The 57,671-nt window shown below is 56.4% G+C and carries 51 protein-coding genes, 1 rRNA gene and 1 pseudogene (1 of these 53 running past the window's edge); 24 read left to right on the top strand and 29 right to left on the bottom strand.

Annotated elements, in window-relative coordinates; genetic code table 11:
• Together ABLV76_RS08655 and ABLV76_RS08650 are read left to right on the top strand one after the other, a co-directional pair.
• Positions 1–1,013 carry the 3' portion of a Zn-dependent oxidoreductase gene (locus tag ABLV76_RS08655; RefSeq protein WP_004206214.1) on the top strand. 4 nt of this gene lie to the left of the window's left edge, so the window shows 1,013 of its 1,017 coding nt (coding positions 5–1,017); its start codon lies beyond the left edge, outside the window; the stop codon is at positions 1,011–1,013.
• A gap of 76 nt (positions 1,014–1,089) precedes the next feature.
• Complete coding sequence (locus ABLV76_RS08650; protein ID WP_004206215.1) at positions 1,090–2,373, top strand: MFS transporter; 1,284 nt, start codon at positions 1,090–1,092, stop codon at positions 2,371–2,373.
• A 52-nt stretch (positions 2,374–2,425) separates the two neighbouring features.
• Here ABLV76_RS08650 and ABLV76_RS08645 read toward each other — a convergent pair whose 3' ends face one another.
• Positions 2,426–3,361 (bottom strand): TIGR01212 family radical SAM protein, encoded by a 936-nt coding sequence (locus tag ABLV76_RS08645; RefSeq protein ID WP_004206216.1) that lies wholly within the window; start codon positions 3,359–3,361, stop codon positions 2,426–2,428.
• A 673-nt stretch (positions 3,362–4,034) separates the two neighbouring features.
• Between ABLV76_RS08645 and gltB the strand changes: the two genes are divergently transcribed.
• Positions 4,035–8,495: a glutamate synthase large subunit gene (gene gltB, locus ABLV76_RS08640; RefSeq protein WP_049003357.1), complete on the top strand. Its 4,461-nt coding sequence runs from the start codon at positions 4,035–4,037 to the stop codon at positions 8,493–8,495.
• A gap of 9 nt (positions 8,496–8,504) precedes the next feature.
• Positions 8,505–9,923: a glutamate synthase subunit GltD gene (gene gltD / locus ABLV76_RS08635; RefSeq protein WP_004206218.1), complete on the top strand. Its 1,419-nt coding sequence runs from the start codon at positions 8,505–8,507 to the stop codon at positions 9,921–9,923.
• Between the two features lie 71 nt (positions 9,924–9,994).
• On the opposite strand, the gene nanQ is transcribed toward gltD, so the two are convergent.
• From nanQ to zapE, 12 genes are all read right to left on the bottom strand, one after another.
• Positions 9,995–10,462: an N-acetylneuraminate anomerase gene (gene nanQ, locus ABLV76_RS08630; protein ID WP_182971638.1), complete on the bottom strand. Its 468-nt coding sequence runs from the start codon at positions 10,460–10,462 to the stop codon at positions 9,995–9,997.
• Entirely contained in the window at positions 10,449–11,333 is an 885-nt protein-coding gene (locus ABLV76_RS08625) for an N-acetylmannosamine kinase (RefSeq protein WP_004206220.1), read from the bottom strand. Before ABLV76_RS08625 ends, nanQ begins: the two co-directional genes overlap by 14 nt.
• Positions 11,330–12,019: an N-acetylmannosamine-6-phosphate 2-epimerase gene (locus ABLV76_RS08620; RefSeq protein ID WP_004206221.1), complete on the bottom strand. Its 690-nt coding sequence runs from the start codon at positions 12,017–12,019 to the stop codon at positions 11,330–11,332. The genes ABLV76_RS08625 and ABLV76_RS08620 overlap by 4 nt, the downstream gene beginning before the upstream one ends.
• A 49-nt stretch (positions 12,020–12,068) precedes the next feature.
• Positions 12,069–13,556 (bottom strand): MFS transporter, encoded by a 1,488-nt coding sequence (locus ABLV76_RS08615; protein ID WP_004206222.1) that lies wholly within the window; start codon positions 13,554–13,556, stop codon positions 12,069–12,071.
• A 104-nt stretch (positions 13,557–13,660) separates the two neighbouring features.
• Complete coding sequence (nanA, locus tag ABLV76_RS08610; protein ID WP_004206223.1) at positions 13,661–14,554, bottom strand: N-acetylneuraminate lyase; 894 nt, start codon at positions 14,552–14,554, stop codon at positions 13,661–13,663.
• 148 nt (positions 14,555–14,702) lie between these two features.
• On the bottom strand, positions 14,703–15,482 hold the full coding sequence (gene nanR / locus ABLV76_RS08605) for a transcriptional regulator NanR (protein ID WP_004206225.1): 780 nt from the start codon (positions 15,480–15,482) through the stop codon (positions 14,703–14,705).
• Positions 15,483–15,575: 93 nt separating this feature from the next.
• Positions 15,576–16,070 carry a ClpXP protease specificity-enhancing factor gene (sspB, locus tag ABLV76_RS08600; protein WP_002918465.1) on the bottom strand — a complete coding sequence of 165 codons (495 nt, stop codon included), beginning with the start codon at positions 16,068–16,070 and terminating at the stop codon, positions 15,576–15,578.
• A 3-nt stretch (positions 16,071–16,073) separates the two neighbouring features.
• Complete coding sequence (sspA, locus tag ABLV76_RS08595; protein ID WP_002918467.1) at positions 16,074–16,712, bottom strand: stringent starvation protein SspA; 639 nt, start codon at positions 16,710–16,712, stop codon at positions 16,074–16,076.
• Positions 16,682–16,966 (bottom strand): hypothetical protein, encoded by a 285-nt coding sequence (locus ABLV76_RS08590; protein ID WP_136023330.1) that lies wholly within the window; start codon positions 16,964–16,966, stop codon positions 16,682–16,684. Before ABLV76_RS08590 ends, sspA begins: the two co-directional genes overlap by 31 nt.
• A gap of 57 nt (positions 16,967–17,023) precedes the next feature.
• Positions 17,024–17,416, bottom strand: coding sequence for a 30S ribosomal protein S9 (gene rpsI / locus ABLV76_RS08585; RefSeq protein ID WP_000829818.1), 393 nt, complete (start codon positions 17,414–17,416; stop codon positions 17,024–17,026).
• A 15-nt stretch (positions 17,417–17,431) separates the two neighbouring features.
• Positions 17,432–17,860, bottom strand: coding sequence for a 50S ribosomal protein L13 (rplM, locus tag ABLV76_RS08580; protein ID WP_002918559.1), 429 nt, complete (start codon positions 17,858–17,860; stop codon positions 17,432–17,434).
• A gap of 265 nt (positions 17,861–18,125) precedes the next feature.
• On the bottom strand, positions 18,126–19,253 hold the full coding sequence (gene zapE, locus ABLV76_RS08575; protein ID WP_004206226.1) for a cell division protein ZapE: 1,128 nt from the start codon (positions 19,251–19,253) through the stop codon (positions 18,126–18,128).
• A gap of 190 nt (positions 19,254–19,443) precedes the next feature.
• On the opposite strand from zapE, the gene zapG reads away from it, so the two are divergent.
• The 3 genes from zapG (at position 19,444) to degS (ending at position 22,530) form a co-directional block, all read left to right on the top strand.
• On the top strand, positions 19,444–19,842 hold the full coding sequence (zapG, locus tag ABLV76_RS08570) for a Z-ring associated protein ZapG (RefSeq protein ID WP_004206227.1): 399 nt from the start codon (positions 19,444–19,446) through the stop codon (positions 19,840–19,842).
• Between the two features lie 174 nt (positions 19,843–20,016).
• Complete coding sequence (gene degQ, locus ABLV76_RS08565) at positions 20,017–21,384, top strand: serine endoprotease DegQ (RefSeq protein ID WP_017899931.1); 1,368 nt, start codon at positions 20,017–20,019, stop codon at positions 21,382–21,384.
• 87 nt (positions 21,385–21,471) lie between these two features.
• Entirely contained in the window at positions 21,472–22,530 is a 1,059-nt protein-coding gene (gene degS, locus ABLV76_RS08560; protein WP_002918568.1) for an outer membrane-stress sensor serine endopeptidase DegS, read from the top strand.
• A gap of 135 nt (positions 22,531–22,665) precedes the next feature.
• On the opposite strand, the gene mdh is transcribed toward degS, so the two are convergent.
• Positions 22,666–23,604, bottom strand: coding sequence for a malate dehydrogenase (mdh, locus tag ABLV76_RS08555; RefSeq protein WP_032456665.1), 939 nt, complete (start codon positions 23,602–23,604; stop codon positions 22,666–22,668).
• Positions 23,605–24,018: 414 nt separating this feature from the next.
• Between mdh and argR the strand changes: the two genes are divergently transcribed.
• From argR to yhcN-B, 3 genes are all read left to right on the top strand, one after another.
• Entirely contained in the window at positions 24,019–24,489 is a 471-nt protein-coding gene (argR, locus tag ABLV76_RS08550) for a transcriptional regulator ArgR (RefSeq protein WP_002918625.1), read from the top strand.
• 372 nt (positions 24,490–24,861) lie between these two features.
• On the top strand, positions 24,862–25,125 hold the full coding sequence (gene yhcN / locus ABLV76_RS08545) for a peroxide/acid stress response protein YhcN (RefSeq protein ID WP_017899932.1): 264 nt from the start codon (positions 24,862–24,864) through the stop codon (positions 25,123–25,125).
• Positions 25,126–25,222: 97 nt separating this feature from the next.
• A complete protein-coding gene (gene yhcN-B, locus ABLV76_RS08540; RefSeq protein WP_002918627.1) occupies positions 25,223–25,489 on the top strand; it encodes a DUF1471 family stress response protein YhcN-B in 267 nt (88 codons plus the stop codon).
• Positions 25,490–25,539: 50 nt separating this feature from the next.
• On the opposite strand, the gene ABLV76_RS08535 is transcribed toward yhcN-B, so the two are convergent.
• The 4 genes from ABLV76_RS08535 to aaeX form a co-directional block, all read right to left on the bottom strand.
• Positions 25,540–25,815, bottom strand: coding sequence for a barstar family protein (locus ABLV76_RS08535; protein ID WP_002918629.1), 276 nt, complete (start codon positions 25,813–25,815; stop codon positions 25,540–25,542).
• Between the two features lie 79 nt (positions 25,816–25,894).
• Positions 25,895–27,862, bottom strand: a complete 1,968-nt coding sequence (aaeB, locus tag ABLV76_RS08530; protein WP_004206233.1) for a p-hydroxybenzoic acid efflux pump subunit AaeB — start codon at positions 27,860–27,862, stop codon at positions 25,895–25,897.
• A 5-nt stretch (positions 27,863–27,867) separates the two neighbouring features.
• A complete protein-coding gene (gene aaeA / locus ABLV76_RS08525; RefSeq protein WP_004206234.1) occupies positions 27,868–28,800 on the bottom strand; it encodes a p-hydroxybenzoic acid efflux pump subunit AaeA in 933 nt (310 codons plus the stop codon).
• A gap of 7 nt (positions 28,801–28,807) precedes the next feature.
• Entirely contained in the window at positions 28,808–29,011 is a 204-nt protein-coding gene (aaeX, locus tag ABLV76_RS08520) for a p-hydroxybenzoic acid efflux pump operon protein AaeX (protein ID WP_002918640.1), read from the bottom strand.
• A 131-nt stretch (positions 29,012–29,142) separates the two neighbouring features.
• Here aaeX and aaeR point away from each other — a divergent pair, with 131 nt between their 5' ends.
• Positions 29,143–30,072 (top strand): HTH-type transcriptional activator AaeR, encoded by a 930-nt coding sequence (gene aaeR / locus ABLV76_RS08515; protein ID WP_004206235.1) that lies wholly within the window; start codon positions 29,143–29,145, stop codon positions 30,070–30,072.
• A gap of 35 nt (positions 30,073–30,107) precedes the next feature.
• On the opposite strand, the gene tldD is transcribed toward aaeR, so the two are convergent.
• The 9 genes from tldD to ABLV76_RS08470 all read right to left on the bottom strand — a co-directional run bounded on the left by tldD (position 30,108) and on the right by ABLV76_RS08470 (position 42,649).
• The gene (gene tldD, locus ABLV76_RS08510; RefSeq protein WP_017899933.1) at positions 30,108–31,553 is read right to left on the bottom strand and encodes a metalloprotease TldD; all 1,446 of its coding nucleotides are present in this window, start codon (positions 31,551–31,553) and stop codon (positions 30,108–30,110) included.
• A gap of 88 nt (positions 31,554–31,641) precedes the next feature.
• Positions 31,642–35,439, bottom strand: a complete 3,798-nt coding sequence (gene yhdP, locus ABLV76_RS08505) for an AsmA2 domain-containing protein YhdP (RefSeq protein ID WP_135683180.1) — start codon at positions 35,437–35,439, stop codon at positions 31,642–31,644.
• Positions 35,440–35,476: 37 nt separating this feature from the next.
• Positions 35,477–36,946, bottom strand: a complete 1,470-nt coding sequence (gene rng / locus ABLV76_RS08500; protein ID WP_004206239.1) for a ribonuclease G — start codon at positions 36,944–36,946, stop codon at positions 35,477–35,479.
• 2 nt (positions 36,947–36,948) lie between these two features.
• Complete coding sequence (locus ABLV76_RS08495) at positions 36,949–37,530, bottom strand: nucleoside triphosphate pyrophosphatase (protein WP_004206240.1); 582 nt, start codon at positions 37,528–37,530, stop codon at positions 36,949–36,951.
• A gap of 7 nt (positions 37,531–37,537) precedes the next feature.
• Positions 37,538–38,026: a rod shape-determining protein MreD gene (gene mreD / locus ABLV76_RS08490; protein WP_002918648.1), complete on the bottom strand. Its 489-nt coding sequence runs from the start codon at positions 38,024–38,026 to the stop codon at positions 37,538–37,540.
• Positions 38,026–39,018, bottom strand: a complete 993-nt coding sequence (gene mreC / locus ABLV76_RS08485) for a rod shape-determining protein MreC (RefSeq protein ID WP_004206242.1) — start codon at positions 39,016–39,018, stop codon at positions 38,026–38,028. The genes mreD and mreC overlap by 1 nt, the downstream gene beginning before the upstream one ends.
• 70 nt (positions 39,019–39,088) lie before the next feature.
• Positions 39,089–40,132: a rod shape-determining protein MreB gene (gene mreB, locus ABLV76_RS08480; protein WP_002918653.1), complete on the bottom strand. Its 1,044-nt coding sequence runs from the start codon at positions 40,130–40,132 to the stop codon at positions 39,089–39,091.
• 305 nt (positions 40,133–40,437) lie between these two features.
• Positions 40,438–42,378 (bottom strand): RNase E specificity factor CsrD, encoded by a 1,941-nt coding sequence (csrD, locus tag ABLV76_RS08475; protein WP_004206243.1) that lies wholly within the window; start codon positions 42,376–42,378, stop codon positions 40,438–40,440.
• A gap of 79 nt (positions 42,379–42,457) precedes the next feature.
• On the bottom strand, positions 42,458–42,649 hold the full coding sequence (locus ABLV76_RS08470; RefSeq protein WP_017899936.1) for a hypothetical protein: 192 nt from the start codon (positions 42,647–42,649) through the stop codon (positions 42,458–42,460).
• Positions 42,650–42,880: 231 nt separating this feature from the next.
• Here ABLV76_RS08470 and msrP point away from each other — a divergent pair, with 231 nt between their 5' ends.
• The 10 genes and pseudogenes from msrP (at position 42,881) to fis (ending at position 51,347) form a co-directional block, all read left to right on the top strand.
• Entirely contained in the window at positions 42,881–43,882 is a 1,002-nt protein-coding gene (gene msrP / locus ABLV76_RS08465) for a protein-methionine-sulfoxide reductase catalytic subunit MsrP (protein WP_017899937.1), read from the top strand.
• On the top strand, positions 43,882–44,481 hold the full coding sequence (gene msrQ / locus ABLV76_RS08460) for a protein-methionine-sulfoxide reductase heme-binding subunit MsrQ (RefSeq protein WP_004206245.1): 600 nt from the start codon (positions 43,882–43,884) through the stop codon (positions 44,479–44,481). The genes msrP and msrQ overlap by 1 nt, the downstream gene beginning before the upstream one ends.
• A gap of 232 nt (positions 44,482–44,713) precedes the next feature.
• The gene (gene aroQ, locus ABLV76_RS08455) at positions 44,714–45,166 is read left to right on the top strand and encodes a type II 3-dehydroquinate dehydratase (protein ID WP_004206246.1); all 453 of its coding nucleotides are present in this window, start codon (positions 44,714–44,716) and stop codon (positions 45,164–45,166) included.
• Positions 45,167–45,188: 22 nt separating this feature from the next.
• Entirely contained in the window at positions 45,189–45,656 is a 468-nt protein-coding gene (accB, locus tag ABLV76_RS08450) for an acetyl-CoA carboxylase biotin carboxyl carrier protein (RefSeq protein WP_004206250.1), read from the top strand.
• Positions 45,657–45,666: 10 nt separating this feature from the next.
• Positions 45,667–47,016, top strand: a complete 1,350-nt coding sequence (gene accC / locus ABLV76_RS08445; protein ID WP_004174096.1) for an acetyl-CoA carboxylase biotin carboxylase subunit — start codon at positions 45,667–45,669, stop codon at positions 47,014–47,016.
• Between the two features lie 110 nt (positions 47,017–47,126).
• Positions 47,127–47,369 carry a DUF997 family protein gene (locus ABLV76_RS08440; protein ID WP_004206253.1) on the top strand — a complete coding sequence of 81 codons (243 nt, stop codon included), beginning with the start codon at positions 47,127–47,129 and terminating at the stop codon, positions 47,367–47,369.
• Positions 47,359–48,810, top strand: coding sequence for a sodium/pantothenate symporter (panF, locus tag ABLV76_RS08435; RefSeq protein WP_017899938.1), 1,452 nt, complete (start codon positions 47,359–47,361; stop codon positions 48,808–48,810). The genes ABLV76_RS08440 and panF overlap by 11 nt, the downstream gene beginning before the upstream one ends.
• Positions 48,811–48,821: 11 nt before the next feature.
• A complete protein-coding gene (gene prmA / locus ABLV76_RS08430; RefSeq protein ID WP_004144971.1) occupies positions 48,822–49,703 on the top strand; it encodes a 50S ribosomal protein L11 methyltransferase in 882 nt (293 codons plus the stop codon).
• 357 nt (positions 49,704–50,060) lie between these two features.
• Positions 50,061–51,069: pseudogene (gene dusB, locus ABLV76_RS08425) on the top strand (tRNA dihydrouridine synthase DusB).
• Positions 51,051–51,347 carry a DNA-binding transcriptional regulator Fis gene (fis, locus tag ABLV76_RS08420; RefSeq protein ID WP_000462905.1) on the top strand — a complete coding sequence of 99 codons (297 nt, stop codon included), beginning with the start codon at positions 51,051–51,053 and terminating at the stop codon, positions 51,345–51,347. Before dusB ends, fis begins: the two are co-directional and overlap by 19 nt.
• Before the next feature lie 84 nt (positions 51,348–51,431).
• Here fis and envR read toward each other — a convergent pair whose 3' ends face one another.
• Entirely contained in the window at positions 51,432–52,085 is a 654-nt protein-coding gene (gene envR / locus ABLV76_RS08415; protein ID WP_048295647.1) for an acrEF/envCD operon transcriptional regulator, read from the bottom strand.
• Positions 52,086–52,460: 375 nt separating this feature from the next.
• On the opposite strand from envR, the gene ABLV76_RS08410 reads away from it, so the two are divergent.
• From ABLV76_RS08410 to ABLV76_RS08400, 3 genes are all read left to right on the top strand, one after another.
• A complete protein-coding gene (locus ABLV76_RS08410; protein WP_348878279.1) occupies positions 52,461–53,600 on the top strand; it encodes an efflux RND transporter periplasmic adaptor subunit in 1,140 nt (379 codons plus the stop codon).
• A 12-nt stretch (positions 53,601–53,612) separates the two neighbouring features.
• Positions 53,613–56,723, top strand: coding sequence for an efflux RND transporter permease subunit (locus tag ABLV76_RS08405; RefSeq protein WP_049093700.1), 3,111 nt, complete (start codon positions 53,613–53,615; stop codon positions 56,721–56,723).
• Between the two features lie 293 nt (positions 56,724–57,016).
• Positions 57,017–57,238: a membrane protein gene (locus ABLV76_RS08400; protein WP_004206262.1), complete on the top strand. Its 222-nt coding sequence runs from the start codon at positions 57,017–57,019 to the stop codon at positions 57,236–57,238.
• Between the two features lie 227 nt (positions 57,239–57,465).
• Here ABLV76_RS08400 and rrf read toward each other — a convergent pair.
• A 5S ribosomal RNA gene (rrf, locus tag ABLV76_RS08395) occupies positions 57,466–57,581 on the bottom strand.
• Positions 57,582–57,671: the final 90 nt, after the last annotated feature.

Raw genomic sequence — 57,671 nt, 5'->3', positions numbered from 1 at the left:
GAAGCGTCGTTGTCAAAGAGCCAGGCCAACTGAACATCGAATCCCGTCCGGTTCCCGCTCCGGGCGCCCACGAAGTCCGGGTGAAAATCGCCTTTGCCGGGATCTGCGGGTCCGATGTGCATATCTATCAAGGCCATAACCCCTTCGCGAAATATCCCCGCGTTATCGGCCATGAATTCTTCGGCATCATTGATGCCGTCGGCGAGCAGGTCTCTTCGGCACGCATCGGCGAGCGCGTCGCGGTCGACCCTGTCGTCAGCTGCGGCCATTGTTATCCCTGCTCGGTGGGGCGGCCGAATGTCTGTGCGCAGCTCCAGGTCATCGGTGTTCACCGCGACGGCGGATTCAGCGACTACGCCTGCGTGCCGGCGAAAAACGCCTGGCGCATTCCGGAGGCCATCAGCGATCGTCAGGCGACGATGGTTGAGCCTTTTACCATTGCGGCAAACATTACCGCCCAGCTGCAGCCCACGGCGCAGGATATCGCCCTGATCTACGGCGCAGGTCCGATGGGTCTGACGGCGATCCAGGCGCTGAAAGGGGTGTATGGCGTTAAGCAGGTGATCGTAGTGGACCGCATTGCCGAACGTCTGCAGATGGCGCGGGACAACGGCGCCGATTTGACGCTGGATAACACTCACCAGCCGCTGGCGGAACAGCTGGCGCAGCGGCAGATAGCCCCCACGCTGATCATCGATGCCGCCTGCCATCCGGCGATCCTTCAGGAGGCCATTCTCCTCGCCTCTCCCGCCGCACGCATCGGCATACTCGGCTTCTCCGGCGAGCCGTCCACCCTGACCCAGCAAAGCATCACCAGTAAAGAGATCTCCATTTTCTCCTCCCGGCTAAACAGCGGGCGTTTTCCGCTGGTTATCGACTGGATGGAGAAAGGCCTTATCCAGCCTGAGGCGTTAATCACCCACTGCATGCCGCTGGAGCAGGTAAAAGAGGCGATGGAGATTTTCGCCAACGATCGGAAAACTTGCTGCAAGGTATTGCTGCAGCTGGGTTAAATGCTAAATAACGGGCGACGTGAATATTGATATCCGTCGCGCCAGAGCTCAATAATATAATCATCATGGTGTCATCATGGGAAAAAATATCCGCTGGATTATCGTCCTGTTATTATTTTTAGTATATATGATTAATTATCTGGACCGGGTGGCGTTATCCATTACGGTACCAATGATTGAAAAGGATCTGGCGCTAAACGCTGAACAATTTGGTATTATTTTCGGCAGTTTTTTCTTCGGCTATGCGGTATTTAATTTTATTGGCGGTCTGGCCGTAGATAAGTTTGGCGCAACGCTGGTCCTGGGGCTGGCGGTGGGGATGTGGTCGCTGTTTTGCGGCTTAACTGCCTTTGCCACCGGCTTTTATTCCATGCTGATGCTGCGAGTCCTCTTCGGGATGGCTGAGGGCCCGATTTGCGCGTCGGCGAACAAGATGATCAACGGCTGGTTTCCCAAGAAGCAAGCGGCCACCGCCGTGGGGCTGCTCAGCGCCGGCTCTCCGCTGGGCGGCGCGGTTGCCGGCCCCATCGTCGGTTATCTGGCCCTGGCATTCGGCTGGCGCCCGGCGTTTATGATTATTTTCGCCATCGGCATTGTGTGGATGATAGTGTGGTTTTTTATTGCCGCTAACTCGCCGGAAAAACATAAACATGTCAGCCGGGAAGAGCTCATGCTCATTAATAATATGAAGCAAGAGGAGTCTGCGCTGGAATCAACTGAAAATCAAACCGCCCACTCGCTGGGTTATTATCTCAAACAACCTATTATACTGGTGACGGCCTTTGCCTTCTTTTGCTACAACTATATTCTGTTTTTCTTTCTCAGCTGGTTTCCGTCCTATCTGGTTCAGCAGCACCATCTCGATATTAAACAGATGAGCCTCACCACCATGATCCCATGGATAGTCGGCTTTGTCGGTCTGGCGCTGGGGGGCTATATTTCCGATAAAATTTTTAAACTCACCGGACGCCTGCTGCTGTCACGCAAAATTGTGCTGGTGGTATGTCTGCTGATGGCCGCCATCTGTGTGGGGCTTGCCGGTACCGTCAGCAGCGTCGTTCCTGCCGTTCTGCTGATGTCGGTCTCCATCTTTTTCCTCTATGTCACCGGAGCGATCTACTGGGCGATTATCCAGGACGTGGTGCATAAATCCCGCGTTGGCGGCACCAGCGGCTTTATCCACCTTATCGGCAGCGTCTCCGGCATCGTGGGACCGATTGTCACCGGCTATATCGTACAGTCTACCGGTAAATTCGACAGCGCCTTTGTCCTCGCCGGCACTATCGCCGCGCTCGGCGCCCTGCTGGTGCTGTTCGTGATCAAAACGCCGCGTGTGACGATGAAAGCCAGTCAGGCTTAGTTGACAGGAAAGCCATGCCCGGCGCAGCCATCACGCCGGGCATCCTCTTAGACTATTTCGCCGACTGGGGCGCGACCCAGCTGCGGCCCAGCGCCGAACCCTGAGCGCCCTGCTCATTCAGATAGCGATCCAGTTCAACCATTCCGGTCCAGCGATTTTCGCACCACAGCGGCGCGAGCAGCGTCGGCCGACGGGCGCTGGCCGATATGCGATGGTAGATCACCTCCGGCGGGGTATGGCGGATCATCTCCCCGGCGGTGACGGTATACGCCTCCAGTTCGATGCCATCGAGACGACCGGCCTGCCATGCTTTTGCCATAATGCTGCCTTTCACAATATGCAGCGGATGCAGCTTTATGCCATCCACGCCGGTGGTCACGACCCGCTCCACCGTCTCGAGGCCATGCTCCTGGCTCTCCCCGGGCAGGCCGACGATCAGATGCGCGCATACCTTCAGTCCGCGCTCACGCGCCAGACGCGCGGTGCGCTGGTAACAGGCGAAATCATGCCCGCGGTTAATGCGATGCAGGGTCTTATCATGGGCGGTCTGCAGCCCCAGCTCCAGCCAAACCTCATACCCCTGCTGGTGGTATTCACTGAGCAGGTCGAGAACCGCCTCCGGCACGCAGTCCGGGCGGGTGCCAACGCAGAGGCCAACGATATTCGCCTCGCTGACGGCCTGACGATACATCGAGCGGAGCACCTGCACTTCAGCAAAGGTGCTGGTATAGGCCTGAAAGTAGGCCAGATAACGCTTTGCCCGGTTAACAAGCTGCGCCTGATGGGCGAGCTGTTCGGCGATGGATCGATGCTGCTGCGCTTCATCCGCAAACGAGGCCACGTTACAGAATGTGCAACCGCCACGGCCCAGCGTGCCGTCGCGGTTCGGGCAGCTAAAACCGCCGTGCAGCGTTAGCTTATGGACCTTTTCGCCATAGCGGCGCAGAAGATCCCCACCAAACATATTGACTAATTTCTGTAACTGCATAATCTGATAGACCGGCCTCAACAAAGGGGGCCAAGCCTGCCACTTTTCGTCACCGACGGCGATGACCTGGATCAATCGTCAGCGCGGCGAATCATCTCATTGCATAAACAATCATGATTACTGCAATTTCATTCACACGCAGGGTAATGAGTTTTCCTTATATTTCATCATCGCGCGGCCCTAATCTGCTTTATGGTAAAAAACAGTATTAATGTCCATCACACACATTTACAGCAGTCAAATATGCTAATAATGAAATGTATTTCAGCGTAGATCGGTAATGCAAAGCCGCGCGCACAGTGAGACAGATCACACTAGCCTTACCCTCTGCAGGCGTATCCAAAGCATAAAAAATGGCATTATTTATTTTAAAAACAACAAGTTAATACCTGCATAGCACATTTTTGTATTAATAAGATTGCCATTTGACGTAAGTGTGGATTCCCGATAAGTTGGGAATCCGCTGGAAGCTTTCTGGATGAGCACTCTGCTCATCATATTTATGCAGTAATTGAGATTCCCTCTTAACAGCAAGTCCTCAAACTTGTGTACCGATGCGAAAAGGATTTAAAGAGGGCGAATGCGAGGTGCAAACCCCGTCGCCATGCTCTTTCTGTGCCTGTGCGCAATCGGTATCGGAGGGGGTCCGTAGAGCCTGGGGAGGTTCACTGATATGTTGTACGACAAATCCCTTGAGAGGGATAACTGTGGTTTCGGCCTGATCGCCCACATAGAAGGCGAACCTAGCCACAAGGTAGTGCGAACCGCGATACACGCACTGGCCCGCATGCAGCACCGTGGCGCAATCCTTGCCGATGGTAAAACCGGCGACGGTTGCGGTCTGCTGCTGCAAAAACCCGATCGTTTCTTCCGCATCGTTGCCGAAGAGCGCGGCTGGCGTTTAGCCAAAAACTACGCCGTTGGGATGCTGTTCCTGAATAAAGATCCTGAACTGGCGAAAGCGGCGCGCCGCATCGTTGAAGAAGAACTTCAGCTTGAGACCCTGTCGATCGTCGGCTGGCGCGATGTGCCGACCAACGAAGGCGTGCTCGGTGAAATCGCCCTCTCCTCGCTGCCCCGTATTGAGCAAATCTTTGTTAACGCCCCGGCCGGCTGGCGCCCGCGCGATATGGAGCGCCGTCTGTTTATTGCGCGTCGTCGCATTGAAAAACGCCTGCAGGAAGACAAAGATTTCTACGTTTGTAGCTTGTCCAACCTGGTCAACATCTATAAAGGTCTGTGTATGCCGGCGGATTTGCCGCGCTTCTACCTGGACCTCGCGGACCTGCGCCTGGAGTCGGCTATCTGCCTGTTCCACCAGCGCTTCTCCACCAACACCGTACCACGCTGGCCGCTGGCACAGCCGTTCCGCTACCTGGCGCACAACGGTGAAATCAACACCATCACCGGCAACCGCCAGTGGGCTCGCGCCCGTACCTATAAGTTCCAGACCCCGCTGATCCCGGACCTGCACGACGCTGCGCCGTTCGTTAACGAAACCGGCTCCGACTCCAGTTCAATGGACAACATGCTGGAGCTGCTGCTGGCCGGCGGGATGGACATCGTGCGCGCCATGCGTCTGCTGGTGCCGCCAGCCTGGCAGAACAACCCGGATATGGATCCGGAGCTGCGTTCGTTCTTCGACTTTAACTCCATGCATATGGAGCCATGGGACGGCCCGGCGGGCATCGTCATGTCCGACGGTCGCTACGCGGCCTGTAACCTCGACCGTAATGGCCTGCGCCCGGCGCGCTACGTCATTACCAAAGATAAGCTCATCACCTGCGCCTCTGAAGTCGGCATCTGGGACTACCAGCCGGACGAAGTGGTTGAAAAAGGCCGCGTGGGCCCGGGCGAGCTGATGGTTATCGATACCCGTGCCGGACGCATTCTGCACTCGGCGGAAACCGATGACGATCTGAAGAGCCGCCATCCGTATAAAGAGTGGATGGAGAAAAACGTTCGTCGCCTGGTGCCGTTTGAAGATCTGCCGGACGAAGAGGTTGGCAGCCGCCAGCTGGACGACGATCTGCTGGCCAGCTACCAGAAACAGTTTAACTACAGCGCGGAAGAGCTGGACTCGGTGCTGCGCGTGCTCGGCGAAAATGGCCAGGAGGCGGTCGGCTCTATGGGCGATGACACGCCGTTTGCCGTCCTTTCCAGCCAGCCGCGCATTATCTACGATTACTTCCGTCAGCAGTTCGCTCAGGTGACGAACCCGCCTATCGATCCGCTGCGTGAAGCGCACGTCATGTCGCTGGCCACCAGCATCGGTCGCGAAATGAACGTCTTCTGCGAAGCGGAAGGCCAGGCGCATCGTCTGAGCTTCAAATCTCCGATCCTGCTGTACTCCGATTTCAAACAGCTGACGACGATGGAAGAAGAGCACTATCGTGCCGACGTCCTCGACATCACCTTCAACCCGGCAGAGGCTTCCCTCAGCGAGACGGTGAAGGCCCTGTGCGACAAAGCGGAGCAGATGGTACGCGATGGTACCGTGCTGCTGGTCCTCTCCGACCGTAACATCGCCAAAGACCGCCTGCCGGTGCCGGCGCCGATGGCCGTTGGCGCGATCCAGACCCGTCTGGTCGATAAAAGTCTGCGCTGCGATGCCAACATCATCGTTGAAACCGCCAGCGCCCGCGATCCGCACCACTTCGCCGTGCTGCTGGGCTTCGGCGCGACAGCTATCTATCCGTACCTCGCCTATGAAACGCTGGCGAAGCTGGTCGACAGCAAAGCCATCGATAAACCGTACCGTGCGGTGATGCTGAACTATCGCAACGGTATCAACAAAGGTCTGTATAAGATCATGTCCAAGATGGGGATCTCGACCATCGCCTCCTACCGCTGCTCGAAGCTGTTCGAAGCGGTCGGTCTGCATCGCGATGTCTCCGACCTCTGCTTCCAGGGCGTGGTCAGCCGCATCGGCGGCGCCGGCTTCGACGATTTCCAGCAGGATCTGCTGAATCTGTCGAAACGCGCATGGCTGGCGCGCAAGCCGCTGGCTCAGGGCGGTCTGCTGAAGTACGTTCACGGCGGCGAATATCACGCCTACAACCCGGACGTGGTGCGCACCCTGCAGCAGGCTGTGCAGAGCGGTGAGTACAGCGATTATCAACAATACGCGAAGCTGGTTAACGAACGCCCGGCGGCCACGCTGCGCGATCTGCTGGCGCTCAACCCGGGCGAAGATGCCATCAGCATCGACGACGTGGAGCCGGCGAAGGAGCTGTTTAAACGCTTCGATACCGCAGCGATGTCGATCGGCGCCCTGAGTCCGGAAGCGCACGAATCGCTGGCGGAAGCGATGAACAGCATCGGCGGCTTCTCCAACTCCGGTGAAGGCGGTGAAGACCCGGCGCGCTACGGCACCAACAAAGTGTCGCGCATCAAGCAGGTGGCATCCGGCCGCTTCGGCGTCACCCCAGCCTATCTGGTCAATGCCGACGTTATCCAGATCAAAGTCGCCCAGGGCGCGAAGCCGGGTGAAGGCGGTCAGCTGCCGGGTGATAAAGTCACCCCGTACATCGCTAAACTACGCTATTCGGTACCGGGCGTGACGCTGATCTCCCCGCCGCCGCACCACGATATCTACTCTATCGAGGATCTGGCGCAGCTGATTTTCGACCTCAAGCAGGTTAACCCGAAAGCGATGATCTCGGTCAAGCTGGTTTCGGAACCGGGCGTGGGCACCATCGCCACCGGCGTAGCCAAGGCTTATGCCGATCTGATCACCATCGCCGGCTACGACGGCGGCACCGGGGCAAGCCCGCTCACTTCAGTGAAATATGCCGGCTGTCCGTGGGAGCTTGGTCTGGTGGAAACCCAGCAGGCGCTGGTCGCTAACGGTCTGCGTCACAAGATCCGTCTGCAGGTGGATGGCGGCCTGAAAACCGGCCTCGATATCATCAAAGCGGCGATCCTTGGCGCGGAAAGCTTCGGCTTCGGCACCGGCCCGATGGTGGCGCTGGGCTGTAAATACCTGCGTATTTGTCACCTGAACAACTGCGCGACCGGCGTGGCGACCCAGGATGACAAACTGCGTAAGAACCACTATCACGGTCTGCCGTTCAAAGTGACCAACTACTTTGAATTTATCGCCCGTGAAACCCGCGAGCTGATGGCCCAGCTGGGCGTCAAGCGACTGGTGGATCTGATTGGCCGCACCGATCTGCTCAAAGAGCTGGATGGGTTCACCGCCAAGCAGCAGAAACTGGATCTGGGTAAACTGCTGCAGACCGCAGAGCCGCATCCTGGCAAAGCGCTGTACTGCACCGAAAATAACCCGCCGTTCGATAACGGCGTGCTCAACGCCCAGCTGCTGCAGCAGGCGAAACCGTACGTGGATGAAAAGCAGAGCAAAACGTTCTGGTTCGATATCCGCAATACCGACCGCTCCGTGGGGGCCTCGCTGTCCGGGTATATCGCCCAGACCCATGGCGACCAGGGACTGGCGGGCGACCCGATCGTCGCTCACTTTAGCGGCACCGCGGGCCAGAGCTTCGGCGTGTGGAACGCCGGCGGCGTGGAACTGCATCTGACGGGCGACGCCAACGACTATGTCGGCAAAGGCATGGCGGGCGGTCTGCTGGCCATTCGTCCTCCGGTGGGCTCCGCTTTCCGCAGTCACGAAGCCAGCATTATCGGCAACACCTGCCTGTACGGCGCGACCGGTGGTCGTCTGTACGCCGCAGGCCGCGCAGGTGAGCGTTTCGCGGTGCGTAACTCCGGCGCCATTACCGTGGTGGAAGGCATCGGCGACAACGGCTGTGAATATATGACCGGCGGCATCGTCTGCGTGCTCGGTAAAACCGGCGTCAACTTTGGCGCAGGGATGACCGGCGGCTTTGCCTATGTCCTGGATGAAGATGGCGACTTCCGCAAGCGCGTGAATCCGGAGCTGGTGGAAGTGCTGGACGTTGACTCTCTGGCCATCCATGAAGAGCACCTGCGCGGTTTAATCACCGAGCACGTACAGCTTACCGGTTCGCAACGCGGCGAAGAGATCCTCGCCAACTGGCCGGCCTTCTCCGCGAAGTTTGCGCTGGTTAAACCGAAGTCCAGCGATGTTAAAGCACTGTTGGGTCACCGTAGTCGTTCCGCAGCTGAGCTGCGGGTGCAGGCGCAGTAAGGGGTTAAGATGAGTCAGAACGTTTATCAATTTATCGACCTGCAGCGCGTTGATCCGCCAAAGAAACCGCTGAAGATCCGTAAAATTGAATTTGTGGAAATTTACGAGCCGTTTTCAGAAGGCCAGGCCAAGGCGCAGGCAGATCGCTGCCTGTCCTGCGGCAACCCGTACTGCGAATGGAAGTGCCCGGTGCATAACTACATCCCGAACTGGCTGAAGCTGGCCAACGAGGGACGTATTTTTGAGGCGGCTGAGCTGTCGCACCAGACCAACACCCTGCCGGAAGTCTGCGGGCGCGTTTGCCCGCAGGACCGCCTGTGTGAAGGCTCCTGTACGCTGAACGATGAGTTCGGCGCGGTGACCATCGGCAACATCGAACGCTATATCAACGATAAAGCATTCGAGATGGGCTGGCGTCCGGATCTCTCCGGCGTGAAACCGACCGGTAAAACCGTCGCTATCATCGGCGCTGGCCCGGCGGGCCTCGCCTGTGCCGACGTCCTGACCCGTAACGGCGTCAAGGCGGTGGTGTTTGACCGCCATCCGGAAATCGGCGGCCTGCTGACCTTCGGTATCCCGGCGTTCAAGCTGGAAAAAGAGGTGATGACCCGCCGCCGGGAGATCTTCACCGGCATGGGCATTGAGTTCAAACTCAATACCGAAGTGGGCCGTGACGTGCAGCTTGACGACCTGCTGAAAGAGTACGATGCGGTGTTCCTCGGCGTTGGCACCTATCAGTCAATGCGCGGCGGGCTGGACAACGAAGACGCCCAGGGCGTCTACGACGCGCTGCCGTTCCTGATCGCCAATACCAAGCAGATCATGGGCTTTGGCGAAACCGCCGATGAGCCCTACGTCAGCATGGAAGGCAAACGCGTGGTGGTTCTCGGCGGTGGCGACACCGCGATGGACTGCGTACGCACCTCCGTCCGTCAGAATGCGGCTCACGTGATCTGCGCCTATCGTCGTGACGAAGAGAACATGCCGGGTTCAAAACGCGAAGTGAAAAACGCGCGTGAAGAAGGCGTGGAGTTCCAGTTCAACGTCCAGCCGCTGGGTGTGGAAGTGAATGCCAACGGCAAAGTGTGCGGCGTGAAGATGGCGCGCACCGAGATGGGCCAGCCGGATGCAAAAGGCCGCCGTCGCGCGGAGATCGTTCCCGGCTCTGAGCACGTGGTGCCGGCAGACGCCGTCGTCATGGCGTTTGGCTTCCGTCCCCACAGCATGGAGTGGCTGGCGAAGCACAGCGTCGAGCTGGACTCCCAGGGCCGCATCATTGCCCCGGAAGGCAGCGAGAACGCCTTCCAGACCAGCAACCCGAAAATCTTCGCCGGTGGCGATATCGTGCGCGGTTCCGACCTGGTGGTCACCGCGATTGCCGAAGGACGTAAAGCGGCGGACGGGATCCTGAATTACCTGGAAGTGTAATGCGAATACCCGGATAGCGGTTTTATCCGGGTATGGGACTCAGGCCCGATGGTTAATCCCATCGGGCTTATTTATGCGCTTAACAAATTTGCGCTGACTTTAATCACCACTTTTTTTATCTCTGCGGGCTCGGTTATTACGCATCCTGGCTTATGCGGTTCACCCGGCATAAAGATCGCGAACATACCTGGCGTCAGAATGACCGACTGTTCGCCATCAATCGCGTTGCACAGCTGATAATCCTCCTCAACGTGCATCTCCTCGCACTGCATTGCGGAGCCGGCTACGCCGAAAAAAATCTGCTCTTCGCCCGCCAGTAATATCTGGATATCGATAAACTTCGTATGTAGTTCAGCCTTTTTATCTGCCGGTAACTCCGTCATAAACTGCATCACATTCATAAAGACATTATCCCCTTGAAGTTCAACGCTTCCGGGAGAAAGACTCGATAAATCATGATCCAGGGCGAGGGATATCGCCTGTTGTAGCCCCGACGACACGCCAGCCAACAATGGATTGTTTACATCACCGATTATCATGGCTTCTCTCCTTGCCCCATAGCGCCGCTCCCAGCAGGCCAGCATCATGGCGATAGTGTGCTGCGCATAATGGAACCTGGTAAATAGCCGGTTCTTGCGCCAGATAGTCCCTCACCAACGGTAAGTACCCATCCGCCAGGCCAATACTGCCGCCAACGACCACGCACTGGCAATCGGTCAACGCTTTAAGATCGGCAATCATCCGCGCCAAAGTTTGTGCCGAGTGCTGAATGAGTAAACGCGCCTGCGGGTGGCCTTGCGCCGCAAAAGTAAAAATAGATTTCGCATCCAGTCCGCAGAGATCGTCAGTTGCCGCCGCGGCGATTCCCCGTCCGGAAGCAATAGCCTCTACGCAGCCGACGCGACCGCAGCCGCAAAGCGGTCCGTCAGGATCGGCTAACGAGTGCCCCAGGTGTCCGGCCAGGCCTCCGGCCCCGGTAAGTAAAGTACCGTTGCTCACCACGCCGCCGCCAACCCCGGTAGAAACGGTAATAAACGCCATATCGCTGACCTTATCAGCCATCGCCTGGTATTCCGCCCAGGCTGCCGCCTGAGCATCATTTATCGCCAGCGTTGGCAGACCGGTTATTTCGCGTAACGTTTTTACCAGCGGGAAGTGCATGAGTCCGCCAAGATTCTGTGGATTAATTGCAATCAGGTTTCCTTCACGAATAATCCCGGTCGAGGCTATCGCGACGCGCTTTGCCCGCATGCACAGAGGCCTGACAAGCGCCTCCAGCGCCGTGTTCAGAGCATCCGCTGTTTTGCTGGCAGGAGTGGGTAGCTCGCGACGATCGCAGAGCAGCAGGTCATCCGTTACCAGCGCCGCAGCAAGCTTCGTACCGCCAATATCTATCGCCAGCGTCGTCATGACTTCGTCTCTTTTAACGCCGTGTTATACCACTGGCAAATATGTTCCAGGCGGGTAATCGCAGAACCAACGGTCACCGCCCACGCACCGTGGCGTATGGCTTCCGCTGCCTGAGCCGGTGTGTTGTAGCGCCCTTCCGCATTCACCCTGCAGCCGGCCTCCGCCAGCGCTTTCACCAGCTCCAGATCTGGTTCATCCGGGGTATACGCCATGGTATAGCCCGACAGCGTAGTGCCGATGATTTCCGCGCCAAGAGCCTGACAGGCCAGGCCATCCTCAAGAGAGGAGCAGTCGGCCATCGCCACTAGCTTATGCTGGTGGATACGCGCCAGTAGCGTTGCCACTGGAACAGGGCGCGCTCGCTCTGTGCCATCAACGGCGATAATATCGGCGCCAGCCTGCATCAATGCATCGATATCTTCCAGATAGGGCGTGATCCTTACCGGCGAATCATCCAGATCGCGTTTAATAATGCCGATAATCGGCACCTTTACCTGCGCGCGTACCGCGCGCAGATTCTCTACGCCTTCAATGCGCAACGCGACCGCCCCGGCCTGCTCTGCCGCCAGCGCCATCGCGGCAACGATCTCCGGCTTATCCAATGGGCTGCCGGGTACCGGTTGACAGGAAACAATAAGACCGCCGTTAGCGCTAATGCGTAAATCCAATTCTTTAAGCAAAGACATACTCGCTCCCTGATAAATATGCACACCCGGCACCGCAGCCGGGCTGTTGTTATCTGGTCTTAACTAAACCGCTTTTGTTACCACCAAAAGGCACCGCTCCGATTAGAGGTTTACCATCGATCGCATCATGAGTTCGTATCGCTTCCGGCCGAATCCAGCGCTGTACGCGGGACGGCATATCCAGCCCAATCAGCAGGATTACAACGAAGGTCAGACCAAAAGAGAGCGATCCCAACGCGGTACCCAAATCCAAACGCTGGGCAATTAAGGCACCCAGCACCGGCGCAATCGCGCCTCCCAGCGCCCCCACGTTGTAGGTAAAACCAAGTCCAGCCGCCCGCTGATCGGTATCGAAATAGCCGCCAATCAGTTTTGGCAAGATCCCGGAGATCCCCTGCCCTAACATCTGCTGGAAAAACAGAAGCAGGCCAAGAACCCAGATGTTTGTGCCGCCAATTGCAAAGACCGGAATAATCAACAACTGTGAAGCCAGCAGGCTGTAAACATAGGCCTTGCGGGTGCCCAGCCAGTCCCCGAGAAATCCGCCCACACAGCAGCCAACCGCCGCGCCAAACCCGCTGAAAAACAAAATCTTTGCCACCGTCGTCGGGTCATAGGCCAGCTCGGTTTTCAGATAAGTCGGCAGCAGCGCCTGAATTGGCCATGAATAAAGGAAGGCGAAAAGTACCACCACCATCAGCATCACGCCCGTAGGCCAGCGTTTACCGCTGCTCTGCACCATAAAGCTGATAAATATCACCGCGCACATTACGCCCAGCAGCAGAACGATACCTGCATTTTGTAAGCCACCGGCAAAACAGAACCATAGGGCAGTCGCCGCCACGATGGTCATCAGGATGTTAATAACCCGATGCTTGCCGCGATAAAGCAGATCGACCATAGTCTGTACCGGTTCTTTGCCTTCATGATTCTCTTTCCAGTCTTCGGCTTCCGGAATATTTTTCCGCAGCCAGAGGGCAAATACGATGGGAACAATGCCGATGAAAAAAAGCGCGCGCCAGCCCCAGACGGGTACCACCAGGCTATAAACCTGTGCGGCGATAACTGCGCCAACGGAAAACCCGGAAATCAGAAAACCGCTGGCCTTATTGCGTAGATGCCTCGGCCAGCTTTCGATAACGTAAGTGGCGCTGGAGCCGTACTCTCCAGCCATTCCCATACCGATAACCAGACGCGCGATAAACATTGTTGTGTAACCCGGCGCAAAACCGCAGGCCAGCGTACCGAGAGAGAACAGAATAATGCTGGTCACCATCGCCAGGCGTCGACCATAGCGATCGCCCATCGCGCCAAGCATCAGACCGCCAAACCAGCGAGAAATGAAAGCCGCTGAGATGAGACTTGCAGCCTGCACGGTCGTCAGGCCAAAATCCCCCTGCACTTCGGTGAGCACCAGGGCGATTAATACAAAATCAAAACCATCAAGCAGATACCCGAGCCAGGCGGCGGAAAAAGCCCGCCACTGGGGACGGCTAAGATGGCGGTACCACGGGATGTTCTGGGGCAGTGTACTCATTTTACTCTCCCGACGATGTTTGTTGTCGCGCCAGGGGGCTTCGCTTGCCTGGCCAGGAAAGAGCAACCGCAGGCCGGAAAGCACTGTCGCCACCCGGCTACCGATCAGCCGTGTTCCTGCATTAGCTGCTGCGCCAGCGCTTTCAGCTCCGGCAAGAATTTTTCGTCTACCGGTGCAAACGGCTTACGGCATAGCGGCACAGAGACCACATCCATATAGTGCAATACGGTTTTCAAACCACGGAATACGCCGGTTTTAATCAACAGGTCGATTACCTTGTTGCACTCACATTGCAGCTGCTGTGCTTTGGCAACATCACCCACTTTCAGCGCCGCGACCATTCCCTGGTAACGCCAGCCCATGATGTTGTAAGTACTCCCAATACCGCCATCAGCTCCTGCCAACAGACCTGAGGCAAATATCTCATCGTAACCGTTGTACAACACCAGATCCGGATGAGCCCGTCGGATCTGTTCCATCTGGAATAGATCGCCTGAAGTCTGCTTTAGCGCACCGACGCCAGGCAGCGTCACCAGGGTATTGATTTGATCGAGGGTCAGCTTCACGCCGCTTAGCGCCGGGATGTTGTACACCACCATCGGCAAGCCATCAGCCGACTCAATAATGGCCTGATAATGCGCGCAGTGTTCTTCGAAACTAAACGGATAATAGAACGGCGTGACGGCGGAGACAGCATCGTAGCCATAACCTACCGCAGCCCTTGCCAGTTGCTGGCTTTCGAGGGTACTCACGCAGCCGACATGGGCGATAAGAGTCATTTTGCCTTTCGCCTCTTCCGCTACGATCTCCAGCACTTCCTGACGCTCTGTGCCGCTCTGGACAAAGGCTTCACCGGTAGATCCTCCAACATAGAGTCCATCAACACCCTGGCGCAGATTAAATCGCACCAGTCTACGCAGGCTCTCTTTATCCAGTTTTTGCTGCCCATCGAACGGCGTAAGCAACGCCGCCATAACCCCACGTAAATTGACCGCCATATCTACCTCTTTGTGAATTCTTAATGATTAACTATGTACCTTTATACCTGTTATACCAGATCAAATAAGCAGCAGAGTAATAGAGAACGCTTATAATGCGATCTACTTCACTAAACGATCCTCAGGATCGTGAGGATAAACTACGAGATCAGGCTTTCTGACCTAAGGCGTGCCAGGTGGCGGATACGCTATTGAGGTGGGTCTGGAGGGCGCGATCGGCTTCGTCAGGATCGCGACGACGAATAGCATCAACAATAGCGATATGCTGTTGATAGCTGACGCTGTTATGTTCGTGCAGTTCGCGCTCGGGCACCGTTGGCCGGGCGGCGATTAGCCAGTCCAGCAGGGCCACATGGATAGCCATAAAGATTGGATTACCGGGGATCTCCGCAAGCACGCGGTGAAATTCAACGTCAGAGCGGATAAACAGCGCATTGTCATCCAGCGATTGACTGTTGATCTTTAGCGCTTGCGTCAGCTTTTCCAACTGCTCATTGCTGGCGTGTTCTGCGGCATAGCGAACCAGACTGGACTCAAAAAACAGACGCAGCTGTTCAAAATGCGCGATACCGCCAGGGTGAGACAAAAAGTCTTTCGCCATGCCGGAAAGCTCGCCAATGATGGTGTCCGCTGAAGGCCGGGAAACGCGAGCGCGTTCGCCGTTGCTGATCTGCACCAGTCCCTTACGCTTCAGCGCCGCCAGCGCTTCACGAACCGAAGGACGTCCAACGTTAAAAAAGGTCATCAGCTCACGTTCGGACGGCAGCTGTTCACCCTCCGCAAACTCCCGGCGCCGGATCATCTGCTCCAGCTCTTCTTCCACCATTTCAGACAGTTTTTTGCGCGCCAGAGGACGGCGGCCAAGGCTGTTGCCAATGGAGGACGGGGTATCTTCGGCTTGTGGATCAAATGCGCTCATAGGGACCATTGCGTGATTTGTGACAGCATGTGACGGCTGTTCCATCTTAACACAAGAATTTTGCAGAGAGCATAAAACAGGCCCCGAAGGGCCTGGTAAGGATTATTTCACGACGCGCAGCGCCGGGCGGCCACCGCGCGGCGGCGGCGTGTCGTCAGGATCGTCGTCGTGATTGTCCGGCTTATCGCCATCAATCACCGACATCACCGTTTCGCTTTCACTCTCAGGCGCGACGTCATCATCGTTGAGGCTGCTGACGTCTTCGTCATAGGCCGCTTCCGGTTCAAACATCGTGCCAGCGCCGTTCTCACGGGCATAGATGGCGAGTACCGCAGCCAGCGGGACAGACACGTTGCGCGGCACGCCGCCAAAGCGCGCGTTGAAGCGCACTTCGTCGTTCGCCAGCTCAAGATTACCTACCGCACGCGGAGCAATATTGAGAACGATTTGCCCGTCGCGCGCGTACTCCATCGGCACGAGCACGCCCGGCAGTGTGACATCCACCACCAGGTGCGGCGTCAGCTGGTTATCCAGCAGCCAGTCATAAAACGCCCGCAGCAGATACGGGCGACGCGGCGTCAGCTGTGATACATCCATTATTTAGCCCCGACCGAGGCGCATTTCACGCTCGGCTTCAGTTAAAGAAGCGAGGAAGGAATCACGCTCAAATACGCGAGTCATATAGCCTTTGAGCTCTTTCGCGCCTGCGCCAACCAGCTCCACACCGAGAACCGGCAAACGCCACAGCAGCGGCGCCAGGTAGCAATCCACCAGGCTGAACTCATCGCTCAGGAAGTAAGGTTTCTGGGTGAAGACCGGCGCGATGGCCAGCAGTTCTTCACGCAGCTGCTTACGCGCAGCATCAGCTTGCGCTGCGGTACCGCTCTGGATGGTGTTCATCAGCGAATACCAGTCCTTCTCGATACGTTGCATATACAGACGGCTTTCGCCACGCGCCACCGGATAAACCGGCATTAACGGCGGGTGCGGGAAACGCTCATCCAGGTATTCCATAATGATGCGGGATTCCCACAGAGTGAGCTCACGATCCACCAGCGTCGGTACGCTTTGATTCGGGTTGAGGTCAATCAGATCCTGAGGCGGGTTGTCCTTCTCCACGTGCTCTATCTCAAAACTGACACCCTTCTCGGCCAGCACAATGCGGACCTGATGGCTATAGATGTCAGTAGGACCAGAAAACAGCGTCATTACCGAACGTTTGTTGGCAGCGACAGCCATGAAAACCTCCAGGTATATTCAGAATTTTGTACTGCTGCCAGCCACTCATGGCCGGCCAGATGTAAAAACCCCATTAGCGCGATGTCACCTTCGTTCACGAATAAAACAAAAAATGAACAATCACCAGCATTTGGGCAGAAAATTGGATGATAGTTTACCAGATTTTGAAGACGTTGTGGTGAGGGGATTCTGGAAATGCTGAAAAAGTGGCGAGAACCGGCGGTAAGCTTGTGGATAACAGTCGTTTTATCCATAAAAAAACCCGCCGAAGCGGGTTTTTTCGCAAATTGTTCTGCGTGAGCAGAAAACAATTAACGTTTGGAGAACTGCGGACGACGACGTGCTTTACGCAGACCGACTTTCTTACGTTCAACCTGACGAGCGTCACGAGTGACGAAGCCAGCTTTACGCAGTTCAGAACGCAGGGACTCGTCGTACTCCATCAGAGCGCGGGTGATACCGTGACGGATCGCACCAGCCTGACCAGAGATACCACCACCTTTAACAGTGATGTACAGATCCAGTTTCTCAACCATGTCAACCAGTTCCAGCGGCTGACGAACTACCATGCGGGCAGTTTCACGACCGAAGTACTGTTCCAGAGAACGCTGGTTGATAACGATTTTGCCGTTGCCCGGTTTGATGAAAACGCGAGCTGCGGAACTTTTGCGGCGACCAGTGCCGTAGTATTGATTTTCAGCCATTGCCTATAATCCCGATTAGATGTCAAGAACTTGCGGTTGCTGTGCCGCGTGGTTGTGCTCGTTACCCGCGTAAACTTTCAGTTTACGGTACATAGCACGACCCAGCGGGCCTTTTGGCAGCATGCCTTTAACCGCGATTTCAATCACACGCTCAGGACGGCGGGCAATCATCTCTTCAAAGGTCGCTTCTTTGATACCACCGATGTGGCCGGTGTGGTGGTAGTACATTTTGTCTTCGCGCTTGTTGCCGGTAACAGCAACTTTTTCTGCGTTCAGAACGATGATGTAATCACCGGTATCAACGTGCGGAGTGTATTCCGCTTTGTGCTTACCGCGCAGGCGACGAGCCAGTTCAGTAGCCAGACGGCCCAGAGTTTTACCGGTCGCGTCAACAACATACCAGTCGCGTTTTACGGTTTCTGGTTTAGCTGTAAAAGTTTTCATTAAAAGCTTACCCAAATAATAAGTTACACGTTGGTGAACACCCAAACGTTTAGTCAGTTGAGGTTCACACGACATTGTCCAGCAAACCTACCCCTTCGAATAGCCTATGCCGGCACATAGAAAGTTTCGGGAAAAAAACCTTCTCGTAACGTGGGGTCGCAAGATTATAGAGAAGTCGGGGTCAAAGATCGACCCCTTTATGAGATTTTTCAGGCAGCTCCCGGGGCGGCCCTGCGGCCCTGAATTCGCCGGGAAAAGTGTCCTGTCAGGGCATATGCGGGCGCTTGAGGTACTCTTCGCTCTGCATCTCCTGCAGGCGCGACAGACAGCGCTGGAACTCAAACTTCAGCCGCTCTCCCTGATAAATGTCGTACAGCGGCACCGCCGCGCTGACCACCAGCTTCACGTGGCGCTCATAGAACTCATCCACCAGGGCGATAAAGCGCCGGGCTTCGCTCTCCAGCTGCGCGGTCATCACCGGCACGTCGAACAGCATCACGGTGTGGAACAGGCGGGAGAGCGCAATATAGTCATGCTGGCTGCGGGCATCCACGCACAGCGTGGCGAACGACGCCGCCAGCGTCTGGTTTTCCACGCCGAGGGTCGGCAGCTCGCGATGGTTGATCTCCAGCGTCGGCCCGGCAGCGCGCGGCGCGCCGGCCAGCGCCAGCCACAGTTTATCCATCTGTTCGCGGGTGTCGTTATTCAGCGGCGACAACCACAGGTGCGCTTGGGTCAGGGTACGCAAGCGATAATCGATGCCGGCATCAACGTTCATAATATCGCAATGCTGCTTGATGGCGTCGATAGCGGGCAGAAAACGGGCGCGCTGTAGACCATTGCGATAGAGCTCATCCGGCGGAATATTGGAGGTCGCCACCAGCGTGATGCCGCGGGCGAACAGGGCTTTCATCAGACCGCCCAACAGCATGGCGTCAGTAATATCGGAGACAAAAAACTCGTCGAAACAGAGCACGTCAGTTTCCGCTTTAAAGCGGTCGGCGACAATCTCCAGCGGGTCGCTATGGCCCTGCAGGGTGGTCAGCTCTTCATGCACCCGCAGCATAAAGCGATGGAAATGCAGGCGCTGCTTACGCTCGCCCGGCAGGCTCTGGTAAAACAGGTCCATCAGCCAGGTTTTCCCTCGCCCCACGCCGCCCCACATATACAGGCCGCGGACAGGCGTCGCCTCGGCTGCTGGTTCGCGCTTACCCAGCAGTTTGCCGAATTTCGCGCGCAAACCGCCGCCTGACGCGACGGGCGCGGGCTGAGTCTGCAGCTCCTGGTAAATGGTATCAAGGCGGCTCACCGCTTCTTGTTGGACGTCGTCGGGTTGATGGCTGCCCTCTTTCAGGGCTGAAAGGTAACGCGATGTTGGAGACAGGCTTTGCATGATCTAATTGTTATTCCTTGAAAACCGTGATGTCGAAGCTCACGATTGACGAAAAAAAGGCCGTTCTACACTACGCGATGATACGCCAGGATTCCACTTCTGTGGAATTAGCGGTTATAGTGGCACTATCGGGCGCAGGCGGAGAGCCTAAGAGCCACCCTACGGAACCACAATACAACGGGAGATGTTCATGACCTGGGAATACGCGCTAATTGGGTTAGTCGTCGGTATCATCATTGGTGCCGTCGCCATGCGTTTCGGCAACCGCAAACTGCGCCAGCAGCAGGCGCTGCAGTTCGAACTGGAAAAGAATAAAGCCGAGCTTGAAGAGTACCGTGAAGAGCTGGTCAGCCATTTTGCGCGCAGCGCCGAGCTGCTGGATAACATGGCGCACGACTACCGTCAGCTGTATCAGCATATGGCGAAAAGCTCTAACAACCTGCTGCCGGATTCCATGGCAGACGCCAACCCGTTCCGCAACCGCCTGGCAGAGTCTGAAGCCAGCAACGATCAGGCGCCGGTCCAGATGCCGCGCGACTACTCCGAAGGCGCATCCGGTTTACTGCGCGGTGGCGCAAAACGCGATTAATCGATCGCCTCTGCTAAAATATTCTCCGGGCGCGCCCATCGCGCCCGCTCCTTCCCCCACTTCCCGGCTACAATTTAAACCAGTCCCCACATTGTTACCTGCGCAAAAATTCAATAACATCAGCTTGTTCAGGACATTTTTCCATACACCTCAGATTACGAGAGCCAGCATCTAATGAAGAAACAGACTTTGCTGTTGAGTGCGTTAGCGTTAAGCATTGGGTTATCGTTGTCGGTTCTGCCTCCGGCAGCAGCATCCTTACCGACTCAGGTGCCCGGCCAGGGCGCGTTACCAAGCCTGGCGCCGATGCTGGAAAAGGTCCTGCCGGCGGTAGTCAGCGTGCAGGTGGAAGGCACTGCCTCGCCGACGCTCAATATGCCGGAAGAGCTGAAGAAATATTTTGGCGATAACGCCCCGCAAGAACAGGCGCAGCCGTTCGAAGGGCTCGGGTCCGGCGTCATCATCGACGCAGCGAAAGGCTACGTGCTGACCAATAATCACGTCATCAATCAGGCGCAGAAGATCAGCGTCCAGCTGAACGATGGCCGTGAATTTGATGCCAAACTGGTCGGCAGCGATGAACAGAGCGATATTGCGCTACTGCAGCTGATTAAGCCGTCAAACCTGACGCAAATCGCCATTGCTGACTCCGATAAACTGCGCGTCGGCGACTTCGCCGTCGCCGTCGGCAACCCGTTCGGCCTTGGCCAGACCGCCACCTCCGGCATTATCTCTGCCCTTGGCCGCAGCGGCCTGAACCTTGAAGGGCTGGAGAATTTCATCCAGACCGATGCCTCCATCAACCGCGGCAACTCCGGCGGCGCGCTGTTGAACCTCAACGGCGAGCTTATCGGGATCAACACCGCGATCCTGGCGCCGGGCGGCGGCAGCATCGGCATCGGCTTCGCCATCCCGAGCAACATGGCGAAAACCCTCGCCGACCAGCTCATTCAGTTTGGCGAAATCAAGCGCGGCCTGCTGGGCATTAAAGGCATGGAAATGAGCGCCGATATCGCCAAGGCGATGAACCTCAACGTTCAGCGCGGCGCCTTCGTCAGTGAAGTGCTGCCAAACTCCGGATCCGCCAAAGCGGGGATCAAATCCGGCGACGTCATCGTTAGCCTGAACGGCAAACCGCTGAACAGTTTTGCCGAACTGCGCTCGCGGATCGCCACCACCGAGCCGGGGACCAAAGTCAAACTGGGCCTGCTGCGCGATGGAAAACCGGTCGATGTCGAAGTGACGCTGGATAAGAGCACCTCCTCCACCGCCAGCGCTGAGCTGATTATCCCGGCTCTGCAGGGGGCCTCGTTCAGCGACGGTCAGATGAAAGATGGTACCAAAGGGGTGGTGATCGATAATGTCGATAAAGGCAGCGCCGCCGCCCAGGTCGGCCTGCATAAGGATGACATTATCATTGGCCTTAACCGGGAACGTATTCATTCGATTGCCGAACTGCGCAAAGTGCTTGAAGGCAAACCGCCGGTCATCGCCCTGAATGTGATCCGCGGCAACGAAAGCATCTATCTGCTGCTACGCTGATTGTCTTCCCGGACATCGCCGCCATGTGCGATGTCCGGACAACTCATGCTATGCTGCGCCTGACCATTCATTAACGATATCTGCATCATGCCTGGAAAGTTATTACGTTCAGTACTCATCGGTTTGCTTGTCGGGGGCCTGCTGTTGGCCTTGATGCCTTCGCTGCGCCAGTGGCAGCTGGCGCCGACCACTCAGAACGATACGGCAGACGACTCCCCTGCGAGCTATAACGCCGCCGTACGCCGCGCGGCGCCCGCCGTAGTGAACGTCTATAACCGCGCCCTGAACAGCACCAGCCATAATCAGCTGACGCTAGGCTCCGGGGTGATCATGGACCAGCGCGGCTATATCCTGACCAACAAGCATGTGATTAACGATGCCGACCAGATTATCGTCGCGCTGCAGGACGGCCGGGTCTTCGAAGCGCTGCTGGTAGGCTCCGATTCCCTGACCGACCTCGCGGTGCTGAAGATCAACGCCACCGGCGGGCTGCCGGTGATCCCGATCAACCCGAAACGCACGCCGCACATCGGCGATGTGGTGCTGGCGATTGGCAACCCCTATAACCTGGGACAGACCATCACCCAGGGGATCATCAGCGCCACAGGGCGCATTGGCCTCAACCCCACCGGGCGCCAGAATTTCCTGCAGACTGACGCGTCGATCAACCACGGTAACTCCGGCGGGGCGCTGGTGAACTCCCTCGGCGAGCTGATGGGCATTAACACCCTCTCCTTTGATAAGAGCAACGACGGCGAAACGCCGGAAGGCATTGGCTTTGCGATCCCGTTCCAGTTAGCGACCAAAATTATGGATAAGCTGATCCGCGATGGCCGGGTGATCCGCGGCTATATCGGCATTAGCGGCCGGGAGATCGCCCCGCTACACGCGCAGGGCGGCGGGATCGATCAGATCCAGGGGATCGTGGTTAACGATGTCGCGCCGGACGGACCGGCCGCACAGGCGGGGATCCGCGCCAACGACGTGATCATCTCCGTGAATGACAAACCTGCGGTCTCTGCACTGGAAACGATGGATCAGGTGGCCGAGATCCGTCCGGGATCGGAAATTCCGGTGGTCATCATGCGAGATGATAAGAAAATCACGCTCCATATCGCCGTTCAGGAATACCCGGCCACCAACTAAGCGGCTCTCCGGCTGGGGGCTACGTTATTCGCTAGATGCCGGATCGGCCGGGAATCTGACCAGAAACCCGGTCACCATGAATGCAAGGCAATAAAAAGCCGGAACAACGGTTCCGGCTTTTTTGCACGTGCGAGGTTACTTGTTAACGAAGTCTTCACCGAGCGCGATATCTTTCTTCAGGGTGTCCAGCATGCCTTCCAGCGCCTGTTGCTCAAAGGCGCTGAGTTTGCCGATAGACTGACGCTCTTCCACGCCGTTTTTCCCCAGCAGCAGCGGCTGGGAGAAGAAACGCGCATACTCGCCGTCGCCTTCCACGTAGGCACACTCCACTACACCTTTTTCTCCCTGCATGGCGCGAACCAGAGAGAGACCAAAACGGGCAGCCGCCTGGCCCATCGACAAGGTCGCCGACCCGCCGCCCGCTTTCGCTTCCACGACTTCAGTACCGGCGTTCTGAATACGTTTAGTCAGGTCGGCAATTTCCTGATCGCTAAAGCTGACGCCGGGGATCTGCGACAGTAAAGGCAGAATGGTGACCCCGGAGTGACCGCCAATGACCGGGACTTCCACCTCGGTTGCCGATTTACCTTTCAGCTCCGCCACAAAGGTATTGGAGCGGATGATGTCCAGCGTAGTCACGCCGAACAGTTTGTTTTTATCGTACACGCCAGCTTTTTTCAGCACTTCGGCGGCGATAGCCACGGTGGTATTCACCGGGTTGGTGATAATGCCGATGCAGGCCTGCGGGCAGGTTTTGGCAATCTGCTGCACGAGGTTCTTAACGATACCCGCATTCACATTAAACAGGTCTGAACGATCCATGCCGGGCTTACGCGCTACGCCCGCGGAGATCAGCACCACATCAGCGCCTTCCAGCGCTGGGGTAGCATCTTCACCGGAAAATCCTTTAATTTTTACATCTGTGGGGATATGACTTAGATCTACCGCCACGCCCGGCGTAACCGGAGCGATGTCGTACAACGAGAGCTCTGAACCTGAAGGCAGTTGGGTCTTAAGTAGTAGGGCAAGCGCCTGGCCGATACCACCGGCAGCGCCAAGGACTGCAACTTTCATCCTAAACTCCTTATTATGGTTAATTTAGTCTTTCGTTATTCCGTCGCCTGGACCTTAATTCACAAGATGAACAATTACAATGATTATGGCTGAAGAATGCATGATTGTGCGTAGCAATAGAACAGCGGCGCACGTTATGCTTCCTGACTGACCATCCAGCAAAGCGAAGTACCGGATCGACTATTGGTTACAATACACCCAGCCAGTTGCGCAAAACAACACCAACTCAATAACATTTCATTTACTTTTACATGGCTTTAAGCGTTGTGATGAGAACATGTTCCTTATACGGTTTTTTTGCTAAAATATGCCCCCTTCATAACATTATTGACCTATCCCTTCGCGGATTATTTGCATAAAAATTCACGGTTATGCATAATGATGTTGATTTTACCACCATAATCTGGGTGACTTATGCGAAGTTCGGCAAAACAAGAAGAACTGGTTAAAGCGTTTAAAGCGCTGCTTAAAGAAGAGAAATTCAGCTCGCAGGGAGAGATCGTTCAGGCGCTGCAGGAAGAGGGCTTCGAGAATATCAACCAATCGAAGGTTTCCCGCATGCTCACCAAATTTGGCGCGGTTCGTACCCGTAACGCCAAAATGGAAATGGTCTATTGCCTGCCTGCCGAGCTTGGCGTGCCGACCACCTCCAGCCCGCTGAAAAATCTGGTGCTGGATATCGACTATAACGATGCCGTCGTGGTGATCCATACCAGCCCCGGTGCAGCGCAGCTGATCGCCCGTCTTCTCGACTCGCTGGGCAAGGCGGAAGGTATTCTTGGCAGCATCGCCGGGGATGACACCATCTTCACCACGCCAGCGCGTGGTTTCACAGTGAAAGATCTGCACGACGCTATCCTGGTACTGTTCGAACAGGAACTCTGAGCATTCCCCTCTGGCAATCGTCAGAGGGTGGATTACTCCCTCTTCTCTCTTCCCCTTTCAACTCAACAAAAATTTAACATTTTGTGTGATTTAGCCTGTCTATACGTTCTTTTACGTAAGGCAAACGCCTAAAACGCACAAAAGATCAAAATCGTATACCTTTATGATTTTATTAGAAATAAAACTTATCTCCGTCTACGACTTGTCATTTTTAATTCTTATCGGTTATAAAAAGCGCAATCCATTGTAACTATTAACGCACAAAACAATTAGCATGGTATTAATATTTTTGGTGATTAGTGTATACTTGTTTTTGTGATGAGGGTCACGAAACAAAGACCCTCAACAAAAAGATTCGACGAGGTGAACATCATGAAAATCAAAACCACTGTAGCAGCTCTCAGCATCCTGTCCGTCATGTCGTTTGGCGCTTTCGCCGCTGACGTTATCAACAGCGAGCAGGCCCAGGGCCGCGAGGCCATCGGCACAGTATCCGTCGGCGCGGTAGCATCATCCCCGATGGATATGCATGAAATGCTGAACAAAAAAGCGCAGGAAGAAGGAGCTTCTTCTTACCGCATTATCGAAGCCCGCACTGGCGACCACTGGCATGCCACTGCTGAGCTGTATAAATAAGTTTTAGATCGTCAACGATTAACCGACAAAAATTCTCTACCGCGGCCCGGCCCCATTCATCGCCCGCCGCGGCGAAACAAAGACTGGAGTAAAGATTATGAAACGCGCAATGATCATCGCATCCCTTGGCCTGGCTTCCCTTCTCTCTTTCGGCGCAAGCGCGGCCGTTCAGCAAGTGAACGCGGAACAAGCACAAAACCTGCAGTCCATGGGCACCATCTCGGTTTCCCAGGTAGGTAGTGCGCCAATGGACATGCGTCAGGAACTGGCCGCTAAAGCCGAGAAAGAAGGCGCCAGCAGCTACCGTATTATTGAAGCACGTACCGGCGATAGCTGGCACGCCACCGCTGAGCTGTACAAATAAACCCTCGTCGTCTTATTTCGACGACTTGCCCCCGCCTGCCGGGGGCTTTTTTATGCCTGCCGGGCGTTAAAACGTAACTCCCCCTCCAGCTCTTCCTCTGCTTCATCAAATAATAAAATTAATGCCCCAAAGCGCCGACGCTGCTTGTCATTTAAATGGATGAACTCAATGTCCAGCGGCAGCGGCAGCAGCCCACCGGTCACCGCGTCCCATAGCGAATCAAGGTTGTTGACCTTATCCTGAGCCAGCTCGAAGGTCCGGGAGAACTCCCGATAGAAATCCTGTTGCTCGGCGATTTCGTCAAAATCAAACGTATAGGTGGTCATGACAGCCCCTCCCGCTTCTCTTCCTGTCGCCGTTAAGTATAGCGATAAAAAAACCGACGCCTGGGCGTCGGTTTATGGGTTAACTGCTGGTCAGCACATGCTGGTACTTGTGCAACATCTCAACCAGTCGCCGTACCGGCTCGGTCACCTGCGGCGAAGCCTCCCAGACCCGCAGCTTCTCCTGATAAACATCAAGCTCCGCCAGCAGCCGGGTAAAGTAGCGCCGACGCTTATCATCGCTCCCGGCGGAGATGACATGATCCGCAGTACGTCGCAGCTGGCGATGGAACGCCGACAAATCCTCGTTCACCGGCACGGGCGCATCGCGCAGGCGCTGGTGGGCAATGATTAACGTCAACGCCAGACGGAAACGGGCGACATCGCCGGGAAATTTGTTGAGCAACAAAAACAGCTGCTGATAGAGCGCGGGCAGATGATTCTCTTTGCGACGCGCCGAATTGGTGGTCAGCGAAGAGACCGCCGCTGAGACAAACTGGTTCAGCAGCACCCGACCGGTTCTTGCCCGGGAGTTATCCCTGACAATCAGAATCACCATCAGGGCGAGGAAACAGCCGACGATCTGCCCCAGCGCGCTGTCGAGGAACTGACTGAACTGGAATTGCATCGGGTTATCCAGCACCAGAATGTTGATGGTGCTCGCCAGCGCCCCCAGCGATCCGAGGCGCCTTTTCTGCACTTCGATACCGATAAAAAACGCCATCGCCGCCAGGCTGATACAGAGCAGCAGCATACTCTGCTGCGTCGCCGGCATGATCACCAGAAAGTACAGGGTACCCAGCGGTAACGCCGCCAGAGTACCGTAGAGGAAGTCTATCGCCACCATTCTCGGGTTAGGTAGACGCATCGCCAGCGCGGTAACCACGGCAATCATTACCATCGCCCCGCTGCCTGAGGTCCAGCCCGTCCACAGCCAGAACAGCGTCCCGAGGATACAGGAGACGGAGGTACGCCAGAAGTTCACCATCGCGTGGTGACGCTCGGCGGACTCCACTTTAACCACCGTTTCGCCGCGCAATACACCGTCTTCGATGCGGCTGATTTTGGTATTGCCCACCACGCCACGCTTAAGCAGCAGGTAACGGGTGGCTGCGCCTACCCAGCTGTAGATGGTGACCGGCGTATTATGCTCGCCTTTCCAGGTCAGGAAGCGACGCATACGCTTCAGCTGCTGGTGAACATCCTGCACTGTCTCAACCGGCTCAGCAAACAGCTCGCGGTAGTCGTCCGTCACCATTTCCGGTCGCGAGTTCTGAATCAGGTAGGTTTCGCAAGCCTGGGTGATAAGCGTTAGCGAGAGGGTATTGATCGCCTTCAGGCGTTGATTCGCCTTAGCCCAGCGAGAGGATTCCATAATCAGGTTACTGCGCATGCCTTCCAGCGCCGTGGTACGACGCACCAGCGCTCCCCAGGCCTGATCCACTTCCTCTTTTTCGCCGTGCGCAACGCATAACTGCATCAGCTTATACTGGGCAATCAGCAGGTTATCCAGCTCAAGGTCGATCTCTTTTTTAATCGAACGCGGGGAGAAAAGCAGATCGGCGACGATGGCGCTGACAATCCCGATGACAATTTCGCTGCAGCGCTCAACGGCAAACTGCGGCGCCAGCATCGGATCGGTGTGGATGGTAATAATGATAATCAGCGCGGTGTAGCCGGCCAGTCCCCAGGCATAGGAGTTTTCGACCTTGACCAGCGACGAAACCCAGGTACAAAACCCGGCCCACAGGCAGCATACCAGCATCATCAGCAGAGGGGCGCGGATCATCAGGATGATGATAACCAGCGCCGCAATACAGCCGATAAAGGTCCCGGCAATACGCAACATGCCGCGATAGCGGATCGCACCGGAGTACGGCTCTCCCCCGGCGGCAAAGGCCGGGCCAGCGGCGACGATTGCCGCGGTCAGCACCGCCCAGCGCGGCGTTTCGAGCTGAAAATGGAAGCCGACGAACAGCGCCAGCACCACCGCGCATGCCAGCTTAATAGCAAAGCGGAGATGCTGGGGAGCAATAGTGTATGTCCCCATAGCGATTAACCGAATTCGCGCAGGCGCATAGCCAGTTTCTGGAAGAAGTTGGCCTGGCTGGTATCACGGTCTTCTTTACCGGTGATCACCACCGTCGCCGTGGTGCCCGATGGCCACAGATTCCCCTGCTGGTGGTCAAGACGAATACGTACCGGCACACGCTGCGCCAGACGCACCCATTCAAGGTTGGAATCCACCGAGGCCATCCCTTTCGAGTCGCTGCTGCTGCTGGCGTTGGTTACCCCCGCAGCGATACTGTCCACCGTGCCTTTAATGGTTTTGCTGCTGCCAAGCGGGGTAATTTCCGCCCGGTAGCCAGGACGGACGCCTTCCAGTTTGGTCTCTTCCAGATAGGCCATGACGTAAAATGTATTCTCTTTCACCAGCGCCACCGCCGTGGAGCCGCGGGTGATAAATTCCCCGGTATAGACGTTAAGGTTGGTTACCCAACCATCCGCAGGGGCACGAATCTCCGTGCGCTCCAGGTCCAGTCTGGCCAGGTCGCGGCTGGCCACCGCTTTCGCCAGCTGATGCTCAACCGTCTGCAGCACATTGTTCGCCTGGTCAATCTCTTCCCGCGACATCGCCTGGACGCCAAGCTTATTACGCCGACCGGCTTCGACACGTTTTTCCTGGGCTAACGTCTGGTAGTAGGCGACATCGGCTTCCGCCTGCGCCAGCGCTTTTTGGTAACGAGGCTGGTCAATAACGAACAATACCTGGTCTTTCTTAACCAGTTGGTTATCCTTGACGTTTACCTGGGAGATCAGCCCGGAGACGTCGGGGGCAATGGCCACAATGTCGGCGCTAAAGCGCGCATCCCGCGTCCACGGCGAGGCGGTGTAGTAAACCCAGGCGCGGAAAATCGCTACGAAGGCCAAAATGACCAGTATCACGGTAATAGCAGTACGGAGGATATTTCTTGTTAGTGTTTTCACATCAACCTCAAACGAACAAGCGCGATATCAAATAAAAAAGGCAGCAATATAGCGCCGTATTAAACAGTGCAGGGTGCCAGACAAAATCGTAAATGCCGGTCGGAACCAGCAATCGGTGCACCAGCCAGAAGATGGCCAGCGACAACAGCAACTCGAAGAAGATCGGCGGAAACGATAAGCCGAAAATCACGATGACAGGAAACAGACTCATGATGACCTTGAATAAGAAGCGTACAGGTAGTGAGCAGATGCGTTTATTATGTAGCTAACAATATATTAACGTAACGATTGCCGCATTATCTACAATGTGTGATCTAAATCACTTTTAAGCCAGAGTGAATAATGGAACGATTAAAGCGCATGTCCGTTTTCGCCAAAGTGGTCGAATTAGGTTCCTTCACCGCAGCGGCCCGCCAGCTTCAGATGAGCGTTTCCTCAATCAGTCAGACCGTCGCCAAACTGGAAGATGAACTGCAGGTGAAGCTGCTCAACCGCAGCACCCGCAGCCTTGGCTTAACGGAAGCGGGTAAAATTTACTATCAGGGCTGCCGTAGGATGCTGTTTGAAGCGCAGGATGTCCATGAGCAATTATACGCATTTAACAACACCCCCATCGGGACGCTGCGTATCGGCTGCTCTTCAACTATGGCACAGAATGTTCTGGCGCGCATAACGGCGAAAATGCTGAAAGAATACCCCGGGCTCTCCGTCAATCTGGTCACCGGCATACCTGCGCCGGACCTGATCGCCGACGGTCTTGACGTGGTGATCCGCGTGGGTGCCCTGCAGGATTCCAGCCTTTTTTCCCGCCGCCTGGGATCAATGCCGATGGTATTATGCGCCGCGAAAAGCTATCTGGCGCAGGCTGGCAATCCGGAGAAACCGGCCGATCTTACCGGGCATGCCTGGCTGGAATATAGCGTGCGGCCGGACAATGAGTTTGTCATTATCGCGCCGGAAGGGATCTCAACCCGCCTGACCCCACAGGGGCGCTTTGTGACCAACGACCCCATGACGCTGGTGCGCTGGCTGACCGCCGGGGTGGGTATCGCCTATGTGCCGTTGATGTGGGCGATCGAAGAGATCAATCGTGGTGAGCTTGAGATCCTGCTGCCGAGCTACCAGTCCGATCCGCGGCCGGTTTACGCCCTGTACACCGAAAAGGATAAACTGCCGCTGAAAGTGCAGGTCTGTATCAACTATTTGACAGAGTATTTTGTCGACGTGGCGAAGATCTATCAGGGGATGCACGGGAGAGGGATCGCCCGCTGAAGCGGTTCCCGGCGACGCCGGGAACCCGGTCAGGATCAGGCGGTGCCGCCGACGGTAAGATTATCGACCTTCAGGGTCGGCTGGCCAACGCCCACCGGCACGCTCTGGCCCTCTTTGCCACAGACGCCGACGCCGTTATCCAGACGCAGATCGTTACCCACCATCGAAATCTGCTGCATGGTCTCAATCCCGGAGCCGATCAGGGTCGCCCCTTTCACCGCCTTCGTGACCTTGCCTTTTTCGATCAGATAGGCCTCGGAGGTGGAGAAGACAAACTTACCGGAGGTGATATCCACCTGCCCGCCGCCGAAGTTAGGCGCGAAGATACCATAGTCCACCGACTCGATAATCTCCTGTGGCGTGGACTGGCCCGCCAGCATATAGGTGTTGGTCATACGCGGCATCGGCAGATGGGCATAGGATTCACGGCGGCCGTTGCCGGTCGGCGCGACGCCCATCAGACGCGCATTGAGTTTATCCTGCATGTAGCCTTTCAGGATGCCGTTTTCGATCAGCACATTGTATTGACCCGGCGTGCCTTCATCATCGATAGCCACTGAGCCACGACGATCGACGATGGTGCCGTCGTCCACGACGGTGCACAGTTCAGAGGCGACTAATTCCCCCATATGACCGCTAAAGACCGAGGTGCCGCGACGGTTGAAATCGCCTTCCAGGCCGTGACCGACCGCTTCGTGCAGCAGGACGCCAGGCCAGCCGGCGCCGAGCACCACTGGCAGCATTCCCGCTGGGGCGGCGACCGCTGAGAGGTTAACCAGCGCCATGCGCACCGCTTCTTTCGCCCAGGCATCGGCCCGCACTTCGCCCTCCTGAGAGGCAAGGAAATAGTCATAGCCAAAACGCCCGCCGCCGCCGCTGCTGCCGCGCTCGCGTTTGCCGTCCTCTTCCACCAGTACGCTGACCGAGAGGCGCACCAGCGGACGAACGTCCGCGGCCAGAGTGCCGTCGGTGGCGGCCACCAGAATCAGTTCATAGACGCCGCTCAGGCTGGCCGAAACCTCCTGCACACGCTGATCCGCCGCGCGAGCGACTTTGTCGACCCGGCGAAGAATATCCAGCTTCTCTTCCCGGCTCATACTCTGCAGCGGGTCGATGCTGGTATAGAGGGCGCTGTGCTCTACGGTGCCGAGGGTCTGTACTTTGCCATTGCCGGTCTCGCGCACAATGGTCCGCGCCGCCTGGGCGCTCTGCTCCAGCGCCAGCTTGCTGATCTGGTCAGCGTAGGCAAAGCCCGTTTTTTCGCCGCTGACGGCGCGCACGCCTACGCCCTGGTCGATATTGTACGACCCATCTTTAATGATGCTGTCTTCCAGAACCCAGGATTCGTGATAGCTCGACTGAAAATAAAGATCGCCGTAATCGAGGCGGCGCTCGGTCAGTTGACCAAGAATGGCAAACAGGTCCTGATGATTCAGGCCATTTGCCGACAGTAATTGTTCACTTACCAGGTTCAGACTCATCGTTATGCTACTCGTTTGTTGCCGCCTGACAGGCGGAAATACAGAAGGCTATCTATTGAGATTGCGGCAATTCCCGGCAATCGTCAAATCATTGCTTTTTGTTGCTGCGCGCCTGGCGCAGCACTTCATTGATCTGCGGCTGGTCAATCGGGCCGGTGATGCGATAGCGCAGTATCGAGACTTTGTTCCACAGCGGCCCCAGCACCTTGCTGGCGGCAAACACCGCCGCGCCGACAATCGGGTTGACAGCAAAAGCCGCCGCCACGCCGACGGTCGCGGAGATCTCCGGCGCTACCACCGCCTGCAGATCCAGCTGGCGACGCACCAGATCGACCGACCCTTTCATGGCAATGTCCGCCTCCAGACCATCCACCAGCGTATCATCGGTATGCAGTACGCCATCCTTAATCCATGCCGTACTGTTAATCGAGTCAAAGTAAAAACCTTCGCTGAAGGTATCGCTGAAGTCGAAGCGCAGTTTGCGCAGTAGGGCATCGACGCTCAGCAAACGCAGCAGCTGGCCTGCATGTCCGGTACTCAGGTCGGTAAACTGCCCCTTGCCGAGGTGGCTTTTAATGATCCCATTGAGCGAGGCGACATCGGGTGACCAGGGCGGCGCGCGCCAGTGGAGATCGTAGTCGATATCAAACGGCGAATCCTTCACCGGTGTGGAAACGCCAAAGAAATCCGCAAATTCATCCGTTTTATTGCCATGCAGTCTGCCTTTCAGCGAGGTGCGCACCCCGGAAGGGGCGTTAACCCACACGCCGTCGGTCGTCAGCCGGCCAAACCCGGTATCCACCAGGCCGTTGGAGAGCGTTAAGGTATCGCCCTTGATCGTCACATCGCCGTCGATGCGGCCATATTTTTGCCCCCACAGCCAGCATTCCGCGCAGCGCAGTTGCAGATCGGGCCAGCCGTGGAAATCCAGCCGCGTCTCCGCCTGAGAAGTCACGTTCTCCGTTCCGCCCTTGCCGCTGGCGCTGGCCGGGTTGAAATAGAGATAACGCACATTTGCCAGCCACGGGGCATTGTCGCGCATCGTCAGGGTGGCGTTGATCTCACGCCCCTGCGCCTCAACCTGCGAGCCGCCGGCGACCGGCTGCGACATCAGACTGACGTTGTTCCATTGCTGGCCGGCCAGCGCCAGCGACGGCGTACGCAGCACAATGCGCGGTGGAAAGAGGACGCTGCTGCTGACTTCATTCGCCGCGCCCTTCTGGAACAGCGCCAGCCACTGCGCGCCATCCATCGGCGGCAGATTGAGTTCAACGCCGGGCTGGTCGGGCAGCGGAGAGAGGCCTTTGCTATCCGTCGTGAGGATCGCTCTGTCCAGCGTCAGCTTACGGTTCAGCAACCAGCGGCTGTTGATATGATTCTTCGCGCCAACGGATCCGGTCAGGTCGAAGCTGCTCAGACCGCCGGCGACGTTAATTTTGACCGGCAGGGGTTCGCCAGCGGACTTGTTGACCGGTGAAGGTAAGTGACTGCTCACATTCTTCAGATCGCCATTGATATCAACCTTATAGCTGGCATTGCCATGGTACGGCAGTTCGATAGCGACCTTGCCATCCCACGAAACGCTACCGCTCAGCGTCTCATTAACCGCTTTCGGCAGCAGCCCGGTGCGCGACGGCTGCCAGCTGGCGTTCATCCCGACATCCACCAGAAACGCTTTTTCGCCTTCGCGGGTGGAAAAATTGAGGTTCAGCGGCTGATTAAACCAGGTCGCGCTCAACGTTTGACTATTGAGATCGCCATTCACAAAGCTGAAATTACCGCTCAGGTTCTGCAACGTAGTATCTAATGGCTTGATAAACAAGCTATTATTCTGCAGCCGTACATCGCCTTTCGCGGTGGTCATCTCGCCATCGAGGGGGATATTCAGATGTAAGCGAGCGCTCACATCCCCATTCAGCTGCAGGGAATCCAGCGCTGCCCCGAGCGAGGCTTTCAATGGCGTGGTGTTGAAATAAGGGCCCACCTCTTTGCCCGGGCCTTTGATGTCAGCATCAATCAGCAGTTTTTCCTGCGCATAATCCGGGATCACGGCATCGAGATTGCTGGCGGTCACATTGCCGAGCATCGCTTTATCCGCCCGCATCCACAGGCCGCTGTTGATAAAATTGAGGTCGATATTCAGCCCGGTCAGCGCCGGCCAGTCCGGTTGAAAAGCGAAAGTGGCATTCTTCAGCGGGACGTAAACCTGGAACTGGCCTTCATTGTGCGGATACGGGAACAGATGTGGGTTACCGCCATACACCAGCGTCGCATCGCGGGCCTGCCCGGCTTTAATCGCGCCGCTGAGATAGTCCACCAGCGCTTTGCCCATCAGGTTTTCCGGGAAGTAACGCCACGCCTGGCCGCCATCGTTGGTGCTGATCCCCGCCAGAATGCCCAGCCACGGATCGTCCCCCTGCGGTTGCAGATAGCGGAAGCCGCCGCGGGCGCGTACCCCCGTCGCCTGCACGTCAATATCGCGGCCATCAAGCATAAAGCCTTTGTCATTTTTCACCCAGCTGAGGGTGGCTTCGCCAGCGGCGATCTCCAGCGGGGCCCGGAAAACTCCGGCATACGGCATCTGCGCCTTCGTCATGCGGGCGCGCAGTTCCCCGTGCTCCACGCTGCCATTCAGGCTGCCGGAAAAGTGTTCCGCTCCCGGCAGGAGTTTCCACTGCTTCCACGCCAGATCGCTCCACTGCGCCTGAAAGCGCGTTTTCTCCGTCGCCTGCAGGGGAATATCGAGAGCCAGCAGATTGATTTTGCCGCTGGGCTGCGTGGTGCGCCAGAGTTCGCCCAAAGAAGGCGCCAGCTTATCGGCAAACGGCTGCAATCCGCTCAGGCCACTGAGCGCTAAATTGCTGGCGCGAATACGTAATTCATCGCTACGCTGATGACCGTCGCCACCGACATCCTGCCCCGGGATCCACGCCATCGCCAGCGCGCCGCTTGGCCACGGTTTATCGTCGATCGCGATCCGCGTATCGGGAATATAGAAGCCCCAGCTCTGCTTGTCGTGAGAGAGATGCGCCGTCAGGTTATCCACTGACAGATGATGAACCTCGCTATCCCCTTGCCAGCTGGCGCCCCCTTTTTTCAGCCATACGTCGCCGCTGGCTACATCGCCTTTTTCAATAGTCATCCAGCCTTCGAGGCTGAAGCGGGCGCTTTTCAGCGCGATATTGTCCTGCATCCAGCGGCCCAGCCAGGGTTTGACGTCAATATCGTCAGCCTGCAGCCAGACCCGGCCTTTATTCAGCAGGCCATCCTCATCGCGGAGATCCATCCGCACCTGCATGACGCCATGCTGGCCGGTGAGACTGGAAAGGCTGAGCTGCCCCTCGGCGCGGTGACGGTTCCTGCCGTTAAGCCAGGTCAGCTGCGGGACCGCCAGCTCCGCCCGCTGACCAGAAATGGTCAGGAAGCTCAGATGGCTGTCGCGCAGAGTAAAGTGGTCGAACTGACGTAAAAAGAGATCGCTGATGCGGTCGGTTTTCAGACTTTCGCCGCCGTCATTGGTCTGAATCGGGGTATTGGTATGGACCTGCAGCTGCCAGAAGGTGAGATCGCGAAACTGCCAGCGCATATGCAGCAGACTTTGCCAGACGTCCAGCGCCAGGGTCACGCGCTTGACCGCCATTGTCCCGCCATCCTTCAGCCCAACATGAATATCGCGGACATCTAATGTTGGGCCAAAAGTTTGCCAGCTGGCGGCGATCTGCGAGGCATCCACCGGCGTGCCGGTGAGGGCGGAGATTTTCTCCAGCAGCTGCGGACGCCAGGCGTCGAGCTGCGGCAACACGAGACGCAAGCCACTCACCAGCAGCGCGACGATAACAATCAATGTTGCCACGGTGAGCAATAAAATCCCGGGCAGTCGCCTCACGCCTCTCTCCTTGTCAGCCGCACAATGACGCGGTGTCTTACATCATAACCACATCGAACTGCTCTTGATTATAGAGCGGCTCAATTTGTACCTTCACCTGCTTGCCGACAAAGATCTCCACTTCAGCCAGCGCATGCGACTCTTCCCCTTTCAGGGTTTCCGCCACCGCAGGGGAAGCATAGACCAGGAAGCGATCGGAATCATAAGCATGATGCACGCGAACGATCTCACGCATAATCTCATAGCATACCGTTTCCACGGACTTTACCGTTCCGCGTCCGTGGCAGGTCGGGCATTCGTTGCACAGCACATGCTCCACGCTTTCGCGGGTGCGTTTCCGCGTCATCTCCACCAGACCCAGCTGGGAGAAACCGTTGATGCTGGTCTTCACCCGGTCTTTGCTGAGGGCCTGCTCCAGGGAGTGCAACACCCGCCGGCGATGGTCTTCATTGTTCATGTCGATGAAATCAATGATGATAATGCCGCCGAGGTTACGCAAACGCAGCTGGCGGGCTATCGCCTGGGTGGCTTCGATATTGGTATTGAAGATAGTATCGTCAAGATTGCGGTGCCCAACAAACGCCCCGGTGTTGATATCGATGGTGGTCATCGCCTCGGTCTGGTCGATGATCAGATAGCCCCCGGACTTGAGCTCGACTTTACGCTCCAGCGCGCGCTGAATTTCGTTCTCAACATCAAAGAGATCGAATATCGGCTGACGGCCGCTGTAGTGTTCCAGCTTGCTGGTCATTTCCGGGATATATTCGGCGGTAAATTCCAGCAGCGCCTCATAGGTCAGCCGCGAGTCGACGCGAATACGATCGAGATGCGCATCGGCAAAATCCCGCAGCACGCGCTGAGCCAGGGCCAGCTCGCCGTACAGCTGATAGCGGGTCTGGTTGCGCTTTTTGCGCTCCATCACTTTGGTCCATACGCGCTTAAGATAGGCGGCATCGGCGGCCATCTCCTGCTCGTGGACCCCTTCCGCGGCGGTGCGAATGATAAACCCGCCCTGCTCGTCGCAGTACTCTGCCACGACCTTTTTCAGCCGCTCGCGCTCGGCTTCGCTTTCAATCCGCTGAGAGACCCCCACATGGGAGGCGCCTGGCATAAAAACCAGATAGCGGGAAGGCAGGGTAATATCGGTGGTCAGACGCGCGCCTTTGGTACCGAGCGGATCTTTAACCACCTGAACCATCAGGTCCTGGCCCTGACGCACCAGCTCCGAAATATCGCGCACGGTAAACTGCTTTTGCTCCTCACCGGCAACGCATTCGGTATGCGGCATGATATCGGAGGCGTGGAGGAACGCCGCCTTATCCAGACCAATATCTACAAAAGCCGCCTGCATTCCCGGCAGCACTCGGCTAACACGACCTTTGTAGATATTGCCTACTATTCCGCGTCGCGCTTCACGCTCAATATGGATTTCCTGCAGAATACCGCCATCAATATACGCAACGCGCGTTTCGGATGGCGTTACGTTCACTAATAATTCAGCCGTCATCTTTATCCCTTTTCTTTACGCAGTGAGTTAAAGTTACTGAGCAACTCATACGTTTCCACCAGCGGTAAGCCGACTACGGCGTGATAGCTGCCATTAATCTTCCTGACGAAGCAGCCACCCAACCCTTGAATACCGTATGCACCTGCTTTATCTAAAGGCTCGCCGCTGGCCACATAATCGGCGATATCCTGCTCGCTGAGCGTTCGGAAGGTCACTTCCGTGACCACCAGACAATCCAACGTCTGCTGCTTATCCGCCAGCGCCACCGCGGTCATGACCTGATGGGTTTGGCCGGAAAGCAGGCGCAGCATCGCTGCAGCGTGTTCGGCGTCGCGCGGTTTTTCCAGCACTTCGCCGTTCAAAATAACAATCGTATCCGCTCCCAACACCGGCAAATCCCGCGATGCCAGCGCCACTCCGGCCTGCGCCTTTTCACGCGCCAGACGGACGACATAGTGCTGTGCGCTCTCCTGCGGCTGGCGCTGCTCCTCGATACCAGGAACCAGACGCTCGAACGCGAGACCAAGCTGAGTCAGCAGTTCCTGCCGACGCGGGGAACCAGAAGCAAGATACAGAGTTGTCATATCAACCTTATTGCACTGCAAATTGCTGACGCACTTTACGCATCAGCAGGAAGAGCCATGGCCAGAGGATACCGTTTACTACACTACTCCAGAATACTTCCGGACGGAAAGAGACGTTGATCACTAAAAACTCTGCCCAGAAAACAATGATATCCACGGCGAGGGATAACAGCATGACCACCAGCGCCTGTTGCCACAGCGCCAGGTTACGGAACAGCTGATACTTCAGCGCCACCAGATAGGCGACGATGCTTAAGGACAGCGCGCGAACGCCCAGCGTCGAGCCGCTGATGAGATCAAGAATAGCCCCCATCACGAAGCCCGTCCCCACGTTCACCCGGTGCGGCAGCGCGAGGATCCAGTACAGCAGGATCAATAATACCCAGTTGGGCCGGAAAACGCTGATGTCCGCCGGCCAGGGCATAATTTGCAGCAATAGCGCGATAAGAAACGAGAGCCAGATAACCCAGCGTCCCTGGCTACGGTAACTTGCCACTATTGCCCCCCTGCAGGCTGCGACGGCTGAGACGGCGTCAGCCCGGTGGCGGGCGCCGGCATCTGCGGCCCCATCGCATCCGGCGCAGGCAACACCTGCGGCATCATCTGCATCAGGCGTTCGTTAGCCACGCGATGAACCTCTTCCGGAGTCATCGGGTTAGCGCCATTGCGATCGGCGCCCCACAGCAGCAGCAGATAGCGCAAACGCTGCAGACCGGCCGTCGGACGCGCCTGGATCACCGTGTAGGCGCGCTGGGTGTCCAGTTTCACTGAAGAGACAACCCCAACCGGGTACCCTTCCGGGAAACGGCCGCCAAGACCGGAGGTCACCAGCACATCGCCGACGCGAATATCGGTATTGGCCGGCAGATGCTCAAGCTGGAGGTCGTCGGTGCAGCCGTTACCGGCGGCAATGACGCGAATGTCGTTACGCAGGACCTGGATCGGCAACGCATGGGTGGCATCACAGATCAGCAGTACCCGGCTGGTCATTTTCGCTACCGCCACGACCTGCCCCACCACGCCTTTATCGCTGATAACCGGCTGGCCTTCGTAGACGCCGTTGACGCTGCCCTTATCGATAACCACCTGATCGCTGTAGGGGTCGTTGACCGTTGAGATGACCTGGGTCACCATTTTTTGCTCGTCCTGGCGCAGCGGCGAGCCAAGCAGTTCACGCAGGCGTGCGTTCTCCTGCTTGTACTGGCCCAGCATCAGCAGATCGCTGTTTTTCAACAACAGCTCCTGACGCAGCGCGCGGTTTTCCAGTTCGAGCTGGTCACGGGTAGCCAGCGTCTGCGATACGCTGTCGAGCAGTTCCCGGGGACCATTAGAGACAAAGTAGAAAGGGCTGACGGCTGTATCCATGTACGTTCTGATTTGACTGAACGTACCCAGGCGGCTGTCGGCGATAATCACGCCAAGCGCCACCAGCACCGCCAGAATAAGGCGAATCTGTAGCGAGGGGCCACGGCTAAAAATTGGCTTCATAGGCTATGCGTATTCTCGTGTCAGTAAAGACCTGGGGCAGCGCGTAAGCCACCCCGGACCTTCAGGCTGACTACTCTTCGCTAAACAGGTCGCCGCCGTGCATGTCGATCATTTCCAGCGCCTTGCCGCCGCCACGCGCTACGCAGGTCAGCGGATCTTCAGCAACCACGACTGGAATACCGGTTTCTTCCATTAACAGACGGTCCAGGTTGCGCAGCAGCGCACCACCGCCGGTGAGAACCATCCCGCGCTCGGAGATATCAGACGCCAGTTCCGGCGGGCACTGCTCAAGGGCAACCATGACCGCGCTCACGATGCCGGTCAGCGGCTCCTGCAGCGCTTCAAGAATTTCGTTTGAGTTCAGGGTGAAACCGCGTGGCACGCCTTCCGCCAGGTTACGGCCGCGCACTTCAATTTCACGCACTTCATCGCCCGGATAAGCCGAACCGATTTCATGTTTGATACGCTCAGCGGTCGCTTCACCGATCAGGGAGCCGTAGTTACGACGCACGTAATTGATGACGGCTTCGTCGAAACGGTCGCCGCCGATACGCACGGAAGAAGAGTAAACCACGCCGTTCAGGGAGATAACCGCCACCTCGGTGGTACCGCCGCCGATATCCACCACCATGGAACCGGTCGCTTCAGAAACCGGCAGGCCAGCGCCGATCGCGGCCGCCATCGGTTCTTCAATCAGGAACACTTCGCGAGCGCCTGCGCCCTGCGCGGATTCACGGATAGCACGACGCTCAACCTGGGTGGCGCCAACCGGCACGCAGACCAGTACGCGCGGGCTCGGGCGCATAAAGCTGTTGCTGTGCACTTGTTTGATAAAGTGCTGCAGCATCTTTTCCGTCACGAAGAAGTCAGCGATAACGCCGTCCTTCATCGGGCGAATCGCCGCGATATTACCCGGGGTACGGCCGAGCATCTGCTTCGCTTCATGACCCACGGCGGCGACGCTTTTCGGCGATCCGGCACGATCCTGACGAATGGCCACCACGGAAGGCTCATTCAATACGATGCCTTGTCCTTTTACGTAAATAAGGGTATTCGCGGTACCCAGGTCAATGGACAGGTCATTGGAAAACATGCCACGAAATTTTTTTAACATACTAAGGGATAATCCTGAAAGCTGGGGCGGAAAACAAAATCCGCTTACTTTACCAACCACACGCAGCAGCGACAAGGCGCAAAAATCACCTGCTGCGGTGAAAATTAGTGCAGTTCATTTCCTTTGTTACAAATTTTTCCGACTCCGTTCATTGCTGAAATCTTCAGCAGCGCTCCACGCCTGAATTTGTAACCTGTCAAAGGAGGGTCACTGGCATTTACATTGCGATGATCCGGCAGGTAGACAAGCACACCCCCTTCACGATGGCGCGCGTTATTCTACGTGAAATCACGCTAAACGGCAGATCAAACCGAGTATCTTTGCGAATATTTTTTCACATTTGTGTCAAGTGGCTGTGAGGCGGCAAAAAATTCCCCCTGCCCGCCCGTGACACCGCATTGGGACAGTACCAGCCACTCGCTGCGGCTGCGTACGCCCGTCGCAAAAACTTGCATAGGCATGCCTTTACAGGCTTCCACCAGGCTTTGCACCAGCAGCTGGTTCTCGCTGCGCTTTTCGATGTTGCGCGCCAGCCCCGGATGCAGTTTGATCAGCTCCGCATCCAGCTGCTTGATCCAGCTAGTTCCCACCAGGGTTAACCCTGCCTGAACCACCGCCACCCGAACGCCAAGCGCGTTAACCAACCGCATAACCGGCTGCAGACGGCCGATATATTGACAAACATCTGCCTCAGCAAGTTCAAAAATAATCCGCTGACGCTGCGATTTTTCGCACTGCATCAGAGCATCACGCAGCCAGCGCTGGAATCGCGGACGGATCAGCGACTCCACCGACAGCTGGAGCGCCAGATTCTCCTCGGGCCAGAAGCCTAAAAATGGCAGCAGGCGCGTCACCTGCAGGCGGTCATACTCCTCCGCCAGGCCAAACTGCAGCACCATCGGCATATACTCGGCGGCGATCACCTCTTCCTTACCGTCGTACATCCGCGACATCAGTTCACGGTGATGCACCCGGCCATCGCGAGTGACGGCGGGTTTCTGATACAACCGCGGCCCGCCGCGGCTCAGCATCTGTTCGATCAGCGTCCGCCAGCGAACGTTGCCGCGGCCTTTCTCCGGAAGGGTATCGTCATAGACCGACCAGCTGTTGCTGCCCTGCAGCACCGCGTTGCGCGTTGCTGCTTCAGCATGTTCCATCACTTGCGCCGCCGATTGTCCACTGCGGAAAGAACAGATGCCGATATGCATCATATCGTCACGATCGAGAATGCGCGTCGGAGGCAGCGCGTCCATGGCCTTCAGCAACAGTCCGGCGATGCTATCCGCCTCTTTTAACGTGCGGTGCGGCAGCAGCACGGCGAAGTCGCTACGGTGATAGCGGGCCAGCAGCGCGCCAGGGTAACGCATAATAAAGGTAGAGAGCAGGTTGATTAGCGTGAAGTAATGTTCTTCGGCCGCCGCTCGTCCCCAGTTGTCCCGCAGCAGATCAAACTCCGGCAGACGGATCATCATCACGATGCCGTACGCCCCCACCTTCTCCTGATCTTCCAGCAGCGTGGCCAACTGATTGTCAAAAAACAGGCGATTGTTCAGCCCGGTTTTGGAATCCTGTGCCGCATAGGAGCGAATCAGCGTATCCATCCGGCTGCGCTGATCGCTGGCGAATTGCAGCTCCGACAGCAGCATATCCAGCGCGCTACTGGTGCTGGCAGGCCATTCATAGACTGACCCGCGCACCTGCGGCCCGCGCTCGCCGCTCAGGATGCGCGTGGAACGAAGCTCAAGCAGCTCCTGACCTGCCAGCTGGCGGCGTATCCAGCGGACGGCGAAGAAAATAATCACCACCATGAAGCCGATGGAGATCGACAGCGGGGCGGTGATTGACAGCGAACGGAAATAGTTCACCATCGGGTCAACGTAGACCAGATGCAGGGTGATACCGGGATGTTTCAACGACGGGACCGTGATCTCACGGAATTGCTCATGACTGCCCAGCGGGCGGTAGCTGTCGGTTCGGGAGTGGCTGTAGAGCGGTTTACCGTTAAGCATGAAATCGATATGCACGATCTCTATCGGCGTCATCAGCTCATCCAGCTGCGGCTCAAGCTTATCAAAAGAGGTGGTGATGAGCCGGTTATCCAGCATGGTCGCCACCGCCTGAACCCGGTTTTCGACCTTGTTCTCAATGCCGTTGTAAAAACTCAGCGAAGCGCCAATCAGCGTGACAAAGATGGTCAGGCTAGTTAGCAGCGTGATAAAGGCTGAGAACTTCGTCGTTAATCGCATCCCTGTGTTAACTCCGCGAGTGAATGACTGCCCGATGAACCATCAGGCTCCCGTGCCGGCGCGCGCCTTGACGCTAGCATTAACCTTTTAAAGCGCGACGCATACTATCAAAGATGGCGAGTCTGGCAATGGAATGCGTATTATCGGCGAAAGTATGCCGATAGCGAGTATAGTCGGCAGAAAAAATTTGCCAAACGCCGCCCGCCTGCGGCCTGCGCCAGAAGCGCTTTAATTTTAGACGCTGGATGGCAAACCCGCGCCAGCGGCGCACATTATTGCTAATTTTCCATCCTGCCAGCCTCCCGCCCGCTTTTTTCCCCTGCTAAAGATGCCGGGTCAGGCGCGTTAAAGGAAACGTCTTGCGCCACTTTCCGATGATTCCTGGACGACCGCGCCCCAGCTTCGGCGGTGGCGAATGCGCCTAATGTGCAATTTTTCGTGACATATTCGCGATTCATCGCCGCCTCCGTCATGCTTAGGGAAACGCATGACGGAGGACACCATGAAAAGAAAAAAACTGACGGAAGCCGACGTCACGGCCGAATCCGTTTTTATGCTCCAGCGGCGCCAGGTGCTGAAAATGCTGGGCATCAGCGCGACCGCCCTTTCGCTTCCCGCCGCCGCACAGGCCGACCTGCTGGACTGGTTTAAAGGCCACGACCGTCCGCCAGCCCCGGCGGGCAAGGCCCTGGACTTTGCTAAACCCGCTGAATGGCAGGCTAACCTGACGCTTACTCCGGAAGATAAAGTCTCCGGCTACAATAACTTTTATGAATTCGGCCTCGATAAAGCCGATCCGGCGGCGAACGCGGGTAGCCTGCGCACCGATCCCTGGACGTTGACCATCGGCGGTGAGGTGGCGAAGCCGCTGACCCTTGACCATGACGATCTGACCAAACGCTTCCCGCTGGAAGAGCGTATTTACCGTATGCGCTGCGTGGAAGCCTGGTCGATGGTGGTCCCCTGGGTCGGCTTCCCGCTGCATAAGCTGTTGGCGCTGGTGGAGCCCACCAGCAACGCGCGCTATGTGGCCTTCAAAACCCTCTATGCCCCGGATCAAATGCCCGGGCAGAAAGATCGGTTTATCGGCGGCGGGCTCGCTTACCCTTACGTGGAGGGGTTGCGGCTGGATGAAGCGCTGCACCCGCTGACGCTGCTCACCGTCGGGGTGTATGGCAAAGCGCTGCCGCCGCAAAACGGCGCGCCGGTCCGCCTTACCGTGCCGTGGAAGTACGGTTTCAAAGGCATTAAATCCATCGTCAGCATTGAACTGACCCGCGAGCGGCCACCGACCACCTGGAACCTCGCGGCGCCGGACGAATACGGCTTCTTCGCCAACGTCAATCCGCACGTCGATCACCCCCGCTGGTCACAGGCTAGCGAGCGGTTTATCGGTGCCGGCGGCGTGCTCGATGTGAAACGTCAACCGACGCTGCTGTTTAACGGCTATGCCGACGAGGTGGCGTCGCTGTATCGCGGCATGAATCTGCGGGAGAACTTCTAGTGCGTTTCACCGTCAAACAGATCGCCTGGTTGAAGGTTTTACTTCATCTGGCGGGGTTTTTGCCGCTGGTCTGGTTATTCTGGGCCGGGCACCAGGGCTACTTTAGCGCCGATCCGGCCAAGGATATCCAGCATTTTACCGGCAGGATGGCGCTGAAGTTTCTGCTGGCGACGCTGCTGGTCTCCCCGCTGGCGCGCTACGCGAAACAGCCATTATTGATTCGCGTTCGCCGCCTGTTAGGTTTATGGTGTTTCGCCTGGGCGACCCTGCACCTGACCAGCTATACCCTGCTGGAGCTGGGCATTAACAATCTGGCGCTACTGGGCTCGGAGATTATCAACCGCCCCTATCTGACGTTAGGCATGGTCAGTTGGGCGATCCTGCTGGCGCTGGCAGCGACGTCGACGCAGGCGATGCAGCGAAAACTGGGCCGCCGTTGGCAACTTTTACACAACTTCGTCTATCTGGTGGCGATCCTCGCGCCGATTCACTACCTGTGGTCAGTGAAGATCCTCTCACCGCAGCCCATCATTTATGCCCTGCTGGCAGTCGCGCTCCTGGCATGGCGTTACAAGAAGTTTCGCCAGTGGTGGCGCTGAATCCGGTAATGTGCAGTTTCCCGCAGATCCTTTATCAACCGCGACTCTTTTTAAGATAGCGGTTGATAATCTTCCCTGATAAGACCAGTATTTAGCTGCCAATTGCTACGAAATCGTTATAATGTGCGACTTTGGCTTTCCTGACAGGGTTTTCTGACCCTGAAAAGGTGACAAGGGCGCATTGAAGGTATATGTTGTTTTTTACCCGAAAATGGCAGGAGATCGCCACACGATGGCAGACAAGTTTCACATTTTGCTTTTGAATGGTCCAAACATTAACATGCTCGGTACCCGCGAGCCAGAGAAGTATGGATCTCTCACGCTGGCTGAGATTGTTAACCATTTAACATCTGAAGCAGCGGCGCTGAATGTGAGCCTGGATCACCTGCAGTCCAACGCGGAGCATGCGTTAATCGACCGAATTCATCAGGCTAAAGACAACGTGGACTATATCCTGATTAATCCGGCCGCGTTCACGCATACCAGCGTAGCAATCCGTGACGCGTTGCTTGCCGTGAACATCCCGTTTATCGAGATTCACCTGAGCAATGTGCATGCACGCGAACCCTTCCGCCAGCATTCGTATCTGTCAGATATCGCCGCTGGCGTTATCTGCGGACTGGGGGCGGACGGCTATTCATACGCTTTACAGACGGCGGTAAAACGCCTGTCACAATCACACTAAACAAAGAGTACGGAACCCACTCATGGATATTCGTAAGATTAAAAAACTGATCGAGCTGGTTGAAGAATCAGGTATCTCCGAACTGGAAATTTCTGAAGGCGAAGAGTCTGTTCGCATCAGCCGCTCTGCACCGGCCGCAAGCTATCCGGTTATGCAGCAGGCTTATGCTGCGCCGATGATGCAGCCTCAGGCACCTGCCGCCGCGGCTGCCGCGCCAGCTGCAGCAGCAGAAGCGCCGGCAAAAGCGGAAATCAGTGGTCACATCGTACGTTCCCCGATGGTTGGTACTTTCTATCGTACGCCAAGCCCGGACGCGAAAGCGTTTGTGGAAGTTGGCCAGAAAGTTAACGTGGGCGACACCCTGTGCATCGTCGAAGCGATGAAAATGATGAACCAGATCGAAGCCGACAAAGCCGGCGTGGTGAAAGCCATTCTGATCGAAAGCGGCCAACCGGTAGAATTCGACGAGCCGCTGGTAGTTATCGAGTAACGAGGCGAACATGCTGGATAAAATTGTCATCGCTAACCGTGGCGAGATCGCACTGCGCATCCTGCGTGCCTGTAAAGAACTGGGCATCAAGACCGTTGCTGTGCATTCCACCGCGGATCGCGATCTAAAACACGTATTGTTAGCGGATGAGACGGTCTGCATCGGTCCGGCTCCGTCCGTAAAAAGCTATCTGAACATCCCGGCTATCATCAGCGCCGCTGAGATCACCGGCGCGGTAGCAATTCACCCGGGGTATGGCTTCCTCTCTGAGAACGCCAACTTTGCTGAGCAGGTTGAGCGCTCCGGCTTTATCTTCATCGGCCCGAAAGCCGACACCATCCGCCTGATGGGCGACAAAGTGTCCGCGATCACCGCCATGAAAAAAGCCGGCGTCCCGACCGTACCCGGTTCTGACGGCCCGCTGACCGACGACATGGACGCTAACCGCGCCCATGCCAAACGCATCGGCTATCCGGTGATCATCAAGGCCTCCGGCGGCGGCGGCGGTCGCGGTATGCGCGTTGTGCGCAGCGATGCTGAACTGGCCCAGTCCATCTCCATGACCAAAGCGGAAGCCAAAGCGGCTTTCAACAACGACATGGTCTACATGGAGAAATACCTGGAAAACCCGCGTCACATCGAAATTCAGGTGCTGGCGGACGGTCAGGGTAACGCTATCTATCTGGCTGAACGTGATTGCTCCATGCAGCGCCGTCACCAGAAAGTGGTCGAAGAAGCGCCGGCGCCGGGCATCACCCCGGAACTGCGTCGCTACATCGGCGAGCGTTGCGCGAAAGCCTGTGTCGATATCGGCTACCGCGGGGCGGGTACCTTTGAGTTCCTGTTCGAAAACGGCGAGTTCTACTTCATTGAAATGAACACCCGTATCCAGGTAGAGCATCCGGTAACTGAAATGATCACCGGCGTTGACCTGATCAAAGAGCAGCTGCGTATCGCAGCCGGTCAGCCGCTGTCCATCAAGCAGGATGAAGTGGTGGTTCGCGGCCATGCGGTGGAATGCCGTATCAACGCCGAAGACCCGAACACCTTCCTGCCGAGCCCGGGTAAAATTACCCGTTTCCACGCGCCGGGCGGCTTTGGCGTGCGCTGGGAGTCCCATATTTACGCCGGTTACACCGTACCGCCGTACTATGACTCCATGATCGGCAAACTGATCTGCTACGGCGAAAGCCGTGACGTGGCGATTGCCCGCATGAAGAATGCGCTGCAGGAGCTGATCATCGATGGCATCAAGACCAACGTCGATCTGCAGATGCGCATTATGAGCGACGAGAACTTCCAGCATGGTGGCACCAACATCCACTATCTGGAGAAAAAACTCGGCTTGCAGGAAAAATAATTCTGCATTCTCAGCAAAAGGCCGGATTTTCCGGCCTTTTTTCTTTTTCTCTCTCCTCATCTATACCATGCGGTACAATCCCCGCTTTCTTCATCCTCAAGGGACAAAAAATGGACAAACGCTTTGTTCAGGCCCACAAAGAAGCGCGCTGGGCGCTGTGGCTGACCCTTCTCTATCTTGCCGCCTGGCTGGCCGCCGCCTATCTGCCGGGGGTGGCTATCGGTTTTACCGGCCTGCCCCACTGGTTTGAAATGGCCTGCCTGCTGGTTCCGCTGCTGTTTATTCTGCTGTGCTGGGCGATGGTCAAACTGGTTTTTCGCGACATTCCTCTGGAGGACGATGATGCAGTTTGAGGTCATTATTCCCCTGATCGCCTATCTGGTGGTGGTGTTCGGCTTATCCCTTTACGCCATGCGAAAACGAGCCTCAGGAAACTTTCTGAATGAGTACTTTCTCGGCAGCCGCTCGATGGGCGGCTTCGTGCTGGCCATGACGCTAACCGCCACCTATATCAGCGCCAGCTCATTTATCGGCGGACCCGGCGCCGCCTATAAATACGGCCTGGGTTGGGTGCTGCTGGCAATGATCCAGCTTCCCGCCATCTGGCTGTCGCTGGGCGTACTGGGAAAAAAATTCGCCATTCTTGCGCGCCGTTACAACGCCGTCACCCTCAATGACATGCTGTTTGCGCGCTACCAGAGTCGTCTGCTGGTCTGGCTGGCCAGCCTGAGTCTGCTGGTAGCCTTCGTTGGCGCCATGACCGTCCAGTTTATCGGCGGTGCCCGCCTGCTGGAGACGGCTGCGGGTATTCCCTACGATACCGGTCTGCTGATCTTCGGCATCAGCATCGCGCTGTATACCGCTTATGGCGGCTTTCGCGCCAGCGTGCTCAACGACACCATGCAGGGCATGGTGATGCTGATCGGCACGATCGTGCTGCTGGTGGGGGTGATCCACGCCGCCGGCGGGATTGGCCATGCGGTAGAGACCCTGCAGTCGATCGATGTCAAGCTGGTGTCCCCTCAGGGGGCGGAAGATATCCTCTCACCAACCTTTATGGCCTCGTTTTGGGTGCTGGTCTGCTTCGGCGTGATAGGCCTCCCGCATACCGCCGTGCGCTGTATCTCCTACAAAGACAGCAAAGCCGTGCATCGCGGCATCATTATCGGCACCATCGTGGTGGCGATCCTGATGTTTGGCATGCACCTGGCCGGCGCGTTAGGTCGGGCGGTGATCCCTGACCTCACCGTACCGGATCTGGTGATCCCGACGCTGATGGTCAAAGTGCTCCCGCCCTTTGCGGCAGGGATCTTTCTGGCCGCGCCGATGGCGGCGATTATGTCGACGATCAATGCCCAACTTCTGCAAAGTTCCGCTACGATCATCAAGGATCTGTATCTGAATTGGCGTCCGGATCAGGCGACTAACGAAAAGCGGCTAAAACGCATGTCCGCCGGCATTACGCTCCTGTTGGGTGTCCTGCTGCTGCTCGCGGCCTGGCGACCGCCAGAGATGATTATCTGGCTGAACCTGCTGGCCTTCGGCGGCCTGGAAGCCGTCTTTCTGTGGCCGCTGGTGCTGGGCCTGTATTGGGAACGTGCCAACGCGGCTGGCGCGCTGAGCGCGATGATCGTGGGTGGTGTACTGTATGCCGTACTTGCCACGCTGAAAGTGCAGTTTCTCGGCTTCCATCCGATCGTTCCCGCGCTGCTGCTGAGTTTACTGGCGTTTGTGGCAGGGAATCGTTTCGGCCGTCCCGCACCACAGCCACCTATTTTAACTACTGATAAATAAAGAGTTTTGCTATGCCATGGATCCAACTGAAACTAAATACCACCGGCGCGAACGCTGAAGATCTTAGCGATGCGCTGATGGAGGCCGGATCGGTCTCGATCACCTTCCAGGATACGCACGATACGCCGGTATTTGAGCCGTTACCCGGGGAAACCCGGCTGTGGGGCGACACCGACGTGATTGGCCTGTTCGATGCCGAAACCGATATGAAAGCGGTCGTTGCCCAACTGGAGCAGCACCCGCTGCTGGGCGCCGGATTCGCGCATAAGATCGAGCAGCTGGAAGATAAAGACTGGGAGCGGGAATGGATGGATAACTTCCATCCGATGCGCTTCGGTGAGCGGCTGTGGATCTGCCCGAGCTGGCGCGACGTTCCGGATGAAAATGCCGTCAACGTGATGCTCGATCCGGGTCTGGCCTTCGGTACCGGCACGCACCCGACGACATCCCTGTGCCTGCAGTGGCTCGATGGACTCGACCTCAACGGAAAAACGGTCATTGATTTCGGCTGCGGTTCCGGCATCCTGGCGATTGCCGCGCTGAAGCTGGGAGCCGCAAAAGCGATCGGCATTGATATCGACCCGCAGGCTATTCAGGCCAGCCGCGATAACGCACAGCGTAACGGCGTCTCTGAGCGTCTGGAGCTCTATCTTCCTCAGGACCAGCCCGAGTCGATGAAAGCCGACGTCGTGGTCGCCAATATCCTGGCTGGCCCGTTACGTGAGCTGGCGCCGTTAATCAGCGTCCTGCCCGTTTCAGGCGGTTTGCTGGGGCTTTCCGGCATCCTTGCCAGCCAGGCGGAGAGCGTCTGTGAAGCCTACGCCGATCTCTTCACCCTTGACCCGGTGGTCGAGAAAGAGGAGTGGTGCCGGATCACCGGCCGGAAAAACTAAGTGCAATGCGGCCTGTGGGCCGCATTTTTGTTTCCAGTAGCCACCAAATAATGCCAGGAAATGAGAGGCAGATCGCACTACAGAGCACTTTTTTGACTATAAAAACAGCGTTTTATATCGCCTGGTAGCGAGTTTGTCTAAGAAAAATCGAGAAGTTTTATGATTTTATAAATGGACACAAATTATCCATCAGCCATTAAATCAATGATTAATATAAGTATTTATTCATCCCTTTTACGTTAGTCCCGGATTCATTGATCTGCAACAGAGGATTGCTCAAAGTTTGGCCTTTCATCTCGTGCAAAAAATGCGTAATATACGCCGCCTTGCAGTCACAGTATGGTCATTTCTTAACTCATGCGCATCGGACACCACCAGCTCAGAAATCGCCTGATCGCAGCGCCCATGGCTGGCATTACTGACAGACCATTCCGGACGCTGTGCTACGAGATGGGAGCGGGTTTAACCGTTTCCGAGATGATGTCCTCTAATCCACAGGTGTGGGAGAGCGACAAGTCCCGTTTACGGATGGTGCATATTGATGAGCCCGGTATTCGTACCGTGCAAATCGCCGGTAGCGTGCCGGAAGAGATGGCTGCCGCCGCGCGGATTAACGTGGAAAGCGGCGCCCAGATTATTGATATCAATATGGGATGCCCGGCGAAAAAGGTGAATCGCAAGCTTGCAGGTTCAGCCCTCTTGCAGTACCCCGACCAGGTGAAGTCGATCCTGACGGCGGTCGTGAATGCGGTGGACGTTCCTGTGACTCTCAAGATTCGCACCGGTTGGGAACCGGAACACCGTAACTGCGTAGAGATTGCCCAACTGGCCGAAGAGTGTGGCATTCAGGCTCTGACTATTCACGGACGCACCCGCGCCTGCTTGTTTAACGGAGACGCTGAGTACGACAGTATTCGGGCAGTTAAGCAGAAAGTTTCCATTCCGATTATCGCGAATGGCGACATTACTGACCCGCTTAAAGCCAGAGCTGTGCTCGACTATACAGGGGCTGATGCCCTGATGATAGGCCGTGCAGCTCAGGGAAGACCCTGGATCTTTCGGGAAATCCAGCATTATCTGGACACTGGAGAGCTGCTGCCCCCGCTGCCGCTGGCAGAGGTCAAGCGCTTGCTTTGTGCGCACGTTCGGGAATTGCATGACTTTTATGGTCAGGCAAAAGGGTACCGAATCGCGCGTAAACACGTCTCCTGGTATCTTCAGGAACATGCTCCAGATGACCAGTTTCGGCGCACATTCAACGCCATTGAGGATGCCAGCGAACAGCTGGAGGCGTTGGAGGCATACTTCGAAAATTTTGCGTAATAGAAATAAAGAGCTGACAGAACTATGTTCGAACAACGCGTAAATTCTGACGTACTGACCGTTTCTACCGTTAACTCTCAGGATCAGGTAACTCAAAAGCCCCTGCGTGACTCGGTTAAACAGGCACTGAAGAACTATTTTGCTCAACTGAACGGTCAGGATGTGAATGACCTGTATGAGCTGGTACTGGCTGAAGTTGAACAGCCCCTGTTGGACATGGTGATGCAATACACCCGTGGTAACCAGACCCGCGCTGCCCTGATGATGGGCATCAACCGCGGTACGCTGCGTAAAAAACTGAAAAAATACGGCATGAACTGATACTAGTCAGTTGCTTGCTTGATATAAAAGGCGCTCTTCGGCATGGGGAAGCGCCTTTTTTATTACCTGCGACAGCGGGACACATCACTGATTCACCGCCCGCAGTACCGGCGCCTCCGATACATGAGCAGCACAGACTACCGCCATAACATTATCCACCAGCGCAGGCGCCTGCTGATAAAGATCGAAGCGTTGCGGATCGAGCAGCCAGTTTTTAATCAGCCCGGAAAAGGCGCTGTGTAAAACAATTAATATCACTTCAATATTTGTTTCGGCTGGCAATATATTGTTACGCACACAGCACTGAAGCATGCCGCCAATCAGCGAATAATTAAAGCCAATCCGCTGGCGAATTTCGTTTTCCGAAAGCATATCATTGGCAAACTCGCAGCGCTGATAAAGAATTTGCATCAGCGCGCGCTGGCGAGGATTCGCAGCAATATAGCGGAGCCCGGTAATAAACCGCTCGCGCAATGCATTTAACGGCTCCTGTTCATTCTCTGTCGCGAGGCTATGCTGAATCAAATCCCTGAGCGGTGGCTGCTGCTGCCACATTTCATTAAACAGCTCAGTCTTACTGGCAAAATGCCAGTATACGGCGCCGCGGGTCACTCCCGCCGCATCAGCAATATCCGTCAGGGTTGTGTTGGTCACTCCCCGCAGGGCGAACTGCTGGATCGCGGACTCAATCAGGAGCTGCCGCGTGCGTAGCGCCTCTTCTTTCGTTTTTCTAGCCATACAAGCCCCTTCCCGTCAGACAGGTTATTCAGGATTTTCTGAAGATCGCTTAACCTAACATTTGTCATGGAATATTTTTTAGCAAAAATGCAGACAAGTTAATTCTGAAGCTGTCGCCAAATAAATTACCCAAAAGAATATTAATAAATAACCCATTCACTGAATTGATGTCTATTTATTAAGTTTTACAATTGAGGTAAATAGCAAAAAAATCCTGCGCGCTTTTTTGTTTTTGCGTGCCTTGCTGATTGCTCAAAAATAAGTATCCCTTACATCCAGCGGCGTTTATTTGTAGGATGGCAAACTGCTTTTTAATTCCCTCTTTCTTTCACAGATTCGCCGCCGAATTTGGCACGTAATCTATAAGGAACCGCCATGACAACTCACGCCAGAGTGACACTTTTATCCGGTTTAATTATCTCGGCCTTATTGCTTACCGGCTGCGATAATTCGGACAACCCGCAACCCCATGCCCAGGCGCCGCAGGTGACGGTCCATGTCGTGAACAGCGCGCCGCTGTCGGTCACCACCGAACTGCCAGGCCGAACTTCAGCTTTTCGCGTGGCGGAAGTCCGCCCTCAGGTAAGCGGTATCATCCTGAAGCGTAACTTTGTTGAAGGAAGCGATGTCGAAGCAGGCCAGTCGCTCTATCAGATCGATCCGGCAACCTACCAGGCGGCGTGGAACAGCGCCAAGGGCGATGAGGCAAAAGCCGAAGCCGCAGCCGCCATCGCCCACTTAACGGTGAAACGCTACGTTCCGCTGCTGGGCACCAAGTATATCAGTCAGCAGGAATACGATCAGGCGGTGGCCACCGCCCGCCAGGCCGACGCTGACGTCATCGCCACCAAAGCCTCCGTGGAAAGCGCCCGCATCAACCTGGCCTACACCAAAGTGACCTCTCCCATTAGCGGACGCATCGGTAAATCGAGCGTCACCGAGGGAGCGTTGGTCACCAACGGTCAGTCGGATGCCCTGGCTACCGTCCAGCAGCTCGATCCGATCTACGTCGACGTGACGGAATCCAGCAATGACTTCATGCGCCTTAAGCAGGAAAGCCTGCAACGCGGCGGCGACACCAAAAGCGTTGAGCTGGTGATGGAGAACGGTCAGGCCTATCCGCTTAAGGGTTCGCTGCAGTTCTCCGACGTGACTGTCGATGAAAGTACAGGTTCAATTACCCTGCGCGCTATCTTCCCTAACCCACAGCATGTCCTGCTGCCGGGAATGTTCGTTCGCGCCCGCATCGATGAAGGCACCGATCCGCAGGCCATCCTGGTGCCGCAGCAGGGGGTGACCCGTACGCCGCGGGGCGATGCCTCCGTCATGCTGGTGAATGACAAAAACCAGGTTGAAACCCGTCAGGTGGTAGCTTCCCAGGCCGTGGGCGATAAGTGGCTTATCACCAGCGGGCTGAAGCCGGGCGATAAGGTGATTATCAGCGGCTTACAGAAAGTCCGTCCAGGCGTCACCGTTAAAGCAGAAGCGGAGCGTGCGGCACCGGTCGGACAATAAGGATACCCAGCCATGTCTAAGTTTTTTATCCATCGACCAGTCTTTGCCTGGGTGCTGGCGATCATCATGATGATTGCCGGAGGTCTGGCCATTCTGCAGTTGCCGATAGCGCAGTATCCGACGATAGCGCCCCCTGCGGTGGCGATCTCCGCTACCTATCCTGGTGCGGATGCCCAGACCGTGCAGGACACGGTCACTCAGGTTATTGAGCAGAACATGAACGGTATCGACAACCTGATGTATATGTCGTCGACCAGCGATTCCGCCGGCTCAGTAACCATCACGCTTACCTTTAAGTCCGGCACCGATCCGGATATCGCCCAGGTGCAGGTGCAAAACAAACTGCAGCTGGCCACCCCGCTGCTGCCTCAGGAAGTCCAGCAGCAGGGAATTAGCGTAGAAAAGTCCAGCAGCAGCTTCCTGCTGGTGGCCGGCTTTATCTCTGATAACCCGGTCACTACCCAGGACGATATTTCCGACTATGTCGCCTCTAATGTTAAAGATCCCATCAGCCGCCTCAACGGTGTGGGCGATGTCCAGCTGTTTGGCGCACAGTACGCCATGCGCATCTGGCTGGATGGCAACCTGCTGAACAAATACAACCTGACGCCAGTGGATGTCATTAATGCGCTGCAGGTTCAGAACGATCAGATCGCCGCCGGCCAGCTGGGCGGTACGCCAGCGCTAAAAGGCCAGCAGCTCAATGCGTCGATCATTGCCCAGACGCGGCTTAAAGATCCGCAGGAGTTTGGCAAGGTCACGCTGCGGGTCAATGCCGATGGCTCTGTCGTCCATCTGAAAGATGTCGCCCGCATTGAGCTGGGCGGAGAGAACTACAACGTCGTCGCCAGAATTAACGGTAAGCCCGCCTCTGGTCTGGGTATTAAGCTTGCGACCGGCGCCAACGCGCTGGATACCGCCACGGCGATTAAAGCGAAGCTAGCCGAACTGCAGCCTTACTTCCCCCAGGGAATGAAGGTGGTCTATCCGTACGATACGACCCCTTTCGTTAAAATCTCTATTCACGAAGTGGTCAAAACGCTATTTGAAGCGATTATTCTCGTCTTCCTTGTCATGTATCTGTTCCTGCAGAACATGCGCGCAACGCTCATTCCGACCATTGCCGTGCCCGTCGTGCTGTTGGGCACCTTCGCCGTACTGTCGATGTTTGGCTACTCCATCAACACCCTGACGATGTTTGGCATGGTGCTGGCGATAGGTCTGCTGGTCGATGACGCTATCGTCGTAGTGGAAAACGTTGAGCGCGTGATGGTTGAGGAAAAACTCTCGCCAAAAGAAGCGACGGAAAAGTCGATGTCGCAGATCCAGGGGGCGCTGGTGGGTATCGCCATGGTGCTCTCTGCGGTATTCGTGCCGATGGCCTTCTTCGGCGGTTCCACCGGCGCGATTTATCGCCAGTTTTCGATCACCATCGTTTCCGCCATGGCGCTCTCCGTGCTGGTTGCCCTGGTCCTGACGCCAGCGCTCTGCGCCACGTTGTTAAAGCCGTCCTCGGTCGAACACCATGAGAAAAAAGGCTTCTTCGGCTGGTTTAACGCCCGCTTTGACCAGAGCGTTAACCACTACACCAACAGCGTCAGCGGTATTTTGCGTGGAACCGGCCGTTACCTGGTGATCTATCTGCTGATCGTCGTGGGAATGGCCGTGCTGTTTATGCGTCTCCCGACATCCTTTCTACCCGATGAAGACCAGGGGGTCTTCCTGACCATGATCCAGCTGCCCTCCGGCGCCACCCAGGAGCGGACACAGAAAGTGCTGGATACCGTGACCGACTACTATCTACATAAGGAGAAGGCTAACGTCGACAGCGTCTTTACCGTGAACGGCTTCAGCTTCAGCGGCCAGGGGCAAAACTCCGGCATGGCGTTTGTCAGCCTGAAACCCTGGGAAGCGCGCAGCGGTGATGAAAACAGCGTGGAGTCCATCATCAAGCGAGCCACCGTGGCCTTCAGCCAGATCAAGGACGCCATGGTTTTCCCGTTCAACATGCCTGCCATTATTGAGCTGGGTACCGCCACCGGCTTCGACTTTGAGCTGATCGACCAGGGCGGGCTAGGTCATACCGCCCTGACGCAGGCGCGCAATCAACTGCTGGGCATGGTGAAACAGCATCCGGATCAGCTGGTGCGGGTACGGCCTAATGGGCTGGAAGATACGCCGCAGTTCAAACTGGATGTCGACCAGGAAAAAGCGCAGGCGCTGGGCGTATCGCTCTCCGATATCAATGAAACGATATCAGCCGCGCTGGGCGGGTACTACGTCAATGACTTTATTGACCGTGGTCGCGTCAAGAAAGTGTACGTCCAGGCTGATGCCCATTTCCGTATGCTGCCGAGCGACATTAACAATATGTATGTTCGTAGCGCCAATGGCGAAATGGTCCCGTTCTCCGCCTTCGTCACTTCGCGCTGGATTTATGGCTCGCCGCGTCTGGAACGCTACAACGGTTTACCCTCCATGGAAATCCTCGGTGAAGCCTCGCCGGGTAAAAGTACCGGGGAAGCCATGGCGCTGATGGAAGCGCTGGCCAGTAAGCTGCCGAGCGGCATTGGTTACGACTGGACCGGGATGTCTTACCAGGAACGCCTTTCCGGCAACCAGGCTCCCGCGCTTTATGCCATCTCGCTGATTGTCGTCTTCCTGTGCCTGGCGGCGCTGTATGAGAGCTGGTCGATTCCATTCTCAGTCATGTTAGTGGTTCCGCTGGGGGTGATCGGCGCGCTGTTAGCCGCCACGCTGCGTGGGCTGAATAATGACGTGTACTTTCAGGTAGGCCTTCTGACCACGATCGGTTTGTCGGCGAAGAACGCGATCCTGATCGTCGAATTCGCCAAGGATCTGATGGAGAAAGAGGGGAAAGGGATCATTGAAGCAACCCTGGAGGCATCGCGGATGCGCCTGCGACCCATTCTGATGACCTCTCTGGCTTTTATTCTCGGAGTCATGCCGCTGGTGATTAGCCATGGTGCCGGCAGCGGGGCGCAGAATGCGGTAGGTACCGGCGTCATGGGCGGGATGCTAACCGCGACACTGCTGGCGATCTTCTTTGTTCCGGTCTTCTTTGTGGTCGTCAGACGACGTTTTACCCGGCACGCTGAATAACCCGGCCTGGTTTTAAAGGCGCCCCCTGCGGGCGCTTTTTTTTCGCCAGGCATATTAGCAACCCGCTCAGCTTCCCGCTATCTGACAACCTCTATCGCATGCGGCAGCGCGGGGAGACGATCTTTCTCTCCATCTTTTCTGCATATTCCCCTGCTTATCTTCACGATATTTACGTGGCTCATATATTGAGATGATTTCGGCATCCGGGCCGGACAATCCGCGGTGATAAAATAAGCCATTCCGTTCTGCACTGGCTCTCAGTACAACCCTGCGGATTATCCAGAGGTAATATCATGAAAAAGTATTTAATCGTGGCGCTGCTGGCCTCTCTGCTGGCAGGCTGTGCCCATGACTCTCCCTGCGTGCCGGTTTATGACTCGCAAGGCCGCTTAGTCCACACCAATACCTGTATGAAGGGCACAACAGAAGACAACTGGGACACGGCAGGCGCGATCGCCGGGGGAGCCGCCGCGGTAGCCGGCCTCACGTTAGGGATCGTCGCGCTGACCCGTTAATTCACCCCCGACCAGCAGATACTGGGGCTAGCGTCGAACCTGTATCTGCTCTTCTGCGCATCATCCACATGACAACCGGGCAAATAAACTCTCTGTCCCTTGCTGCATTACGAGCAAATCGACTTTGACGGGTTTCCCCCTGGTGGCAGGACTGTTTATCAACAGATAACAGATAACACAAAAGCAGAAGGCCCAGTCGAAAGACTGGGCCTTCTGCTTTATTTGATGCCTGGCGATTCCCTACTCTCACATGGGGAGACCCCACACTACCATCGGCGCTACGACGTTTCACTTCTGAGTTCGGCATGGGGTCAGGTGGGACCGCCGCACTATTGTCGCCAGGCAAATTCTTTACAACGTGCCGAACTTTAACCTAAAAAGTGGTGCTGATACCCAGAGTCGAACTGGGGACCTCACCCTTACCAAGGGTGCG

The organism is Klebsiella sp. GB_Kp047 (assembly GCF_040065235.1).
Classification (GTDB): Bacteria; Pseudomonadota; Gammaproteobacteria; order Enterobacterales; family Enterobacteriaceae; genus Klebsiella; species Klebsiella quasipneumoniae.
This window is presented reverse-complemented; position numbering and strand designations above follow the sequence as displayed.

Bases quoted from the DNA above. Each gene is read 5' to 3' on its own strand.
- fis (WP_000462905.1), top strand. From the start codon at position 51,051: ATGTTCGAACAACGCGTAAATTCTGACGTACTGACCGTTTCTACCGTT.
- prmA (WP_004144971.1), top strand. From the start codon at position 48,822: ATGCCATGGATCCAACTGAAACTAAATACCACCGGCGCGAACGCTGAA.
- ABLV76_RS08440 (WP_004206253.1), top strand. From the start codon at position 47,127: ATGGACAAACGCTTTGTTCAGGCCCACAAAGAAGCGCGCTGGGCGCTG.
- aaeX (WP_002918640.1), bottom strand. From the start codon at position 29,011: ATGAGTCTGTTTCCTGTCATCGTGATTTTCGGCTTATCGTTTCCGCCG.
- mdh (WP_032456665.1), bottom strand. From the start codon at position 23,604: ATGAAAGTTGCAGTCCTTGGCGCTGCCGGTGGTATCGGCCAGGCGCTT.
- ABLV76_RS08495 (WP_004206240.1), bottom strand. From the start codon at position 37,530: ATGACAACTCTGTATCTTGCTTCTGGTTCCCCGCGTCGGCAGGAACTG.
- ABLV76_RS08590 (WP_136023330.1), bottom strand. From the start codon at position 16,966: ATGGATAAAACGACTGTTATCCACAAGCTTACCGCCGGTTCTCGCCAC.
- mreB (WP_002918653.1), bottom strand. From the start codon at position 40,132: ATGTTAAAAAAATTTCGTGGCATGTTTTCCAATGACCTGTCCATTGAC.
- zapE (WP_004206226.1), bottom strand. From the start codon at position 19,253: ATGCAAAGCCTGTCTCCAACATCGCGTTACCTTTCAGCCCTGAAAGAG.
- rng (WP_004206239.1), bottom strand. From the start codon at position 36,946: ATGACGGCTGAATTATTAGTGAACGTAACGCCATCCGAAACGCGCGTT.
- sspA (WP_002918467.1), bottom strand. From the start codon at position 16,712: ATGGCTGTCGCTGCCAACAAACGTTCGGTAATGACGCTGTTTTCTGGT.
- rplM (WP_002918559.1), bottom strand. From the start codon at position 17,860: ATGAAAACTTTTACAGCTAAACCAGAAACCGTAAAACGCGACTGGTAT.
- ABLV76_RS08620 (WP_004206221.1), bottom strand. From the start codon at position 12,019: ATGTCTTTGCTTAAAGAATTGGATTTACGCATTAGCGCTAACGGCGGT.
- nanA (WP_004206223.1), bottom strand. From the start codon at position 14,554: ATGGCGGTCAATTTACGTGGGGTTATGGCGGCGTTGCTTACGCCGTTC.
- ABLV76_RS08625 (WP_004206220.1), bottom strand. From the start codon at position 11,333: ATGACGACGCTGGCGATAGATATTGGCGGTACGAAGCTTGCTGCGGCG.
- ABLV76_RS08400 (WP_004206262.1), top strand. From the start codon at position 57,017: ATGAAAAAGTATTTAATCGTGGCGCTGCTGGCCTCTCTGCTGGCAGGC.
- csrD (WP_004206243.1), bottom strand. From the start codon at position 42,378: ATGCGATTAACGACGAAGTTCTCAGCCTTTATCACGCTGCTAACTAGC.
- aaeR (WP_004206235.1), top strand. From the start codon at position 29,143: ATGGAACGATTAAAGCGCATGTCCGTTTTCGCCAAAGTGGTCGAATTA.
- argR (WP_002918625.1), top strand. From the start codon at position 24,019: ATGCGAAGTTCGGCAAAACAAGAAGAACTGGTTAAAGCGTTTAAAGCG.
- msrP (WP_017899937.1), top strand. From the start codon at position 42,881: ATGAAAAGAAAAAAACTGACGGAAGCCGACGTCACGGCCGAATCCGTT.
- panF (WP_017899938.1), top strand. From the start codon at position 47,359: ATGCAGTTTGAGGTCATTATTCCCCTGATCGCCTATCTGGTGGTGGTG.
- ABLV76_RS08410 (WP_348878279.1), top strand. From the start codon at position 52,461: ATGACAACTCACGCCAGAGTGACACTTTTATCCGGTTTAATTATCTCG.
- accB (WP_004206250.1), top strand. From the start codon at position 45,189: ATGGATATTCGTAAGATTAAAAAACTGATCGAGCTGGTTGAAGAATCA.
- degQ (WP_017899931.1), top strand. From the start codon at position 20,017: ATGAAGAAACAGACTTTGCTGTTGAGTGCGTTAGCGTTAAGCATTGGG.
- degS (WP_002918568.1), top strand. From the start codon at position 21,472: ATGCCTGGAAAGTTATTACGTTCAGTACTCATCGGTTTGCTTGTCGGG.
- nanQ (WP_182971638.1), bottom strand. From the start codon at position 10,462: ATGATAATCGGTGATGTAAACAATCCATTGTTGGCTGGCGTGTCGTCG.
- ABLV76_RS08535 (WP_002918629.1), bottom strand. From the start codon at position 25,815: ATGACCACCTATACGTTTGATTTTGACGAAATCGCCGAGCAACAGGAT.
- yhcN (WP_017899932.1), top strand. From the start codon at position 24,862: ATGAAAATCAAAACCACTGTAGCAGCTCTCAGCATCCTGTCCGTCATG.
- zapG (WP_004206227.1), top strand. From the start codon at position 19,444: ATGACCTGGGAATACGCGCTAATTGGGTTAGTCGTCGGTATCATCATT.
- tldD (WP_017899933.1), bottom strand. From the start codon at position 31,553: ATGAGTCTGAACCTGGTAAGTGAACAATTACTGTCGGCAAATGGCCTG.
- rpsI (WP_000829818.1), bottom strand. From the start codon at position 17,416: ATGGCTGAAAATCAATACTACGGCACTGGTCGCCGCAAAAGTTCCGCA.
- ABLV76_RS08615 (WP_004206222.1), bottom strand. From the start codon at position 13,556: ATGAGTACACTGCCCCAGAACATCCCGTGGTACCGCCATCTTAGCCGT.
- nanR (WP_004206225.1), bottom strand. From the start codon at position 15,482: ATGGTCCCTATGAGCGCATTTGATCCACAAGCCGAAGATACCCCGTCC.
- ABLV76_RS08405 (WP_049093700.1), top strand. From the start codon at position 53,613: ATGTCTAAGTTTTTTATCCATCGACCAGTCTTTGCCTGGGTGCTGGCG.
- mreC (WP_004206242.1), bottom strand. From the start codon at position 39,018: ATGAAGCCAATTTTTAGCCGTGGCCCCTCGCTACAGATTCGCCTTATT.
- gltD (WP_004206218.1), top strand. From the start codon at position 8,505: ATGAGTCAGAACGTTTATCAATTTATCGACCTGCAGCGCGTTGATCCG.
- aroQ (WP_004206246.1), top strand. From the start codon at position 44,714: ATGGCAGACAAGTTTCACATTTTGCTTTTGAATGGTCCAAACATTAAC.
- gltB (WP_049003357.1), top strand. From the start codon at position 4,035: ATGTTGTACGACAAATCCCTTGAGAGGGATAACTGTGGTTTCGGCCTG.
- ABLV76_RS08650 (WP_004206215.1), top strand. From the start codon at position 1,090: ATGGGAAAAAATATCCGCTGGATTATCGTCCTGTTATTATTTTTAGTA.
- sspB (WP_002918465.1), bottom strand. From the start codon at position 16,070: ATGGATGTATCACAGCTGACGCCGCGTCGCCCGTATCTGCTGCGGGCG.
- yhcN-B (WP_002918627.1), top strand. From the start codon at position 25,223: ATGAAACGCGCAATGATCATCGCATCCCTTGGCCTGGCTTCCCTTCTC.
- envR (WP_048295647.1), bottom strand. From the start codon at position 52,085: ATGGCTAGAAAAACGAAAGAAGAGGCGCTACGCACGCGGCAGCTCCTG.
- ABLV76_RS08645 (WP_004206216.1), bottom strand. From the start codon at position 3,361: ATGCAGTTACAGAAATTAGTCAATATGTTTGGTGGGGATCTTCTGCGC.
- aaeB (WP_004206233.1), bottom strand. From the start codon at position 27,862: ATGGGGACATACACTATTGCTCCCCAGCATCTCCGCTTTGCTATTAAG.
- accC (WP_004174096.1), top strand. From the start codon at position 45,667: ATGCTGGATAAAATTGTCATCGCTAACCGTGGCGAGATCGCACTGCGC.